Origin of the sequence: Bradyrhizobium sp. LVM 105, from assembly GCF_003957705.1 — a bacterium.
Taxonomy (GTDB): Bacteria; Pseudomonadota; Alphaproteobacteria; order Rhizobiales; family Xanthobacteraceae; genus Bradyrhizobium; species Bradyrhizobium frederickii.
Map to the genome: position 1 here is coordinate 57,672 of NZ_QZMV01000010.1, position 57,671 is coordinate 115,342.

General features: G+C 64.4%; 47 protein-coding genes and 1 tRNA gene (2 of these 48 cut by a window edge). 22 read left to right on the forward strand and 26 right to left on the reverse strand.

Translation table 11 applies throughout. From position 1 onward, the window contains the following. The 6 genes from D6B98_RS25270 to D6B98_RS25295 form a co-directional block, all read left to right on the forward strand. Positions 1-911: the 3' portion of an ABC transporter ATP-binding protein gene (locus D6B98_RS25270; RefSeq protein ID WP_126259609.1), read on the forward strand. Its footprint begins 64 nt before the window's first position; 911 of the gene's 975 nt are visible here — the last part of the coding sequence; its start codon lies off the left edge, out of view; it ends in the stop codon at positions 909-911. 225 nt (positions 912-1,136) lie between these two features. After that, the gene (locus D6B98_RS25275) at positions 1,137-1,406 is read left to right on the forward strand and encodes a GlsB/YeaQ/YmgE family stress response membrane protein (RefSeq protein ID WP_126259610.1); all 270 of its coding nucleotides are present in this window, start codon (positions 1,137-1,139) and stop codon (positions 1,404-1,406) included. Between the two features lie 258 nt (positions 1,407-1,664). Next, a complete protein-coding gene (locus tag D6B98_RS25280; protein ID WP_126259611.1) occupies positions 1,665-3,413 on the forward strand; it encodes a type I secretion system permease/ATPase in 1,749 nt (582 codons plus the stop codon). A gap of 10 nt (positions 3,414-3,423) precedes the next feature. Beyond that, positions 3,424-4,758 carry an HlyD family type I secretion periplasmic adaptor subunit gene (locus D6B98_RS25285; protein ID WP_126259612.1) on the forward strand — a complete coding sequence of 445 codons (1,335 nt, stop codon included), beginning with the start codon at positions 3,424-3,426 and terminating at the stop codon, positions 4,756-4,758. A 247-nt stretch (positions 4,759-5,005) separates the two neighbouring features. Further along, positions 5,006-6,475, forward strand: coding sequence for an AMP nucleosidase (locus D6B98_RS25290; protein WP_126259613.1), 1,470 nt, complete (start codon positions 5,006-5,008; stop codon positions 6,473-6,475). A 79-nt stretch (positions 6,476-6,554) separates the two neighbouring features. Next, a complete protein-coding gene (locus D6B98_RS25295) occupies positions 6,555-6,830 on the forward strand; it encodes a DUF1488 family protein (RefSeq protein ID WP_164718854.1) in 276 nt (91 codons plus the stop codon). A 198-nt stretch (positions 6,831-7,028) separates the two neighbouring features. On the opposite strand, the gene D6B98_RS25300 is transcribed toward D6B98_RS25295, so the two are convergent. Then, positions 7,029-7,511: a CinA family protein gene (locus D6B98_RS25300; RefSeq protein ID WP_126259614.1), complete on the reverse strand. Its 483-nt coding sequence runs from the start codon at positions 7,509-7,511 to the stop codon at positions 7,029-7,031. 144 nt (positions 7,512-7,655) lie between these two features. On the opposite strand from D6B98_RS25300, the gene D6B98_RS25305 reads away from it, so the two are divergent. From D6B98_RS25305 to D6B98_RS25315, 3 genes are read left to right on the forward strand one after another with little or no spacing between them, the layout of a single operon-like run. Further along, positions 7,656-8,714: an amidohydrolase family protein gene (locus D6B98_RS25305; protein WP_126259615.1), complete on the forward strand. Its 1,059-nt coding sequence runs from the start codon at positions 7,656-7,658 to the stop codon at positions 8,712-8,714. A 25-nt stretch (positions 8,715-8,739) separates the two neighbouring features. Next, positions 8,740-9,849: an amidohydrolase family protein gene (locus D6B98_RS25310; protein WP_126259616.1), complete on the forward strand. Its 1,110-nt coding sequence runs from the start codon at positions 8,740-8,742 to the stop codon at positions 9,847-9,849. After that, positions 9,849-10,262, forward strand: a complete 414-nt coding sequence (locus tag D6B98_RS25315; protein ID WP_126259617.1) for a Rieske (2Fe-2S) protein — start codon at positions 9,849-9,851, stop codon at positions 10,260-10,262. The genes D6B98_RS25310 and D6B98_RS25315 overlap by 1 nt, the downstream gene beginning before the upstream one ends. Before the next feature lie 140 nt (positions 10,263-10,402). Here the strand turns inward: D6B98_RS25315 and D6B98_RS25320 are convergent, their stop codons facing one another. Next, entirely contained in the window at positions 10,403-11,302 is a 900-nt protein-coding gene (locus D6B98_RS25320) for a transcriptional regulator GcvA (RefSeq protein WP_126259618.1), read from the reverse strand. 110 nt (positions 11,303-11,412) lie between these two features. On the opposite strand from D6B98_RS25320, the gene D6B98_RS25325 reads away from it, so the two are divergent. Both D6B98_RS25325 and D6B98_RS25330 read left to right on the forward strand, forming a co-directional pair. Beyond that, the gene (locus tag D6B98_RS25325; RefSeq protein ID WP_126259619.1) at positions 11,413-11,616 is read left to right on the forward strand and encodes a DUF1127 domain-containing protein; all 204 of its coding nucleotides are present in this window, start codon (positions 11,413-11,415) and stop codon (positions 11,614-11,616) included. A 68-nt stretch (positions 11,617-11,684) separates the two neighbouring features. Then, positions 11,685-12,308 (forward strand): GNAT family N-acetyltransferase, encoded by a 624-nt coding sequence (locus D6B98_RS25330; RefSeq protein WP_126259620.1) that lies wholly within the window; start codon positions 11,685-11,687, stop codon positions 12,306-12,308. Between the two features lie 191 nt (positions 12,309-12,499). On the opposite strand, the gene D6B98_RS25335 is transcribed toward D6B98_RS25330, so the two are convergent. After that, entirely contained in the window at positions 12,500-13,330 is an 831-nt protein-coding gene (locus D6B98_RS25335) for an enoyl-CoA hydratase (RefSeq protein WP_126259621.1), read from the reverse strand. A gap of 118 nt (positions 13,331-13,448) precedes the next feature. Continuing rightward, on the reverse strand, positions 13,449-14,150 hold the full coding sequence (locus tag D6B98_RS25340; RefSeq protein ID WP_126259622.1) for an SDR family NAD(P)-dependent oxidoreductase: 702 nt from the start codon (positions 14,148-14,150) through the stop codon (positions 13,449-13,451). 230 nt (positions 14,151-14,380) lie between these two features. On the opposite strand from D6B98_RS25340, the gene D6B98_RS25345 reads away from it, so the two are divergent. Further along, positions 14,381-16,165 (forward strand): acyl-CoA dehydrogenase family protein, encoded by a 1,785-nt coding sequence (locus tag D6B98_RS25345; RefSeq protein WP_126259623.1) that lies wholly within the window; start codon positions 14,381-14,383, stop codon positions 16,163-16,165. A 73-nt stretch (positions 16,166-16,238) separates the two neighbouring features. Continuing rightward, on the forward strand, positions 16,239-17,327 hold the full coding sequence (locus D6B98_RS25350; RefSeq protein WP_126259624.1) for a Zn-dependent alcohol dehydrogenase: 1,089 nt from the start codon (positions 16,239-16,241) through the stop codon (positions 17,325-17,327). A gap of 24 nt (positions 17,328-17,351) precedes the next feature. On the opposite strand, the gene D6B98_RS25355 is transcribed toward D6B98_RS25350, so the two are convergent. From D6B98_RS25355 to D6B98_RS25390, 8 genes are all read right to left on the reverse strand, one after another. Further along, the gene (locus D6B98_RS25355; protein WP_126259625.1) at positions 17,352-18,695 is read right to left on the reverse strand and encodes a putative hexosyltransferase; all 1,344 of its coding nucleotides are present in this window, start codon (positions 18,693-18,695) and stop codon (positions 17,352-17,354) included. A 419-nt stretch (positions 18,696-19,114) separates the two neighbouring features. Then, on the reverse strand, positions 19,115-20,587 hold the full coding sequence (locus tag D6B98_RS25360) for an amidase (protein ID WP_126259626.1): 1,473 nt from the start codon (positions 20,585-20,587) through the stop codon (positions 19,115-19,117). Between the two features lie 249 nt (positions 20,588-20,836). Then, positions 20,837-21,808: an iron exporter MbfA gene (gene mbfA, locus D6B98_RS25365; RefSeq protein ID WP_126259627.1), complete on the reverse strand. Its 972-nt coding sequence runs from the start codon at positions 21,806-21,808 to the stop codon at positions 20,837-20,839. A 68-nt stretch (positions 21,809-21,876) separates the two neighbouring features. Further along, entirely contained in the window at positions 21,877-23,025 is a 1,149-nt protein-coding gene (locus tag D6B98_RS25370; protein ID WP_126259628.1) for an alpha/beta hydrolase, read from the reverse strand. Between the two features lie 125 nt (positions 23,026-23,150). Beyond that, the gene (locus D6B98_RS25375; RefSeq protein WP_126259629.1) at positions 23,151-24,020 is read right to left on the reverse strand and encodes an MBL fold metallo-hydrolase; all 870 of its coding nucleotides are present in this window, start codon (positions 24,018-24,020) and stop codon (positions 23,151-23,153) included. Between the two features lie 14 nt (positions 24,021-24,034). Beyond that, positions 24,035-24,646: a glutathione S-transferase family protein gene (locus D6B98_RS25380; protein WP_126259630.1), complete on the reverse strand. Its 612-nt coding sequence runs from the start codon at positions 24,644-24,646 to the stop codon at positions 24,035-24,037. 136 nt (positions 24,647-24,782) lie between these two features. Then, a complete protein-coding gene (locus D6B98_RS25385) occupies positions 24,783-25,625 on the reverse strand; it encodes a fumarylacetoacetate hydrolase family protein (protein WP_126259631.1) in 843 nt (280 codons plus the stop codon). Between the two features lie 247 nt (positions 25,626-25,872). Continuing rightward, on the reverse strand, positions 25,873-26,721 hold the full coding sequence (locus D6B98_RS25390) for an MBL fold metallo-hydrolase (RefSeq protein WP_135171308.1): 849 nt from the start codon (positions 26,719-26,721) through the stop codon (positions 25,873-25,875). Positions 26,722-26,934: 213 nt separating this feature from the next. Here D6B98_RS25390 and D6B98_RS25395 point away from each other — a divergent pair, with 213 nt between their 5' ends. Beyond that, positions 26,935-27,411, forward strand: a complete 477-nt coding sequence (locus D6B98_RS25395; RefSeq protein WP_126259633.1) for a DUF3775 domain-containing protein — start codon at positions 26,935-26,937, stop codon at positions 27,409-27,411. 49 nt (positions 27,412-27,460) lie between these two features. Here the strand turns inward: D6B98_RS25395 and D6B98_RS25400 are convergent, their stop codons facing one another. The 4 genes from D6B98_RS25400 to D6B98_RS25415 form a co-directional block, all read right to left on the reverse strand. Further along, on the reverse strand, positions 27,461-28,243 hold the full coding sequence (locus D6B98_RS25400; RefSeq protein ID WP_126259634.1) for an SDR family oxidoreductase: 783 nt from the start codon (positions 28,241-28,243) through the stop codon (positions 27,461-27,463). Between the two features lie 125 nt (positions 28,244-28,368). Next, on the reverse strand, positions 28,369-28,881 hold the full coding sequence (locus tag D6B98_RS25405; protein WP_126259635.1) for a CvpA family protein: 513 nt from the start codon (positions 28,879-28,881) through the stop codon (positions 28,369-28,371). Positions 28,882-29,192: 311 nt separating this feature from the next. After that, entirely contained in the window at positions 29,193-30,785 is a 1,593-nt protein-coding gene (locus D6B98_RS25410; RefSeq protein ID WP_164718855.1) for a GMC family oxidoreductase, read from the reverse strand. Between the two features lie 129 nt (positions 30,786-30,914). After that, on the reverse strand, positions 30,915-32,291 hold the full coding sequence (locus tag D6B98_RS25415; protein WP_502699927.1) for a coniferyl aldehyde dehydrogenase: 1,377 nt from the start codon (positions 32,289-32,291) through the stop codon (positions 30,915-30,917). Positions 32,292-32,659: 368 nt separating this feature from the next. On the opposite strand from D6B98_RS25415, the gene D6B98_RS25420 reads away from it, so the two are divergent. After that, positions 32,660-32,736 (forward strand) — tRNA-Met (locus D6B98_RS25420). Between the two features lie 116 nt (positions 32,737-32,852). Continuing rightward, positions 32,853-32,957, forward strand: coding sequence for a hypothetical protein (locus D6B98_RS41995; RefSeq protein WP_502699928.1), 105 nt, complete (start codon positions 32,853-32,855; stop codon positions 32,955-32,957). On the opposite strand, the gene D6B98_RS25430 is transcribed toward D6B98_RS41995, so the two are convergent. The 3 genes from D6B98_RS25430 to D6B98_RS25440 form a co-directional block, all read right to left on the reverse strand. Beyond that, on the reverse strand, positions 32,917-34,488 hold the full coding sequence (locus D6B98_RS25430) for a DHA2 family efflux MFS transporter permease subunit (RefSeq protein ID WP_126259639.1): 1,572 nt from the start codon (positions 34,486-34,488) through the stop codon (positions 32,917-32,919). The two genes, D6B98_RS41995 and D6B98_RS25430, sit on opposite strands and share 41 nt — an antisense overlap. Then, complete coding sequence (locus tag D6B98_RS25435; RefSeq protein WP_126259640.1) at positions 34,485-35,651, reverse strand: HlyD family secretion protein; 1,167 nt, start codon at positions 35,649-35,651, stop codon at positions 34,485-34,487. Before D6B98_RS25435 ends, D6B98_RS25430 begins: the two co-directional genes overlap by 4 nt. Before the next feature lie 193 nt (positions 35,652-35,844). Then, complete coding sequence (locus D6B98_RS25440; protein ID WP_164718856.1) at positions 35,845-36,786, reverse strand: AraC family transcriptional regulator; 942 nt, start codon at positions 36,784-36,786, stop codon at positions 35,845-35,847. 336 nt (positions 36,787-37,122) lie between these two features. Between D6B98_RS25440 and D6B98_RS25445 the strand changes: the two genes are divergently transcribed. Together D6B98_RS25445 and D6B98_RS25450 are read left to right on the forward strand one after the other, a co-directional pair. Then, positions 37,123-39,987, forward strand: a complete 2,865-nt coding sequence (locus tag D6B98_RS25445) for an ATP-binding protein (RefSeq protein ID WP_164718857.1) — start codon at positions 37,123-37,125, stop codon at positions 39,985-39,987. Between the two features lie 143 nt (positions 39,988-40,130). Beyond that, on the forward strand, positions 40,131-40,883 hold the full coding sequence (locus D6B98_RS25450) for an SDR family NAD(P)-dependent oxidoreductase (RefSeq protein WP_126259641.1): 753 nt from the start codon (positions 40,131-40,133) through the stop codon (positions 40,881-40,883). A 429-nt stretch (positions 40,884-41,312) separates the two neighbouring features. Here the strand turns inward: D6B98_RS25450 and D6B98_RS25460 are convergent, their stop codons facing one another. Next, positions 41,313-41,804 carry a hypothetical protein gene (locus tag D6B98_RS25460; RefSeq protein ID WP_126259642.1) on the reverse strand — a complete coding sequence of 164 codons (492 nt, stop codon included), beginning with the start codon at positions 41,802-41,804 and terminating at the stop codon, positions 41,313-41,315. A 285-nt stretch (positions 41,805-42,089) separates the two neighbouring features. Here D6B98_RS25460 and D6B98_RS25465 point away from each other — a divergent pair, with 285 nt between their 5' ends. Further along, complete coding sequence (locus D6B98_RS25465) at positions 42,090-45,143, forward strand: ATP-binding protein (RefSeq protein WP_126259643.1); 3,054 nt, start codon at positions 42,090-42,092, stop codon at positions 45,141-45,143. 139 nt (positions 45,144-45,282) lie between these two features. Here D6B98_RS25465 and D6B98_RS25470 read toward each other — a convergent pair whose 3' ends face one another. The 4 genes from D6B98_RS25470 to D6B98_RS25485 all read right to left on the reverse strand — a co-directional run bounded on the left by D6B98_RS25470 (position 45,283) and on the right by D6B98_RS25485 (position 51,702). Continuing rightward, a complete protein-coding gene (locus D6B98_RS25470; protein ID WP_126259644.1) occupies positions 45,283-46,395 on the reverse strand; it encodes an ABC transporter permease in 1,113 nt (370 codons plus the stop codon). Between the two features lie 2 nt (positions 46,396-46,397). Next, entirely contained in the window at positions 46,398-49,172 is a 2,775-nt protein-coding gene (gene rbbA, locus D6B98_RS25475; RefSeq protein ID WP_164718858.1) for a ribosome-associated ATPase/putative transporter RbbA, read from the reverse strand. Then, positions 49,169-50,236, reverse strand: coding sequence for an HlyD family secretion protein (locus D6B98_RS25480; RefSeq protein WP_126259646.1), 1,068 nt, complete (start codon positions 50,234-50,236; stop codon positions 49,169-49,171). The genes rbbA and D6B98_RS25480 overlap by 4 nt, the downstream gene beginning before the upstream one ends. 260 nt (positions 50,237-50,496) lie before the next feature. Beyond that, on the reverse strand, positions 50,497-51,702 hold the full coding sequence (locus tag D6B98_RS25485) for an ABC transporter substrate-binding protein (protein ID WP_126259647.1): 1,206 nt from the start codon (positions 51,700-51,702) through the stop codon (positions 50,497-50,499). Between the two features lie 156 nt (positions 51,703-51,858). Here D6B98_RS25485 and D6B98_RS25490 point away from each other — a divergent pair, with 156 nt between their 5' ends. Together D6B98_RS25490 and D6B98_RS25495 are read left to right on the forward strand one after the other, a co-directional pair. Continuing rightward, on the forward strand, positions 51,859-52,638 hold the full coding sequence (locus D6B98_RS25490; protein WP_126259648.1) for a FadR/GntR family transcriptional regulator: 780 nt from the start codon (positions 51,859-51,861) through the stop codon (positions 52,636-52,638). Positions 52,639-52,691: 53 nt separating this feature from the next. After that, positions 52,692-54,305 (forward strand): acyl-CoA synthetase, encoded by a 1,614-nt coding sequence (locus D6B98_RS25495; protein WP_126259649.1) that lies wholly within the window; start codon positions 52,692-52,694, stop codon positions 54,303-54,305. 177 nt (positions 54,306-54,482) lie between these two features. Here the strand turns inward: D6B98_RS25495 and D6B98_RS25505 are convergent, their stop codons facing one another. After that, entirely contained in the window at positions 54,483-55,661 is a 1,179-nt protein-coding gene (locus tag D6B98_RS25505; RefSeq protein ID WP_245481457.1) for a helix-turn-helix transcriptional regulator, read from the reverse strand. Continuing rightward, entirely contained in the window at positions 55,625-56,827 is a 1,203-nt protein-coding gene (locus D6B98_RS25510; protein ID WP_126259651.1) for an MFS transporter, read from the reverse strand. The genes D6B98_RS25505 and D6B98_RS25510 overlap by 37 nt, the downstream gene beginning before the upstream one ends. 173 nt (positions 56,828-57,000) lie before the next feature. Here D6B98_RS25510 and D6B98_RS25515 point away from each other — a divergent pair, with 173 nt between their 5' ends. Then, positions 57,001-57,671, forward strand: partial view of an MBL fold metallo-hydrolase gene (locus D6B98_RS25515; protein WP_126259652.1) — the 5' portion only. Its footprint extends 133 nt past the window's final position; 671 of the gene's 804 nt are visible here — the first part of the coding sequence; its start codon is at positions 57,001-57,003; its stop codon lies off the right edge, out of view.

Consider the following 57,671-nt stretch of genomic DNA (forward strand, 5'->3'; position numbering starts at 1 on the left):
CCGTGAACGACCTCAGCCTGTCGCTGGGTGATGGCGAGGTGCTCGGCCTGCTCGGCGAGTCCGGCTCGGGCAAGAGCGTGACGCTGCGCGCGCTGATGCGGCTGTTGCCGAAGAAGCGCACGCAGATTTCGGGCAAGGTCAACGTCATGGGGCAGGACGTGCTCGCCATGAATGACGAGCAATTGTCGTCGTTCCGCGGTCAGACCGTCTCGATGATCTTCCAGGAGCCTGCGCTCGCGCTCGATCCGGTCTACACCATCGGCACGCAGATCGCGGAAAGCGTCGTGCGCCACGAAGGCAAAACCCATGCGGAGGGCAGGGCTCGTGCACTCGAGATGCTCGAGGTCGTGCGCATCCCCTCGGCGAAGCGGCGGCTGGATGCCTATCCGCACGAGATGTCGGGCGGCATGCGCCAGCGCGCGATGATCGCGCTGGCGCTGGCCTGCCGGCCCAAGATTTTGCTGGCGGACGAGCCGACCACGGCGCTCGATGCCACCGTGCAGATCCAGATCCTGCTCTTGCTGCGCGAGCTGCAGCGCGAGTTCGGCATGTCCGTGATCTTCGTCACCCACGACATCGGCGTCGCCATCGAGATCTGCGACCGTGTCGCGGTGATGTATGCCGGCCAGATCGTCGAGCAGGGGACCTTGCGCGACATCGTTCGCTCGCCGGTGCATCCCTATGCCAAGGGCTTGCTCGCCTCCACCATCCACGGCGCCAAGCGGGGCCAGCGGCTGGAGACCATCCCCGGCACGCCGCCCTCGCTGGCCGAAAAGCCCCACAATTGCTCCTTCGCCCCCCGCTGCAAGCTCGCCGAGCCGCGCTGCCTGGAGCAACTGCCTGCGAATGTGGAGGTCAGCCCGGGGCGGGCGGCACGATGCGTGCTGGCAGAGCCGGTGGTCGCGACGTAGCCGATGCGGTCCTCGCCCCGCTCTTGCGGAGGAAGGTAAAGAGCCGCCGCACTCTTAACTTCAAACTTTCATCACCGACTTGTCACAGTTGAGCCGGTGCCGAGAAGCGGGCGCCCCTACCTGTGCAGGGGGTTGTTTTCGAGTTTTTCATCGGCGCCCGGCATTCACACTGCATTCATCCCGGTTCCCGTTCCATGCGGCCGTTCATGGAGAGGGACCTCACCGATGCACATTTCCAACGAAGGCCTGCTCGTCATCCTGTTCGTCGGCCTGGTGGCCGGCTGGCTTGCCGGCAAGATCGTGCGGGGCGCCGGGTTCGGCCTGATCGGCGACATCGTGATCGGCATCTGCGGTGCGCTGGTGGCGAGCCTTCTGTTTCCAAAGCTCGGCATCCGCCTCGGCACGGGCCTGATCTCCGAGATCGTCTATTCCGCCATCGGCGCCGTCATCCTGCTGCTGGTGGTGCGGCTGGTGCGGGGCGGCGGCCGGCTCTAGCAGCCGCCCGGCTCGATCGATCGGAACTTGCCGCCTCTTCCAGACCTGGGGAGAGGCGGCGATGTCTGCACCAAAAAGCCGCAAAGACTGTGAAATACCGGACTTGCGTGCTCGGCCGCCAGGAGTAGATGTGGCCGATCGGGGCTCTGAATGAACCGGCCCGCGTTGGACGCCGCGCCAACATGATGTTAATTCGGGGCACGTATCCTGAATTGCCCGTGAAATCAGGGGCTTTGGCCCCGCCAGAAAGAGATCAGACTGATGGCAGCCCCTGGCGCCCGCCGTTCAGAGCTCGGTGACGCCTTGCGCGCCTGTCGCACGGCGTTCGTCGGCGTCGGCCTGATGAGCTGCATGATCAACCTGCTCTATCTGACCGGGTCGATCTTCATGCTGGAGGTCTACGACCGGGTGCTGCCGAGCCGCAGCATTCCGACCCTGGTCGGCCTGATCATCCTCGCCGGCTTCCTCTACATGGCGCAAGGCGTGCTCGACATGATCCGCAACCGGATCCTGGGGCGGATCGGCACCGCGCTGGACGAGGCGCTCAACAAGCGCGTGTTCGACACCATCGTGCGCCTGCCGCTGCTGGTCGGCAGCCGCAACGAAGGTCTCCAGCCGCTGCGTGATCTCGACAACGTCCGCTCCTTCCTCGGCGGCATGGGCCCGAGCGCGTTCTTCGATCTGCCCTGGCTGCCGCTCTACCTCGCCATCTGCTTCGCCTTCCACGTCATGATCGGCGTCACCGCGTTGATCGGCGCCGTCATCCTGGTCGGCCTGACGCTGGTCACCGAATTCATGTCCCGCCAGCCGGCGAAGGAGGCGATGGGCCTTGCCGCTCAGCGCAACGATCTCGCCCAGGCCAGCCGCCGCAACGCCGAAGTCATGGTGTCGATGGGCATGGCCGGCCGGATGAACCAGCGCTGGAGCGAGGCCAACGAAAAATATCTCTCCGGCAACCAGCGCGCCAGCGATGTCGCCGGCGGTCTCGGCGCGGTCGCAAAGGTGCTGCGCATGATGCTGCAATCGGCCGTGCTCGCGGTCGGCGCCTATCTCGTCATCCACCAGGAGGCGACCGCGGGCATCATCATCGCCGGCTCGATCCTCTCCGCCCGCGCGCTCGCGCCGGTCGATCTCGCCATCGCGCACTGGAAATCCTTCGCCGCGGCGCGCCAGAGCTGGCACCGCCTCACCCGCCTGCTGGAGCAGATGCCGGCGCAGGCGACGCCGACCCAATTGCAGGCGCCCACCAGCCGGCTCTCCGTCGAAGGCGTCGCCATGGTGCCGCCCGGCGACCAGCGCCTCATCGTGCAGGACATCACCTTCACGCTCAGTGCGGGCAACGGCCTCGGCGTGATCGGCCCGAGCGGCTCCGGCAAGTCGTCGCTGATCCGCGCGCTGGTCGGGGTCTGGCAGCCGGTGCGCGGCAAGGTGCGGCTCGACGGCGCGGCGCTCGATCAATGGTCGTCCGACATGCTCGGCCGGCACATCGGCTATCTGCCGCAGGACGTCGAATTGTTCGGCGGCACCATTGCCCAGAACATCAGCCGGTTCGATCCCGAGGCGACGTCCGACGCCATCATCGCGGCGGCGAAAGAAGCCGGCGTGCACGAGATGATCATCAAGATGCGCGAGGGCTACAACACGCAAGTCGGCGAGCAGGGCACCGCGCTCTCGGCAGGCCAGGCCCAGCGCGTGGCGCTGGCGCGCGCGCTCTACGGCAATCCGTTCCTGATCGTGCTGGACGAGCCCAACTCCAACCTCGACACCGAAGGCGACGAGGCGCTGACCCGCGCCGTCCGCGCCGCCCGCGAGCGCGGCGCCATCGTCGTCGTGGTGGCGCACCGCCCGATTGGCGTCGAGGCGGTCGACCAGATTCTGGTGCTGCGCGACGGCCGTATGCAGGCGTTCGGCCCGAAGGAACAGGTGCTGGCCCAGGTGCTGCAGCCGCGCGCGACGCCGCCGGCGCCGATCAAGATCGTCAGCGAAGGCGGAGTGGCCAAACCATGAGCACAATGCCATGAGCACGATGGCCATCGGCGGCCCGAAGCCCGGCGCGAAGAAGACCGTTCGGGACTCGATCAAGTTTCACCTCCTGCTCGGACTTGGCATCGTGCTGGTGCTGGTGGTCGGTCTCGGCGGCTGGGCGTCGACCGTGCTGATCTCGGGCGCGCTGATCGCGCCGGGCCAGATCGTGGTCGAATCCAACGTCAAGAAGGTGCAGCATCCGACCGGCGGCGTGGTCGGCGAGGTGCGCGCCCGCGACGGCGATCTGGTCAAGGCCGGCGACATCGTGGTGCGGCTCGACGACACCGTCACCAAGGCGAACCTCGCCATCGTCACCAAGAATCTCGATGCCGCGCAGGCGCGCGGGGCGCGGTTGCAGGCCGAGCAGCGCGGCGTCGACAGAATCGAATTTCCGCAAACCCTGCTCGAACGCGCCAACGATCCCGACGTCAGGCTGCTGCTCTCCGCCGAAACCAAACTGTTCGACGTCCGCGTCAACGGCCGCGCCGGACAGAAGGCGCAGCTGCGCGAGCGCATCACCCAGCTCAACGAGGAGATCGCCGGTCTCAGCGCCCAGGAGAAGGCCAAGGACCAGGAGATCGCGCTGGTGCAGAACGAACTCACCGGCGTGCGCGATCTCTACGACAAGCGTCTGGTGCAGCTCTCGCGCCTGACCCAGCTCGAACGCGACTCGGCGCGTCTCAACGGCGAGCGCGCGCAGTACATCGCCGCGCGCGCCCAGGCCAAGGGCAAGATCACCGAGACCGAGTTGCAGATCATCCAGGTCGACAAGGACGTGGTGAGCGAAGTCTCCAAGGATCTGCGCGAGACCAACGACAAGATCGGCGAGCTGATCGAGCGCAAGGTCGCTGCCGAAGACCAGCTTCGCCGCATCGACATCCGCGCGCCGCAGGACGGCATGGTGCTGCAATCCAACGTGCACACGATCGGCGGCGTCGTCACCGCCGGCGACGCTCTCATGCTGATCGTGCCGCAGGCCGACGACCTCCAGGTCGAGGCCAAGGTCAATCCGGTCGACATCGACAAGCTCCAGATCGGCCAGAAGACGCTGCTGCGCCTCTCCGCGTTCAACCAGCGCACCACGCCCGAGCTCAACGGCCTCGTCAGCCGCGTCTCGCCCGACGTCACCACCGACCAGCGCACCGGCCAGAGCTACTACACCATCCGCGTCTCGATGCCGGCCGAAGAGATCGCCCGCCTCGGGGACGTCAAGATGATTCCCGGCATGCCCGTGGAAGCCTTCGTCCAGACCGGCGACCGCACCATGCTGTCCTATCTGATGAAGCCGCTGCACGACCAGCTGATGCGCGCGTTCAGGGAGAAATGACGCGCGCGTAGGGTGGGCAAAAGGCGCAAAGCGCCGTGCCCACGATCTTTCACACGATGAGCATATTGGTGGGCACGCTTCGCTTTGCCCACCCTACGGCACTGCTGGCCTCGTCATTGCGAGCGCAGCGAAGCAATCCAGACTGTCTCCGCGGACAGATTTCTGGATTGCTTCGCTGCGCTCGCAATGACGACTTGGCTACCAGTTTGCTATACTGCGATTGCAACAGCAACCCGGCGGTCGAACAATGCAATCTCCTCCCTCTGTCGCCACCGAATCCTTCTCCGACGCGTCCCTCGCCGTCGCTCGCCTCGAAGAGATCTACGAGCGCAACACAAAGTTCCTGCGCGAGCGGTTCGAGGCCTATGTCGGCGGCGAGGCCGTCACCACGCGGGTGCGGGCCTACTATCCCTTCGTACGCATCACCACCGCGACGCATGCGCGGCTGGATTCGCGTCTCGCCTACGGCTTCGTCGCCGGGCCCGGCGTGCATGAAACCAGCGTGACGCGGCCGGATCTGTTCCGCAGCTATCTCGTCGAGCAGATCGGATTGCTGATCCAGAATCACGGCGTGCCCGTCGAGATCGGCGAATCGGCCGAGCCGATCCCGATCCATTTCGCCTATCGCCGCGACATCAATATCGAGGCCGCCATCACCACCAGCGAGAATTCGTCCGTCGCGCGATCGCTGCGCGATGCGTTCGACGTGCCTGATCTCGCCGCCATCGACGATTCCATCGCCGACGGCACGTTTGAGCTCCGGCCCGGTGCGCCCGAGCCGCTGTCGCTGTTCCGCGCCGCCCGCGTCGATTACTCGCTGCGCCGGCTCTATCACTACACCGGCACCGATCCCGAATATTTCCAGAACTTCGTGATCTTCACCAATTACCAGTTCTACGTCGACGCTTTCGCGCAGCTCTGTCAGCAGCGGCTTCAATCGGGTGAGGCCGGCCTCGATGCCTTTGTCGCGCCGGGCAATCTCATCACGCAGAGCGGCGGCGCGATCAGCGGCACCGCGCCGGCGCGAATGCCGCAGATGCCGGCCTTCCATCTGGTCGTATCGGGCTATCGCGGCATCACCCTGATCAATATCGGCACCGGCCCGTCCAATGCGCGCAACGTTACCGACCACGTTGCCGTGCTGCGCCCGCATGCCTGGCTGATGCTCGGCCATTGCGCAGGCCTGCGCAACACGCAGCGGCTCGGCGATTACGTGCTTGCGCACGGCTATGTGCGCGAGGATCACGTGCTCGACCGCGAGCTGCCGCCGTGGGTGCCGATTCCGGCGCTGGCCGAGATGCAGGTCGCGCTCGAAGAGGCGGTCGAGGACGTCACCGGCCTCGAAGGTTTCGAGCTCAAGCGCCTGATGCGCACGGGAACGGTGGCGAGCGTCGACAACCGCAATTGGGAGATCTCCGGGCCCGGGGTGATCCGCCGCCTGTCGCAATCGCGCGCCGTTGCGCTCGACATGGAATCGGCCGCGATCGCCGCCAACGGCTACCGCTTCCGCGTGCCCTACGGCACCTTGCTGTGCGTCTCCGACAAGCCGCTGCACGGCGAGATCAAGCTCGCCGGCATGGCCAGCGAATTCTACCGCCGCCGCGTCGGCCAACATCTCGAGATCGGCCTGAAGGCGCTGGAGCGGCTCAAGCAGCAGGAATCGGAGCGGCTGCATTCGCGGAAGCTTCGCAGTTTTGCCGAGGTGGCGTTCCAGTAGGGCGAAGCTGCTCTTTGCTGCTGACAATCGGAGCGATTTTCAGCATTGTCCGTCGCGGGGGCTCGACCGGGACGACTTGATGCCACTGACGCGGGACAGGATCATCGGCCACGACCGTGAACGGCTGGCCTTTCGCTTCACCATGCTGAACGACGGCGAGGTCGTGCATTGCCAGATCAGCGATGCCGCGATGGACGAGCTCGCGGGCATGCAGGGCACCGAGAGCAGCGCGCGGCAGGCGCAGTTCCTGTCGCTGCGCGAGTCCATCGAGCGGATCGCGTCGGATGTCTATGACGAAGCGCCGCGGGTGCAGGGATATGTGGTGCGGATCTTCATGCGGCATTTGGGACGGTGACGTTGAACTCGAGCAACGGTTCCTCACCGTCATCCTGAGGTGCGAGACACGAGGCGCAACGCGCCTCGTGCGGAGCCTCGAAGGATGAGCGGCCGAGGTGCAGCCGGGCCGTCGTCCTTCGAGGCTCCCCTTGCGATGCAAGGGAAGCACCTCAGGATGACGGTTCTGAAATCGTGATTGCTGCGAGCGGCACCAGCGTCACCCCTCCAGCTTCCCCAGCAACAGCTTCAGCGCGGTCGCCGCGAACATCTGCATGTTGCCGAGCCGGTCGTTGCTGCCCGTCTCCAGCGTCATCACCTCCGACACAGGCCCCGCAATCGCCATGCAGCTGTGGCCGGCGGCGTCGCCGTAGCGGTTGCCGGTGGGGCCGGCTGCGCCGGTCTCGGACAGGCCCCAGTCGCTGTTGAAGCGCGTTCGCATCTGCCCGGCCAGCAGCTGCGCGTAGGGCTCCGACGAGGAGCGAAAGCCCTTCATTCCTTCGTCCGAAATATCCATCAGCACGCGCCTGGCATCCCGGGTGTAGACCACCGCGCCGCCGAGGAAATAGGCGGACGCGCCGGGTACCGCGAGCAGGCTGGCGGCGATCAGGCCGCCGGTGGAGGATTCGGCGACGGCAATGGTCTGTTTGCGCGCGATCAGTTTGGCGGCGATCTGTTCCGCAATGCCGACGAGCTCTTTCATTCCCTGAACCTCTCGTTTCCCGCAACCGAGCTGCGCCTTCCTAGCATATGCCGGAAGCCTTGGCCGAGTTGCGGGCGACGGGCAGGCCTGCTTGAATGGCGGGGACAAAAAAGACATGCGAGGAAACGTGAGAAGGGAGACGTGATGGCGTCCCTGATCGCCGGCGGCATCGATTGCGACGTGCATCCGGCCGTGCCGCATCTGACCAGCCTGCTGCCGTACCTGAACGAATATTGGCGCGATCAGGTGACGACGCGCGGCATGGTCGACCTCATCTCGCAATCCTATCCGCAGAACTCGCCGATCACGGCGCGTCCCGACTGGCGTCCCGAGACAGGCAAACCCGGCGAGAGCCTGGAGGACATGCAGCGTCATGTGCTCGATCCCTTCAAGCTCAAGCATGCCATCTGCAATCCGCTCTACGGCGTGCAGATGGTGTTCTCCGAGGACATGCAGGCGGCCTTATGCCGTGCGCTGAACGACTGGCTCGTGAAGCAATGGCTCGACCGCGATCCGCGGCTGCGCGGCTCGATCGTGATCCCCACGCAGAGCGTCGAGAAGGCCGTGGCCGAGATCGAGCGCTGTGCGCAGGACAAGCGCTTCGTGCAGGTGCTGATGCTGGTCATGGGCGACACGCCGCTCGGCAAGCGCGCGCTGTGGCCGATCTACGAAGCCGCGGAACGGCTGGAACTGCCCGTCGGCGTGCATGCGGGTTCCGCCTATCACAATCCGCCGACCGCCGTGGGATGGGGGTCCTACCACATCGAGGATTATGTCGGTCAGGCCCAGGCGTTCCAGACCCAGCTCACCAGCCTGATCGTCGAGGGCGTGTTCGCCAAATATCCGCGCCTGAAAATGGTGCTGCTGGAATCGGGCATCTCCTGGATCTCGCCCTATCTCTGGCGATTGCACAAGTTCTGGCGCGGGGTGCGGATGGAGACGCCGTGGGTCGATCGCGCGCCGCTCGACATTGTGCGAAGCAACATCCGCTTCTCGTTACAGCCATTTGATGCACCGCCGGACGAGGCGACATTAAATCGCCTGTTTGAGCATATGCAGTCCGACGAATTGGTCCTATTCTCCACGGACTATCCGCACTGGCAATTCGACGGCCAGGACGCGCTGCCCGAAGGGCTGTCCCCCGATCTCGTGCGCAAGATCATGATCGACAATCCGCATGCAACCTATCCCCGCCTGACGTGAGCCCGCTGCCAAAGGAGGCAAGGCGATGAATATCCAGTTCCGCGAGAAACAAGAAGCCGCTTCCCCGCTGACCGTCAAAACCGCGATTGCGGACTGCGACATCCATCCGGCACGCGCCACCCGCACCGAGCTCTATCCCTACCTCGCCAAACGCTGGCAGCATCATCTCGAGGTCTACGGCGTGCACGCCTATCAGGGCATGATGGAAGGCCCGCCTTACCCAAAGGCGCAGCCCAACGCCTCGCGTCGTGACGCCTATCCGCCGGAAGGCGGGCCGCAGGGCTCCTCGCTCTCTTTCATGCAGAAGCAGCTGCTCGATCCCAACAACGTGCAGCTGGGCGTGCTCAATCCGCTCAACACCGGGCAGGGCATCCGCAATCACGAGCTGTCGGCCGCGCTGTGCTCGGCGATCAACGACTGGCAGATCGACAAATGGACCAGCAAGGACAAGCGGCTGAAGGCCTCGATCGTCGTCGGCAATGAGGACGGCCTCTCGGCCGCCGCCGAGATCCGCGAGCGCGCCGGCGACAAGAACTTCGTGCAGGTGCTGCTGCTCAGCCGCAATGTCGAGCCGCTCGGCCAGCGCCGCTATTGGCCGATCTATCAGGCCGCGGAGGAAGCGGGGCTCCCTGTCGGCGTTCACGCCTTCGGCTTCGGCGGCAACCCGATCACGCCATCGGGCTGGCCATCCTATTACATCGAGGAGATGGTCGGGCATTCGCAGTGCCAGCAATCGGCGTTGGCGAGCCTCGTGCTGGAAGGCGTGTTCGAGCGCTTCCCGAAGCTGAAGATGGTGATGATCGAGGCCGGTTTCGGCTGGGCACCGTCGCTGGCCTGGCGGCTCGACAAGGCCTGGCAACGCCTGCGCAGCGAGGTGCCGCATGTGAAGCGGCCGCCGTCGGAATATATCCGCGAGCAGGTGTGGTGGACGACGCAGCCGATGGAAGATCCCGAAAGCCGCGAGGATCTGCTCGACGTCATCAACTGGATCGGCTGGGACCGGCTCTTGTTCGCGACCGACTATCCGCATTGGGACTATGACGAGCCCTCGCGCGTCCTGCCGGCCGGCGTCAGCGAAGCCAATCGCGAGGCGTTCTATCTCGGCAATGCGAAGAAGCTCTATGGACTAGCTTGATGGCGCGTCATGTGATTGCCGCGGTCGACGAGCTTCCGCCGGGCACGCGAAAATTCCTCGAGATCGACGGGCGGCCGATCGCGGTCTTCAACATCAAGGGCGAATATTTCGGCCTGATGAACCGCTGCCCGCATCAGGGCGCGGCGCTGTGCGAGGGCCCGCTGATCGGGCTCGCGCAGTCAAAGGACCCTGGTGAGATCGAATACACCAGGCTCGGCGAGATCATCCGCTGCCCGTGGCACGGCTGGGAGTTCGACATCCGCACCGGCCAATCCTATTGCGACCCGCGCCGCTTCCGCGTGAAGGCCTATCCGGCCCATGTCGAGCCGGGTGCCAGCGTGGTGAAGGGGCCGTATGTCGCCGAGACGATTCCGGTGAGCGTCGAGAGCGACTACGTGGTGGTGGAGCTGTAAGCCCCACTGTCATTCCGGGGCGCGCGTAGCGCGAGCCCGGAATCCATCGCGCAACAAAAGTGCTGGGAGAAATGGATTCCGGGCTCGCCTCTTCGAGGCGCCCCGGAATGACATCCCAGGGGGAAGAAGCCGCCGATTTTTCAGGCTTTATTTTGGGTGGCAGCAAGCATCCATTGGCGGAACGCGGTGAGCTTCGGCGACTCGCGGCGGCCCTCCGGGGCGACCAGGTAGAAACCGGCATCGGCCGGCAGCGCGATCTTGAAGGGCACCACGAGCCGGCCCTTGGCGATGTCGTCTTGCACATAGGAGGTCCGCCCCATCGCCACGCCAATGCCGTCGATCGCGGCCTGGATGGTCATGAAGATCATGTCGAAGGTGATGCCCGGCTGCCTTGCGATGTCCGCCGGCAGTCCCGCCGCGGTCAGCCATAGCCGCCAGTCATCGCTGTTGGCGTTCGAGGTGTGCAGCAGCGGATGGTTGCGCAGATCCTCCGGCCGGCGCAGCGGCTTGTCGCCGCGCAGCAGCGAAGGGCTGCACACCGGAAATAGCTCATCCGCCATCAGCCAGTCGGCGCGCAGGCCCGGCCACTGGCCGCGGCCGTAGCGGATCGCCGCATCGACATTGTCGCGCTGGAAGTCGACGAGGCTGGTCGAGGTGGTGATGCGGACGTCGATGCCGGGATGCTGCTCCTGGAAATCGCTCAGCCGCGGCAGCAGCCATTTCGCGGCGAGCGAAGCCAGCGTCGACACCGTCAGCACCTTGTCGTCGTCCTTGCGCAGCAACCGGTCGGTCGCAAGCCGCAGGTCGTTGAAGGCCGCGCGGACGCCAGGGAGATAGTCGCGCGCTTCCGGCGTCAGGGCCAGCGCGCGGTTCTGCCGGATGAACAGGCGGATGCCGAGCTCCTCCTCAAGCCGTCGGATCTGATGGCTGATCGCGGTCTGCGTCACGTTCAGCTCGGCGGCCGCCAACGTGAAGCTGAGATGGCGCGCGGCGGCCTCGAATGCCCGCAATCCGTTCAGGGACGGCAATCTGGCAGTCATTTGGCAGCAGGATACATGACGTTATTTCATGCGAATGGGTACAAATTGTCGTTTGTCGCAGTGCACTAGGAAGCAGATATTAGCACTCAAGTTAGCTCTAGGAGCTCAAAATGTCTACGTTGACCCACACCTCGATGACAAATCATCATGCGCCTGGCTTGATCGAGCAGATCGGCGAGACGCTTCACGTCTGGTATGAGCGCTACCGGACCAGGCGTGAGCTCACCCACTGGACCGCACGCGATCTCCAGGATGTCGGACTGTCCTGGTCCGATATCGCCTATGAGGCCGAGAAACCCTTCTGGCGGGCCTGATTGGCCGCCAGGCCGGCGCCGCCTGAGCACAGGGGCGCCGGCGGTCCCTTTCCCGGATGGCCTGTGTCATGAGCACCCTTCGCCTGGAAGAGCTGAAGCAATATTCGGACACGTTGCGCACCCGGCATGGCGAGGCGCTCAACGTCCGCTTCGTCGAGCCGCGCGACACCGAGGAGCTCCAGCACTACTTCCGCTCGCTTTCGACCCGCTCGCGATACAACCGCTTCTTCGGCGCCATCAGCGAATTGCCGGAAGGGTTGCTGCACGACTTTCTCCAGATCGGCGATCGCGAGCGCTTCACGATCGTCGCAACCATGATGGTCGACGGCTTCGAGACCATCGTCGCCGAGGCGCGCTACGCGCTGCATCCCGAGGCCGCGACGCTCGAGTTCGGCCTGTCGGTCCACGACCGCTGGCAGGGCCACGGCATCGCCACCGCACTCATGAAGAACCTCGAATGCCGCGCCGCCGCCCTTGGCGCCGAGCACATCTTCGGCGAGACGCTGCGCTCCAACGAGACCATGGTCTCGCTCGCGCGCAAATCCGGCTTCACGTTCGTCAATCATCCCGACGATTGGAAGCTGGTGCGCTTCGACAAGGAGATCCAGGTCGCATCGAAAGACATCCCCTGCGCGAGCTGGCGCCTCGCCGCCCTTTCCCGTCAGGCCGAACGCCCCTCAGCCTCGGCCTGACATCACTGAGAAGCCCGGCCTGGTGAAGCCAGCCGGGCTTTTTTTTGCCCTCGCGATCTCTCTCCAGCGTCATTCCGGGGCGCGCGCAGCGCGAACCCGGAATCCATTTCACCGCGCGTTTCGCGGCCCGATGGATTCCGGGTTCGATGCTGCCGCATCGCCCCGGAATGACGCCGTGGACGTCGAGGCGCCTACTTCCCCGTGAACACCGCTTTCCTCTTCTCGATGAACGCCTGCACCGCCTCCTTGTGATCGGCGGTCGTGGTCAGGCGGACCAGCCGCTCGGCTTCATGGTCGCGCGCGGTCTCGAAGTCGAACAGCACGGCCTCGTCGAGATTGTCCTTCATGTAGCGCAGCGCGAGGCGCGGTCCTTCGGCGAGCGACTTTGCCAGCGCGAAGGCCTCGGTCTGCAATTTGTCGTCGGGCACGACGCGGTTGACGAGCCCGATCGCTTCGGCCCGCGCGGCATCGACGCGGTCGCCGGTGAACATCAATTCTCGCGCCCGCGCGGTGCCGACCAGCCGCGTCAGCAGCCAGGCGATGCCGTAATCGCCTGACAGCGCGATGCGGGCATAGCCGGTGGCGACGAAGGCGGATTGCGCGGCGATGCGGATGTCGCAGGCCATGGCGATGGCAAGACCAGCGCCGACCGCGGGGCCGGGCAGGGCGGCGATGGTCGGCTTGCGCACCGACACCAGCGCGCCGGTCAGCAGCCGCTGCCGCTCCTGCAGATCGGCGATCCGCTCCTCGATCGACATGTCCAGCTTCTTGGGGTCGCGATGCGCACCCATGCCCTTGACGTTGCCGCCGGCGCAGAACGCCTCGCCCGCGCCGGTGAGCAGCAGCGCGCCGACGTCGCGATCCTCGCCACAGGTCCGGATCATCGTGCGCAGCGCCGGCGTCAGCGCGTCCGACAGCGAATTGCGCGCCTCCGGCCGGTTCAGCGTGATGACAGCGACGCGGTCGCGAATGACGCAGAGCAGCTCGTTGGTGCCGGTGTCGATGGTGGTTTCGGTGGTCATTGATCCTCCCTTTCTTTCGTCATTGCGAGCGAAGCGAAGCAATCCAGTCTGCTTCCGTGGAGACATCTCTGGATTGCTTCGCTTCGCTCGCAATGACGGTTGTTGTGATGTTATCGCCTCAGAATGTCTCCACCCAGGGCCGCAGCTCGAGCTCCCAGCTCCAGGCGCTGCGCGGCTGCTGCAATACGTTCCAATAGCTCTGCGCGATCGCATCGGGATCGAGCATCGAATCCGGTCTGTCCGCCGCTTCCGTCCGCGCCGCGCTGCGGATCCCGCCGTCGATCACGAAATGGGCGACGTGAATGCCCTGCGGCGACAGCTCGCGCGCCAGGCTCTGTGCCAGTCCACGCAGCGCGAACTTGCCCATCGCGAACGAGGCCGATTGCGCATAGCCCTTGACGCTGGCCGAGGCGCCCGTGAACAGGATCGCGCCGTGCTTGCTCGGCAGCATGCGCTTTGCGGCCTGCTGCGCCACCAGGAAACCGCCATAGGCGCTGACCGCGATCGCGTTGGCGACGTCGGCCGGAACGAGGTCGACGAACGGCCCGCGCGTGCGGCCGCTGGCGTTGTAGACCACGAGGTCGGGCGTACCGATCTCGCGCTCGACGAGGCCGAACAGCCGCTCGACCTCCTCCGGATCCGCCGCGTTGCAGGCATAGGCCCTTGCGCCGGTCTCGCTGCAGAGCGCGCCAAGTTTCTCGATCTTGCGGGCGGCCAGCGCCACGCGAATATTCTGGGCGGAGAGCAGCCGCGCCAGCGACGCGCTGAGGCCTTCGCCGGCGCCGACGATGAGGGCGATCTTGTATTTCGGATGTTCCATGGCGTGGTCTCTCAGGATGGGGAGCCGTTGATCTATGCATGCCTACGCGAACAACCAGCCGGCGCAGTCACAATTCCGCAGAGCGAATTGCTCCATCATTGCGATCATGCCTCCCTGACAATTTGCGGCTTTATCGCTCTCCGCCGCTGGAGCATGATCGACATCATCCCAAGCGGCAAGCGCCAAGTCAGCGTAAAATGTCCGCACGGCGGAAACGACAGAGGACGACCATGCACAAGCCGGCCCCAGCACAGCCGAACAACGCCGCGGCCGAGCCATCCGGCCTGCTGGCGCCCGATACCACAGGCATGAATTTCTACCGCGCCGATCCCGCGCTGACGGATCTCTTGCGCATCCATCTGCCGGAGCCGCTGTTTCGCCATATCGAGCCGCATCTCGACCGCCTCGGCGAGCTCGCCGGCGGCCGGCTCGACGAATGCGCGCGGCTCGCCGACCGGCATACGCCGGTGCTGCACCAGCGCGACAAGTTCGGCCGCGACGTGCAGTCGATCGAGTATCACCCGGCCTATCGCGAGCTGGAGAATGCCGCATTCGGCGAGTTCGGCATTCATGCCCTCTCGATCCGCAAGGGCATCATGGGCTGGCCGGACAAATACCCCGTGGTGGCCAAGCACGCCTTCACCTTCCTGTTCAACCAGACTGAATTCGGCATGGGCTGTCCGATCAACGTCACCGACGGCTGCGCCAAGCTCCTGGCAAATTTCGGCAGCGAGGCGCTCAAGTCGAAATATCTCGACGGCCTGACCACGACCGACATGAGCAAGCTGACGCAAGGCGGCCAGTTCATGACCGAGAAGGAGGGCGGCTCCGACGTCGGCACGCTGACCACCCGCGCGGTGCAGGAGGGCGACCATTGGCGGCTCTATGGCGAAAAATGGTTCTGCTCGAATGCGGATGCCAAGGTGGTGATGCTGCTGGCGCGCCCCGAAGGCGCCGGCCCAGGCACGCGCGGCGTCGGCCTGTTCCTGATGCCGCGCTTCCTCGACGACGGCGCGCAGAACCATTACCGGATCGTGCGCCTGAAGGACAAGCTCGGCACGCGTTCGATGGCCTCGGGCGAGATCAAGCTCGAAGGCGCGATTGCGTACGCGGTCGGCAAGCTCGACCGCGGCTTCGTGCAGATGGCCGAGATGGTCAACTCGTCGCGGCTCTCCAACGGCGTCAAATCCACCGCGCTGATGCGCCGCGCCTATCACGATGCCATGACGGTCGCGAAGAACCGCGTGGTGTTCGGCAGCCGCATCATCGACCTGCCGCTCGGCCGCCGGCAGATGCTGAAGATCATGCTGCCGGTCGAGCAGGCGCTGTCGATGAGCTTCCTCACCGCGGACGCGCTCGACCGCGCCGAAGCCGGCAGCCAGGATGCGGCGGCGCTGCTGCGCATCCTCACCCCGACCTTGAAATTCCGCGCCACCCGCGACGCCCGAAAGGTCTGCGGCGATGCGCTCGAGATGCGCGGCGGCATCGGCTATATCGAGGAGTTCGCCACCGCGCGGCTGTTGCGCGATGCGCATCTCGGCTCGGTCTGGGAAGGTACCGGCAACATCGTTGCGATTGACGCGCTCCGGCGCGCGGTCGGCCGCCATGGCGCGGAATCCGCACTATCAGCCGATCTGCATGCGCGGCTCGATGATAGCGCGTCCGTGCCGCAGGCCTGGCGCGACAAGCTGCGCGGCCTCACCGATCGCGCCGTGGATTTTGCGCGCGAGGTTGCGGGCAAGTCGGAAAACGAAGCCGACGCGCGGCGCGCCACCAGTCTGCTCTATCATGTTGCCAGCGCGGTGGCGCTCGCCTGGGAAGCGCACCGCATTCATGCCATGCGCGGCGACGCGCGCCGGCTGCTGCTGTCGCGGCTCGTCGTCGACCACAGGGTGTCGCCGAGCGATTCGTTCCGGCTGACGGAAAATGCCGCGCAAGCGAAGATCGCCGTGTTGCTGCTCGGCGATCGCGATGCCGGCATGAGCGAGGTTGGCGAACTGGTTCTGGCGGCGTAGGCTGCCTTCACCTCTCCCAAGGGGAGAGATGAAGTCTGCGCGCAACGATAATCATAACAACGGGGAAACACCGATGAAGGCCGCCGTCCTCCATGAAGTCAACCAGCCGCTCGTCATCGAGGATGTCAGCCTGCCGAAGCCGGGTCCGCGCGAGGTCCTGATCCGCACGGCGGTCGCCGGCCTCTGCCATTCCGACCTGCACTTCATGGAGGGGCTCTATCCGCATCCGCTGCCCGCAGTGCTCGGGCATGAATCCGCCGGTGTCGTCGAGCAGGTCGGCTCCGACGTCACCTACGTCAAGCCGGGCGACCACGTCGTCACCTGCCTGTCCGTGTTCTGCGGCACCTGCGACAATTGCACCACCGGCCGCACCGTGCTCTGCACCGACACCACGGTGAAGATGCTGCCGGGCGTCTCCAACCGGATGCAATGGTCGAAGCCCGAGAAGCTGCACCAGTTCCTCAACCTGTCCTCGTTTGCCGAGCAGATGCTGGTGCACGAGAACGCCATCGTCAAAATCCGCAAAGAAATGCCGCTCGATCTCGCCGCGCTGATCGGCTGCGGCGTCATCACCGGCTACGGCGCGGTGGTGAACACGGCGAAGGTGACGGCCGGCGAGACCGTCGCCGTGATCGGCTGCGGCGGCGTCGGCATGGCCGCGATCAACGGCGCGCAGATCGCCGGCGCCGGCCGCATCATCGCCATCGACACCAACCCGGCCAAGCTCCAGCTCGCGACCAAGCTGGGCGCCACCGACATCATCAACCCGGCGGATGGCGACGTCGTGAAGCAGGTGCGCGACCTCACCAATGGCGGCGTGCATCACTCCTTCGAGGTGCTCGGCCGCAAGGAGACCGCCGAGCAGGCGTTCGGCATGCTCGCCTCGGGCGGCACCGCGACCATCGTCGGCATGATTCCGTTCGGCCAGAAGATCGAGCTGCACGGCTTCGACTTCCTGCGCGAGCGCAGGATCCAGGGCTCGTCGATGGGCTCGAACCATTTTCGCGTCGACATGCCCCGCCTGGTGGATTTCTACCTGCGCGGCCGGCTGCACCTGGAGGACTGGATCTCGGCGAAATTGAAGCTCAACGAGATCAACGAAGGCTTTGCCAACATGAAGGCCGGCAAGACGCTGCGCAGCGTGATCGTGTTCGACAGCTAGAACGGCCGATGCCGGCGCGCCCGATCAGGCGCGCGACTCCTTTATGAGCAACAGCGTCATGAGCGCGGCGAGGCCCGCGGCGAGCATATAGGCAGGGGATATGTTCAGGCCGGCACCTGCGAAGAGCAAATAGGAGAACAATCCTGCCGTCGACGCAATGAAGCCAAGCCAGGCCAATCTTGGAAGGCGAAATCCGCGTTCGCCCTGGCGGAGATCGAGCACGAGGTAGAACACCAAAAAGGTGTTGCAGAGCGCCGCCGGCAACAGGCCCATGACGATCTCGCTCTCGAATGCAAGATAGGATAACACGCCGTCGACCTGGGCAATCACCGCGAACGGCAAATAGCGCAGGTTGAGGCAGGCCAGGGCGATGCTCGCAAGTTCGAACCCGTAGAAGTAGCGCTCGTGCATCTTCGGAAGCAAGTATGGCATGAGAATGAGCGACGCGCATGCGACGAGCAGAATGAACTCCGGCCCGGTCCGCCTGGACTGTGCGATGAAGATCGATAGGGCAAGCCCGCTCGCTGCCGCGAGCACGAGGCCAATGGCAACCCCGACTGTGTACGGCGTTCCTCCTGCGAACACCCAGACGTTCGCTGCATTCATGGTCAGGTGATGAAACGTGGCGGCTTGGCCGAGATAGATGCCGAGCACGGAGACCAGAGATCGGCCTGCAACGAGAACCGGAATGGCGAGGATCGCATAGACTCCCGGAATGGCGGCAAGCCACGCCAGGTGAATCTTGCGGCGCAAGATCATGCCGAGCACGAACGGTCCCAGGAACACGCCCTGCGCTTTCACCGAACAGCCTACGGCGAAAGGCAGAACGCCATTTCGGTTGCGCATGAACATCGCCACGGACAGCAGCGCGAAGAAGGTCCAGATCGAATCGGCCTGCCCCCACATTGCTCCATTGAAAAGCACCGTCGGTGCGAGCCAGACCGAGCAGAAGGCCATGGACGCGCGCAATGGCACCCCTGTCGCTCGCCAGACCATCTGCGCGGCAACGATCGCGCAACCGAGCTCGAATATCGCCGAGATCATCTTCACGAGCGAAAGTGGCTGGCCGAGCCAATCAAAGGGGGCGGCGATCAGCAGGAGGTAGCTGTAGAACGGGGTGTAGTTGGTGAAGGGCTCGGCCAGCGCACCGATGCCATGATCCCGGGCAAAGACATACCAGGGGATCAGGAACTGGAAGGCGTCGCTGTTGGTGTGCCCCCGGGCGAGGTAACGGAGTGCAAGGCCCGCAAATCCACACGTCAGCATGAGGACGATCGGAATGCGCCATCTCTCGGGCAGCGATTGGCCTGCATTGACGCGATGATAGGGCTCGCGGAGCGCGCCTATCTCGATTGTGTCATCTGTCACGCAATCACTCTTGGCTTCGAGCGGTACCCTTCGCCAGGTTCACAAGCACTTCGAACTTCGCAGCGCATTGTCGTGACGCCCGCGAGGTCCAAGCCTCCTGACGATCCTTTCGTGACTTGCAGTCTTGACGGGAGAACAATTGCTAGTTGTATAAATCTCAGATGTGCAGTTTGCACATTGCTTGGGAAAAGATTGTTTGGTTAGCGATTTCTTTACAGGCGGCCGTCGATCTCTTCCGCTGTCATTCCGGGGCGCGCGGAGCGCGAACCCGGAATCTCGACATTGTTTTACGCCGTCATCGCGAGCGACTTGTCCGCCGCAGCTCGAAGAGCGAAGGCGGAGGCGAAGCAATCCGATCTACCAGCGCGGACGGATTTCCGGATTGCCTCGTCGCAAGAGCTTCTCGCCATGACGGGCGACTAATCGTCGAACATCTTCGGCGGCACGAACCCGCCGAACTCGCGCTCGATCAGCTCGGCAAGCTTGAGCGGCGTGCGATCCTCCAGCCACGGGCCGACGATCTGCACGCCGACAGGCAGGCCGTCCTTCGACAGGCCCAGCGGAACGGCCGTCGAAGGCAGGCCCGGCAACGTCGCGATACCCGGCCAGGCGAGCTGATCGGAATAGGGGTAATCCCTGCCGTCGATGCTGATACGCCGTAGGCTCTGGTCCGGCAAATGGTCATGCGGAAAGGCCGGCGTCGGCATGATCGGGCAGATCACCGCGTCGAAGCTCTTGAACAGCGCGCGCCATTGCGCACGCAGGCCAGCGCGGCTGCCTGCGTCGAGCACCCAGGCGCGGTGGCTTGCGGTGATGCCGCGCAGTCGCTCCGCACCGAGGCTGCGATCCTCGGGCGAAAGCTGGCTCGCCCCGGCTTGCGCATCCGCAAGCTCATCCGGCAGGAAGAACGCGCCGAGAAAGCTCAGGAGCATGCGCATGTAGAGCCGCGACGTCTCCGCGAAGTCCGGGAGCTGGCCGCTCTCGCGCGCGATCCTCGTGCCGGCCTTCGACAGATCGGTTGCGAGCCTGTCGATTGCGCCGCGGACGTCACCGTCGGTCGGCAACAGCGGGTCGCTGTCGATCACCAGGACACGAAAGTCCCGCAACGAATGATGCCGTGCAGCGGGCAGGTCGAGCCTGTAGGCGACACCGGCGTCCAGCGGATCCGGCCCGGCCATGACGTCGAGCAGCAGGGTGAGATCTGCTGCCGTGCGCGCCATCGGCCCGATGACGGCGAGGTCGCCCTCGCGCGGAATCGCCGGAAACGGCGGCGGGGTCTCGCCGCGGGCCGGGCAGAGATTGAGAGTCGGCTTATGCGCGAAGATGCCGCAATGAAAGGCCGGCACACGCAGCGAGCCGCCGATATCGGAGCCGGTGGCGAGCGCGCAATAGCCTGCGGCGAGGGCTGCCGACGATCCTCCGGACGATCCACCCGGCGTGCGGCCGAGATCATAGGGGTTGTTCGTGGTGCCGTAGATGTCGTTGTAGCTCTGCCAGTCGCCGAGGCCTACCGGCACGTTGGTCTTGCCGAGGATCACGCCGCCGGCCTGCTTGATGCGTGCCACCGGCAAGGCGTCTTCGGCAGGCTTGAAATCCCTCTGCGGCGGGAATCCCCAGGTGGTCGGCAGGCCGGCGATGTTGAAGGATTCCTTCACCGTCACGGGCAGGCCGAGCAGCGGCTTGCGCTCGCCGCGTGCCAGGGCTACGTCCGCCTCGCGCGCGGCAGCAAGGGCGCGATCGAAATCCCGGACGCAGATCGCGTTGATCTTGCCGTCGTGACGCTCGATACGGGCGATCGCGCCCTGGGTGAGCTCGACCGCCGAGACCTTCTTCGCGCGCAATGCGGCCGACAGCTCGACCGCGCTCTTGAAACTCCATTCCGATTTGGCCACCGCGCGTCTCCTGTTCCTGTTGTCGGACGATGATGTGCAGTTTGGCCGAATGCCGCAACGGCTGCTTGATCGCGATTGATGTTCGAAATCGCGGGAAGGCGGCGTCCGCCGGTGTCATCGCCCGCCTTGTGCGCACTTGCGCACTGGGGCGGGCGATCCAGTACGCCGCGGCTTCTCGGTCCGATCACAAGCTTCTCTGGAATACTGGAGTCCCCGCCTTCGCGGGGAATGACACTGAGGTCGGAGCGTCTACGCCGCCCCGATCAATATCCCGACCGCGAGCACGATCGCGCCGCCGAGGACGATCTGGAACACGGCCTGGAGGAACGGGGTGTCCATGTAGCGCGAGCGGATGAAGGCGATCGCCCACAATTCGAAGAACACCACGACGCAGGCGATCGCCGTTGCGATCCAGAACGCGTTGGCCCAGCTGTCGGGCACGAGATAGGGCGCGGTGTGGCCGAGCCCGCCGAGCGTCGTCATCGCGCCGCAGGTGACGCCGCGCAGCCAGGGCGAGCCGCGCCCCGTCAGCGAGCCGTCGTCGGACAGCGCTTCCGCAAAGCCCATGCTGATGCCGGCGCCGATCGAGGCGGCAAGGCCGACGAGAAACGTCTGCCAGTTCTGGTGGGTGGCGAAGGCTGCGGCGAACAGCGGCGCCAGCGTCGAGACCGAGCCGTCCATCAGGCCGGCGAGGCCCGGCTGCACATATTGCAGCACGAACATCCGCCGCCGCGTGCGATCTTCCTCGGCGCGCACGTCGGGACTGAGGATCTCGTCGGTCAGTCTGGCGGCGGTGTGCTCGTGAGCCTTCTCGGCTTCGGCGAGGTCGCCGAGCAGCCGGCGCACGTTGACGTCCTCGGCCTGCTCGGCGGCCTTCGCATAGAAGCGCTCCGCCTCGAGCTCCATGGTCTCGACTTCCTTTCGGATCGTGTCGAGCGGCAGGTTCTTGGTCAGCCAGATCGGGCGACGGCGCAGAAAGCCCTTGACGTCCTCGCGGCGGATCGGCGGCAGATGCTGGCCGAAACGCTGCTCGTACAATTCCAGCAGCATGTGGCGATGGCCGCGCTCTTCCTCGGCCATCTGCTCGAATAGCTTGGCCGAGTCCGGATAGCGTTCCTTCAGGTCCTCGGCGAAGGCCATGTAGATGCGGCTGTCTTCCTCTTCCGAGGAAATCGCGACCGCCAGCACCTCGCGCTCGGTCAGATCGGCAAAAGTCTTCACGGCTGCCCTGTTTTCAGTAGTTTAGAATTATTCTAAACTATATAGGAGCCCATTGTTCCCGGGTCAAATCAGGCCGTGCCGGCTTTTGCGAGGAAGTCGAGCAACAGGCGGCCGACCTCGGCCGGCTGCTCCTGCTGCACCCAATGGCCGGCACCGTCGACGAGATGGCAGCCGAGCATCTGCGTGCAGGCGCGCGCCCGCATCGCCTCGAACACGCCGGGACGCTGGTAAGTGCCCCAATCCTGCTTGCCCGAGATGAAGCAGGAGGGCACGTCGATGCTGCGGCCGGAGAACAATTGCAGCTCGTTGTTCAGCATGCCTGACGTGCCGTAGCGATACCATTGCAGCCCGCCCTGGAATCCGGTGCGGCCATATTCGGCGGCGTAATAGGCGAGTTCGCTGTCCGGCAGCCATTGGTTGGCGGCGATCGCCGCGGGCGAAGGCATCTCCTTGGCAACCGTCTCCGCCATGGTCTCGTTCAGATCCATCACGTAATAGGTCGGCAGCTTTGCCAGCTCGTTCGCCGACCACGATGTCAGCGGAGCGGGCTTGTTGCCGGCCCAGTCCGCGCTCTTGTGATGGTAATAGGCGCGCAGGAAATCGTGCAGGCCCTGTGGCGCGCGGTGCATGTCGGCGTTGGCCTCGCGCGTCGAGTAGTACCACTGATAATGCTTGCGTGGACGCGGCAGCGCGGCGAGCTCGCGATGAACGGGGTCATCGATCGGCGGCCTTGCCGATGTGTCGATCGTGTCGAACGGCAGCGGCGGCGCTCCGCCGAACGGCGCGCTCATCAGCGTCACCGAACGAAACACGTCGGGCCTGATCAGCGCGCACCAGGCTGCGACCGGACTGCCGAAATCATGTCCGACCACGTCGACCTGCCTGTAGCCGAACGCCGACACCAGGGCGAGCGCGTCGCGCACCAGGTTGAGCAGCGAGAACGGCGCGAGATCGCCGTCGTAGTCAGTGCTCCATCCCGTGGTGCGGCCATAGCCGCGCTGGTCCGGCGCGATCACGTGATAGCCGGCCGCGGCAAGCGCCGGCATCACCTTGCGCCAGGAGAAGGCGAGTTCAGGAAAGCCGTGCAACAAGAGAATACAGCGCCGCCCCCTGGTCTCGAAGCCCGCGTCCAGCACATGCATGCGCAGGCCGTTGACGTCGTCGATGGTGCGCGAGCGGATGCCGGTGGGGAGCGGGATTTCGGGGAGATCGGCCATGATGTTTCCTCGTCATGGCCGGGCTTGTCCCGGCCATCCACGTTCTTCGTTAATGTCGGATTGTAAGAGCGTGGATGCCCGGGACAAGCCCGGGCATGACGGAGCTGGAAGTCTACGGAACGTCCTTAAACCGCCGTGCACACGAACGCGTTGCCCTTGCGCCGGATCTTTCCCACCGATGGTGACGGAAAGTGCGCGGTGCAGCACAGCGTGTCGGTGTCGCAATAACGTTCGAGAAAGCCCCGGCGCGTCGTTGCCGCCTTGGCCGGATCGACGTCGAACTTGATCGACAGCTCCGGATATAGCGTTTGCAGCGGCGAGTGCATGAGGTCGCCGGAGAACACCGCGTCGTCCCTGCCGCGGCCCATGGTGATGGCGATATGACCCGGCGTGTGGCCGGGGGTCGGCAGGATGCGGACGTGGTCGCCGATCTCGTGGTCGTTGCCGACGAGCTCGTGCCTGTTGGCCTCGACCACCGGCAGCACGCTGTCGGCGAAGGGCGGGACTTCCGCCTTCGCGTTCTGCTCCGACCAGTGCTCGAATTCCTGCCTGGCGAAGACGTAGCGTGCCTTCGGGAAGGTCGGCACCCAGCGGCCGTTCTCCAGCCGCGTATTCCAGCCGACGTGATCGACATGCAGATGCGTGCACATCACGACGTCGATGTCGTCGACCGAGAACCCCGCGGCATCGAGTCCGCGCAGGTAGGTATCGTCCGTCTTCATGTTCCATTTCGGACGATTGGGCCGCGGCTTGTCGTTACCGATGCAGCTGTCGATCAGGATGGTATGATGCGGCGTCTTCACCACGTAGGACTGGAAGCACAGCAGCAGAACATCCTGCTCGTCCAGCGCCTTCGCTTCGCGCATCCACGCCCGGTTCTCGGCCAGCAGTTGCGGCGTCAGCCCCGGCAGCATCTCCAGCGCCGGGACGAACGAGGTCTCCTGCTCGATGATGCGATGGATGGTGAGATCGCCGACCGAGAATTTCAGGCTCATGAGAACTCCAGCTGTTATGCGGCCGGCGGCACCGAGATCTTCACGGAAGGGCGCTCCAGCATCTTCTGGTGGAAGGCGTCGAGCTTCGGATAGGCCTTGCGCCAGCCGCAATCGGCGAAGCGGAAATCGGCATAGCCGAGCACGCAAACGAGACCGATCTGCGAGATGTCGAACGGACCGTTCAGGACGTCGGGCATGTTCTCGAAGCGCGCCATGCCGGTCCAGGCCCTGTTCCAATGGTCGTCCGACCACGCCTGCCATTGCAGGCCCTGCGGCCGCACCATCTTCTCGTAGCGGCACAGCAGCATGGAATCGAGCATGCCGTTGATCAGCGAGTGGTTGGTCTTGGCCTTCCAGCGCCGCGGGCCGTAATCCGGGATCAGGCTGCCGCCGGCCATCTCGTTGAGATATTCGACGATGACGTAGGAGTCCAAAATGACGTCGCCGTCATTGGTGATCAGCACCGGCAGCTTCTTCAGCGGCGTGATCTTCGAATAATCCTCGTTGGCCGTGCCCGGCGCGACGCTCGCCGGCGTCAGCTCGATCTTGTCGATCAGCCCGAGCTCGATCGCGGCGATGCGCACCTTGCGGGCGAAGGGCGAGGCGGGGGAGAAGGTGAGCTTCATGGGAAATGTCCTAAGCAGTATTCGGCGGTTGTTTTCGTCATTGCGAGCGAAGCGAAGCAATCCAGTCTGTCTCTGCGGAAATAGACTGGATTGCTTCGTCGCTTCGCTCCTCGCAATGACGACGGGAGGGCACGGCTTACGCCGCCACAATCTCCTGGCGCTGCTCGCCGAGGCCTTCGATGCCGAGCGTGACGACGTCGCCGACATTGAGGAAGGTCGGCGGCTTCATGCCGAGGCCGACGCCGGGCGGGGTCCCTGTCGTGATGACGTCACCGGGCAGCAGCGTCATGAACTGCGAGACGTAGGAAATGCACTTTGCCATGGAGAAGATCATGGTCTTGGTCGAACCGGTCTGGCGGCGCTGACCGTTGACGTCGAGCCACATCGACAGGTTCTGCACGTCCTTGATCTCGTCCTTGGTCGCGAGCCAGGGGCCGAGCGGGCCGAACGTGTCGTGCGACTTGCCCTTGGTCCACTGTCCCAGGCGCTCGATCTGGAAGGCGCGCTCGGAGACGTCGTTGCAGACGCAATAGCCGGCGACATGGTTCAGCGCGTCGGCTTCCGAGACGTACTTGGCGCGGGTGCCGATGATGGCGGCGATCTCGACCTCCCAGTCGAGCTTGGTCGAGCCGCGCGGCTTCTCCACCGGATCGTTCGGGCCGGACAGCGAGGTGTTGGCCTTCATGAAGATGATCGGCTCGCTCGGGATGTCGGCGCCGGTCTCCTTTGCATGGTCGGAATAATTGAGGCCGATCGCGACGAATTTCGAGATGCCTGTGACGGGGGCGCCGAACCGCGGCTTGCCGGAGACGGCGGGCAGCGAGGCGGGATCGAGGCCTGCCAGCTTCTTCAGGCTCTCCGGCGAATAGGCCTCGCCCGTGAGGTCCTTCACATGCGCCGACAGGTCGCGCAACTGGCCGGATTTGTCGATCAGGCCGGGCTTTTCCGCACCCTTCTCGCCGTAACGAACAAGCTTCATTCTCGTTTCTCCCTGGAGATTGGACCGATCGGTTAACAGCTTCATGGAACAGGGCGGCGGGAAATTCAACCGCTCAAAGCGCACCGCATTGCAGGCTTCTGGATTCGGTGGGAGCGGCAAGGTCTCGTGCCCCGGACGCTGCGCAGCGCGAAGCGGTGCGCTGCTGAGCCGGGGCCCATCCCGCGGCATCTGGGTCCCGGCTCGGCGGAGCAGCGTTGCACGCTGCACCGCGTCCGGGGCACGAGACCTAGCCCAGCGCCACGAACCGGAACGCGTCTCCGTCCCGCCTGATATGCCCAGCCGAGAAATGGCCGCCGATCACCAATGTCGGCGTGTCGGCAAAGCGGCCGAACAATTCGCGTCGTGTCCTGGCCGATTTCGCCGGGTCGGAATCGGCGGTCGAGGACCAGTCGAGGTGCGCCATCTGGCAAGGGTGATGGGCGACGTCGCCGGTGAGCAGGCCCTGTTCGCCGTCCGACCGGATCAGAATGCTCATATGGCCGGGACTGTGGCCCGGCGTCGGAATCATGCTGATCTCCTCGCAGAGCCGGTGGTCGCTCGCGATCAGCTCGGCCCGGCCGGCATCGACGATCGGCTGCACGGAATCATTGAACACCGCCGCCTTGTCCGGCTCGGTGGAGTGGTCACGCCAATGCTCGTATTCGATCCTGCCGAAGACGTAGCGCGCTTTGGGAAATGTCGGCACCCATTTGCCGCCAGCCAGCTTCGTATTCCAGCCGACATGATCGACATGAAGATGCGTGCACAGCACGGTGTCGATGCTCTCGGGCGCAAAGCCGGCCGCGCTCATCGTCTCCAGGAAGGGCGTCGTGCGGTTGTTCCAGGTCGGAACATTGCGGCCCTGCTTGTCGTTGCCGAGCCCGGTGTCGACCACGATGCGGCGCGAAGGCGTCTCCACCACCAGCGAATGGATCGACATCTTCAGCCGGCCTTCGTCGGTGGCGAAATGCGGGATCAGCCAAGGCAGCTTCTGGATCTCCGCGTGACCGGCCAGCGGCAGGATGAAGCGGGTCGAGCCGACCGTCTCCAATTCCACCACCTTGGTGATCTTGACCCGACCGACCTTCCATTGCATCCGGCAGCTCCCCATTTCTTTTTTTGCTTCACTTCCCGTCATTCCGGGGCGATGCGCAAGCATCGAACCCGGAATCTCGAGATTCCGGGCTTGCGACTTCGTCGCGCCCCGGAATGACGGGGAAAGACGTTGGAAACATGCGCACTTCCGCATCTTGGCGCAATGGATCATCTGACGCGATACGGCGTTATCGCGGGAACCGGAGGAGGAGCCATGCCAGAGCTTGCGATTTCCGCTGACAAAGTCGCCTTCATCATCGAGAAGGCGCGCGAATTTGACGTCAAGGAGGGCGATTCCGATCCGGATTCCGGGTCGAACCCGAGCGATGACGATGCGCTCGATGTCCTTGAGGACGACGGCTCCGATCCTGTCGTCCAAGAACTCGGCAGCTTCATGATCGCCCTGAACGAGGACGAGCAGCTCGATCTCGTCGCGCTGACCTGGCTCGGTCGCGGCGACGGCACGATCGACGATTGGGACGATCTGCGCGCACGCGCGGCGGAGGCCCGCACCGAATATCGCAGCCCGCGCCGCGAAACGGTGCATTATCTGCTTGGCGAGCCCATGCTCGGCGATCTGCTCGCCGACGGGCTCGACGCATTCGGCATCGACTGGAGCGACGAGCGTACGACAGCCGATTCCTCCGCTCCAAGCCAGCAGGACGAAGACGAGCCGACGAAACAACGGTGATCTTGCAAAACGCACTCTCCCCGCAGGGCGGGGAGAGTGCGAAGCAACGTTACAGCGTCCCCGGGAACGCGCCGCCGTCCAGCAGAATGTTCTGGCCGGTGATGAAGCCGGCCTTGGCGCCGCACAGGAAGGCGCAGGCATAGCCGAACTCGTCGGGCTGGCCGAAGCGGCCGGCGGGGTTGAGCTTGGCGCGCTCGGCCAGGATCTGCTGCGGCGTGACGCCTCGCTTGTCGGCTTCGCCCTTCGCGGTGCTGGTCAAGCGATCGGTCTCGAACGGGCCCGGTAGCAAGCCGTTGATGGTGACGTTGTTGATCACGGTCTTGCGCGACAGGCCGGCGATGAAGCCGGTGAGGCCGGCGCGCGCACCGTTGGAGAGGCCGAGGATGTCGATCGGCGCCTTCACCGCGGCCGAGGTGATGTTGACGATACGGCCGAACTTGCGCGCCATCATGCCGTCCACGGTCGCCTTGATCAGCTCGATCGGGGTCAGCATGTTGGCGTCGATCGCCTTGATCCAGTCGTCGCGGGTCCAGTTGCGGAAATCGCCAGGCGGCGGGCCGCCGGCATTGTTGATCAGAATGTCGGGCTCCGGGCATGCCTTCAGCACGGCCTCGCGGCCCGCCGGCGTCGTGATGTCGCCGACGATCTCGGTCACCGTCACGTCGGGATAGGCCTTCCGGATCTCGTCGGCCGTCTTCTTCAGCGCCTCGGCGCCGCGTGCGGTCAGCGTGACGTGAACGCCGGCGTCCGCCAGCGCGATGGCGCAGGCACGGCCGAGACCCTTGCTGGATGCGCAGACGATGGCGCGGCGACCTTTGATCCCAAGATCCACTGTTTCACTCCCGTAATGTCAGGCAGGTTTTGGACGGCTGGCACTTTAGCCAAGTGCGGCGACGCTGATAAGGGATGGGCTCGCACCAAAATGCATGCGCCGGGCGCTAGCGATGCAAATGCGCTCTAGATCCGCCGTTCCTGCTTGAGGCGGTCGATCGCGGAGGCCGCTTCCGGCGGCAGCGACTTGAAGCCCATCTGCCCCGCCATCGAGAACAGCGGCCGCAGATGCGAGCCGACGAGAAACGGCGGCTGGCGGTTGGCCGGCACGATCTGGTCGAACACCAGGACCAGCGTGGTGGCGACGAGGCCGACCCTGATGGCGCCGAGCGCGGCGCCGCCGAGCCGGTCGCCGATGCCGGCCTCGCCGATGGTGTCGTTCAACGCGATGCGGCCGATATGCCCGAACAGCATGCCGACCACGACGAAGATGCCGAAGAACCAGATCCAGTTCTGCAGCAGCGGTGAATTCGGGTTACCTGCAATTTGCGGCGCGATCAGCGGCAGCAGCGCGACCGCAATCGGCGCGGCGAGGAGATAGGCGAGGATGGTCATGGCGCTGCGCAGCAGGCCGGTCCTGAAACCAAAGCCGACCGCGACGGCCAGCGCGGCGTAGACGGCCAGATCGAAACTGTTCATGAGCACAACCTTGCCTTGATGGGGCAAGTCAACGCAAGTCCGGTCATTCCGGTTTCAGATCGCTAAAATCGTCTGTATTGGTGGCTAAGACTTCAGGGCTAGACGCAGCTATCGTCGAGCAGGCGCCGGGGGTACATGACGGGGAGCGCTTCGCCTCTCCCCGCGTGCGGGGAGAGGCCGGAATTTGCGCGAGCAAATTCAGGGTGAGGGGGACTCTCCGCGAGTCCAGCTCCCCGCGTCCCCGCGGAGACTCCCCCTCCTCCCCCTCACCCCAACCCTCTCCCCGCAAGCGGGGAGAGGGAGAAGAGATCCTACCGCAGCTCCCCCCGGATCATATCCGCCGCCTTCTCCCCGATCATGATGGTCGGCGCGTTGGTGTTGCCGCCGATCAGGGTCGGCATGATCGAGGCGTCGACCACGCGCAAGGCGTCGACGCCGTGCACCTTCAGCGCCGGATCGACCACGGCCATCGCATCCGTTCCCATCTTGCAGGTGCCGACCGGGTGATAGACGGTGTCGACGCGCTCGCGCAGGATGGCGCGGATATCGTCGTCGGTCTTCACGTTCGCCGTGAACATGTCGTGCTTCTGCAGCGCGCGCAGCGCCGGCGTTTCCATCAGCCGCCGCGTGGTCTTGAAGCCCGCGACCAGGGTTTCGAGATCGTCGTCCTCGCCGAGAAAGTTCGGATCGATCATCGGCGCGGCGAGCGGGTCGGCGCTTTTCAGCCAGACGCTGCCGCGGCTCTTCGGCCTGAGCAGGCAGACATGGCATGAGAAGCCCGCCTGCTTGTGCTTCTTGCGGCCGTGGTCGTCCAGCATCGCGATGACGAAGTGCAATTGGATGTCCGGTACGTCGAGGTCGGGCCGGGTCTTCAGGAAGCCGCCGCACTCGGCGAAATTGGTGGTCATCAGGCCGCGCCGTTCGCGGCGGTATTGCTGGATGGCGCGGAGCAGGGACGGCAGCCGGCCGAGCGAGGCGTGAACGAAGTGCGGATAGTCGGAGGCGTAGACGAACACGAAATCCGGATGGTCCTGCAGGTTGTGCCCGACGCCCGGCAGATGATGCACGACGCCGATGCCGTGCGCACGGAGCGCATCGCCGTCGCCGATACCGGACAGCATCAGCAATTGCGGGGACTGGAAGGCGCCGGAGGCGAGGATCACCTCGCGGCGGGCGCGCAGCTGCCTGATCTGCTTGCCCTGGACATATTCGATGCCGACCGCGCGGCTGCCTTCGAACAGGATTTTCGTGGCGTGCGCGCCGGTCTCGACGCGCAGATTGGCGCGCTTGTCCATGTGGGCCTGCACATAGGCGCGCGCCGCGCTCCAGCGCTCGCCATTGTGCTGCGTCGCCTGGTAGCTGCCGAGGCCTTCATGGTCCTCGCCATTGAAGTCCTCGCAGATGCGAAACTGCGCCTCGCGCGCGGCCTGATGGAAGACGTCATGGACCGGATTGTCCGTGCGCAGCCTGTTGACATGCAGCGGGCCGCCCTTGCCGTGATATTCGCCGTCGAAATCGGTGTTGTTCTCCGAGCGCTTGAAATAGGGCAGCACGTCGGCATACGACCAGCCGACGTTGCCGAGCGAGGCCCAATGGTCGTAGTCCCGTTTGTGGCCGCGGATGTAGACCATGGCGTTGATCGCCGAGGAGCCGCCGAGCCCCTTGCCGCGCGGCTGATAGCCGATACGGCCGTTCAATCCCTTCTGCGGCACGGTATCGAAGGCCCAGTTGGCTGCGCTGTATGGCAGGGCGAGCCCGAACGGCGTGGTGATCCGCCAAGTGTCGTTGCGTCCGCCGGCATCGAGCAGCGCGACCGATGTCCCCGAATCCTCCGACAGCCGTCCCGCCACGGTGCAGCCGCCCGAGCCTGCGCCCACGACGACGAAATCGAATGTGTCGGTCAATTTAGTTCCCCCCATTGTCGTCATTCCGGGGCGATGCGGAGCATCGAACCCGGAATCCATTTGGCCGCATTGTGATTGTGAGATGGATTCCGGGCTCGGCTCTTCGAGGCGCCCCGGAATGACTGTGAGCTACGACATGAACCGCATTAATTTCTCCAGCCGCGCGACCTTGCCGCCATAGGGCGGATAGAGGTCGGCGAGGCGGTTGAACTTGGAGCGATAGAACACCGGCTTCAGCTTGCTGAAGGTGCGAAAGCCCCATTCGCCGTGATAGGCGCCGGTGCCGGACGCGCCGACGCCGCCCATCGGCTGGTTGATCTGCGTGAAGTGAAACAGGCAGTCGTTGATGGTGACGCCGCCGGAGACGGTGCGCGCCAGCACCTCGTCGCGCGCGGCACCGTCCTTGCCGAACCAGTACAGCGCCAGCGGCCGGTCGCGATGGTTGATGAAGGCGATGGCATCAGTGCGGTTGCGCGTGCCGAGAAGAGGGAGCACCGGCCCAAAAATCTCCTCCTGCATCACCGCCATCGCTGCGGTCGCGCCGACGATCAGCGTCGGCGGGAATTTGCGGTGCGCCTTCCAGTTCGGATCGTCCGCCTTTGCCGGCTGCAGGATTGTCGCGCCGCGCTGCGCCGCATCGGCGACCAGGGCTTCGAGCCGTGCATAATGCCGGTCCGAGATGATCGAGGTGTAGTCCTTGTTGGAAGGATCGGTGCCGAACATCCGCCGCATCTGGGCCCGCACCTTCTCGGCAAAGGCCTGCAGGGATGGCTCCGGCACCAGCACGTAATCCGGCGCGATGCAGGTCTGCCCGGCATTGAGCAGCTTGCCGTAGGCGATGCGCTCGGCCGCTTCATCGAGGTCGGCCGAGGCGTCGATGATCGCCGGCGACTTGCCGCCGAGCTCGAGCGTGACCGGCGTCAGGTTGCGTCCCGCGGCCTCCGCGATCAGCCGCCCGACCCGGGTCGAGCCGGTGAAGACGAGGTGATCGAACGGCAGGCGCGCAAAGCCTTGCGCGATCTCGTCCTCGATGCCGGTGACGAGCAATTCGGTCGCATCGAACCTTGCGGCGATTGTCTGCTTCAGCAGGGCTGCGAAATGCGGCGTCAGCTCGCTCGGCTTGATGAGGACGCGGTTGCCGGCAGCGAGCGCGCCGATCGCGGGCGCGAGCGTGAGCTGGAGCGGATAATTCCACGGCGCGATGATGCCGACGACGCCGAGCGGCTGCGGCATCAGCCGGTTGCGGGCGGGGAGGAATTGCAGCGCGGTCGCCACCCGCTGCGGCGCCATCCAGCTCTTCAGGTGCTTTGTGGCATGCCGGATCTCGGAGAACAGCAGCATGGTCTCGGCGATGGTGGTCTCGACCGCCGAGCGGTGGCCGAAATCGGCCGAGATCGCCTGCCGGAAGCGCTCCTCGTTGTCGGCGACGACGCTGCGCAGCCGCGCCAGCCGGTCGAGCCGCTCGGCAAGGCCGGGTGCCGGCTCGTCCCGCGACCGCGCGACCATGGCGTGGAAGGCCTCCTCCAGCGCTCCGACCGGGTCGCCCGTCAGGGATTTGTCCACGGCGTTCCTCCCTCGAGGGCGCGTTTCAGCTTAATCTTGTTGCCGCAAGCTGACCCTTTGTGGAACTTCTGGCAAGAGAGCAGGGAATGCAGCGGAAATCGGTCGATTCCCCTGTCATAAAGTCGAAAAAAACGTCCCCGCAGCCCTTTCCAAAGCCAGCCCGCCTTGATACATACGCCCCGCACCCGATGGGCACTGCCCCGGGGTTGCCTTCCAAGGAAGCCTTTGGGACGGACTGGAAAAGCCACGCGAACAGCGCCGGCCTCAACCGACCGTCCCCGAGATTTAACCGAAGGCATGCAAGTGTTTAACGCGGGGTGGAGCAGCCCGGTAGCTCGTCAGGCTCATAACCTGAAGGTCATAGGTTCAAATCCTATCCCCGCAACCAAATGGGCCTCTGATTTGACGAGGTTTTAGAAAGCCGCCCTTCGGGGCGGCTTTCTTGCTTTTGGGGGGCTCCGAGTGCCCGACGTACGGAAGATCATCGCTTTTCGCAATCTGCTGATGCACGGCTATGCGGTGATAGACGACGGACGGGTGTGCCATAGCTTCAAATCCTGTCCCCCGCTTATCCGGCAGAAGCGCGCTTGTTCATCGGCGATCTTGTGAGCGCCACGGCAAGCACTGCAGTTAGCAGCACTACCGCTATCGAATAGAACGCGTCCGAATAGGCCATGATCGTTGCCTGTTGCTTGATGAGTTCGCCGAGCAAGATCTCGGCTTGCTGATAGGAGCGCGCCGGATCTGGCACGCCATGGGGCAAGAAGTACTGTTGCATCCGGGTCAGGAAAGACTGGTCGATCGGATTGAACGAAGTCACCGCTTGTCCGATGATGTTGGAGTGGAACTGCTCGCGTTTCGTGATGACTGTGGCCAGCGCGGCCGTTCCGATCGCGCCGCCCAGACTGCGAAGCATATTGAACAGGCCAGACGCCGCCGCCGATTCATCCTGCTTTATGTGCGCCATCGCGATGCTTGATAAGGGTGCGACGAGGAGCGACTGGCCGACCGCGCGCACCAGGTTGGTCAACATCAACTGCGGCCCGGAGTCGTTGAAGCTCAGATGGATGTTCATGACGCAGCTCGCTGCGAACACGATCAGTCCGGCGCAGACGACCACGCGCACATCGAAATACTTGAGGAGCAGCGGGACAAAAGGAATGATGACGAGCTGCGGGAAGCCTGACCAGGCGAGCACAAGCCCGATCTGTTCGGCATTATAGCCTTGAACGGAATCGAGATAGGCCGGCAACACATAGATCGATCCGAACAAGCCGAATCCGACGAGTGTGTTGGCGAGTGTGCCCAGCCCAAAATTGCGATTCGCAAGCAGGCGAAGCTGCACGGCGGGCTTGTCGCTTCTCAGCTCGATGACCGCGAACGCCGTCAACATCACGGCCGCGACGATGGCGAGATGCGTGATGTAGGGAGAGCCGAACCAGTCGTCCTTGTTGCCCTCGTCGAGCACGGTCTGAAAGCAGGCAAGCCCTATTGCCAACGAGCCTATGCCGTACCAGTCGCCGTCCTTGAGAAGGTGCAACTGCATCGGCGTGCGGTCGAGGCTCGGAAATAGCAAGGCGAGCATCACGGCGCCGGGGACAAGATTGATGAAGAAGATGTACTGCCAGCCAAAGTGCTCGGTGAGATAGCCCCCGATGGTCGGCCCAATGGCAGGACCGAAGGTGGCGGTGACCGCGAATATCGCCAGCCCGATCGGGCGTTGTCCGGAAGGGAGTTTGGTAAGCAGGATGGTAAATGCCATCGGAATCATGACGCCGCCCGTGAAGCCCTGCAGCGCGCGGGTGACGATCATGGTGCCGAGGCTGTCGGCAAAGGCACAGCTGACCGAGAAAGTCAGGAACAGCGTCACGTTGGTCAGCAGGAATCGGCGGAAGCCGAACACGCGACTGAGATAGTCGGTCAGCGGAATCATGATGATCTCGCCGATCAGGTAAGACGTCGATATCCACGCGCCGTTGTCGATTCCCGTGCCGATTCCTCCTTCGATCTCCGCAAGCGATGAATTGACGATCTGGATGTCCAGCACGGCGATCAGCGCCCCGAGCATGCAGCCATAGACGGCGACCCAGGTCCGCAGTGACGCGCGCTCGGTGTTTCGATCATCGATCGCGCCGCTCATCGCTGCGATCCCTGAGGCGTGGCGCCGCGCCTTGTGTCGATTGTCGCCGTCACCGACATGCCCGGACGCAGCATGCCGGCGAGCGGGTCGCTCGGGTCAACGGCGATCTTGACCGGAATCCGTTGAACAATCTTCGTGAAATTGCCGGTGGCATTGTCGGGCGGCAGCAGAGCGAACTCCTGCCCGCTGGCAGGCGCCAGGCTGTCGACGCGGCCGCGAACTCGTTTCCCAGGAAACGCGTCGACCTCCAGGACGACGGGCTGCCCGGCGCGCACCTCGGCCAGTTGGGTTTCCTTGTAATTCGCCACAACGTAGATCTTCGCGAGCGGGACGATGGCGAGAAGCTGGGTGCCTGGCTGAACGTACTGGCCAAGCCGCAGCGTGCGATCGCCGATGACGCCATCAATCGGCGAGGTGATCGTGGTGTATCCGAGATTGATCCGTGCCTGCCGCAATGCCGCTTCGTTTCGCTCGAGCGTCGCCTTGGCCTGCGCCAGTTGAGCATTCAGGGTTTCGATCTGCTTTTTGGCGGCATCAAGCGCGGCCTGGTCCTTGGCGACGACCGCCGTCGCGGTATCGATCTGCGAGGCCGCCTGCTGTGCGTCCTGGACCGAGCCATAGCCGTCGTCTGCAAGCTTGCCGTAGCGTTGACTGTTCTCCTTCGCGAACAGCTCCTGTGCTTTGTCCGCATCGATCGTCGCCTCGACTTGGCGGATCACGGCCCGCTGCTGGGCGATCTCGGCCTCGATGGTCGCGATCCCGGCGGTGGCCTGCTCGACGCCAGCGGCCGCCTGTTCGACAACTGCCTCGTAGTCGCGTTGGTCGATGACGGCCAGAACCTGTCCGATCTTCACATGCTGGTTGTCGTCAACGAACAATGATGCGATGTTCCCGGCAACCTGTGGTGCGATCGAAACGACATCGGCTTGCACATAGGCATCGTCTGTGGCCGCTTCGAAGCGCCAATGCGCCCAATACCCCCAACCAGCATAGGTCCCGCCGCAAACCACCGCGATCGCCAGCATCACTGGCACCAAGTGTCTCGGCAACACACGCGCCCGCTCCGTTGCCGCCCTGCCCAGATGTTCGGATGCCCCAGTTGCAGCGTCTGCGGGAGGCGGGGCGCGCCCTTCCGTTTCAATGCTCGTCGCGGTGGAGGTCATTGCTCCCGAGCCCTTTCAGGATGATTCAGGCATCATTGTTCAGAGCGCCGGTGTTGCGTCCTTCTTGAGTGCGCGACCTATTGCGAGATCGCATGACGAATTCGCCGCATATCGGCCAGGTCGAATTGCGCGAGGCGCGGTCACAGCGGCGTTCGGCATTTTGGGTCACTCTCCGCTGTCGTACGGAAGTGCGCTACACGGGTCCGGAAGCGGCCCTGCTACTCGACCGCGCTCGCCAATCAGCCGGGGTCTCACCGGTGATCCCTTTGAACACGGTCGAGAAATGTGCCTGAGTGCAAAATCCGACCGCGAGCGCGACTTGGACCAGAGGCGCCTCTGTATTCAGCAGCGTCTTCGCGTGTTCGACCCGTTGAGCCAGCAGATATTCGTGGGGGCGGTATCCCGTCGCGGCCCGGAACTGTGCGGCAAAATGCATACGGGAAAGTCCGGCAACTCGAGCCAGCTCCGGAAGCCTTATCGACCGACGAAAATTCTGTTTGACGTGGTCTTGGACGCGCCGAAGCCGCCAATTTGCCAGCGCTCCGACCTTGGTGCGTGGAAATTCGAGGCGCGCGAGCCGCATCGCCAGCGTTTGTCCGATGCAGCGGGCGAACGTCTCGTCGATCGGTTCGCCGCGTCCGAGCAGCGGTCGAGTGAGCTGTCCTGCGAACATGTCGCGAAGCAGAATAAGGTCATTCAGATGCTGAGTTGGGCGATGCTGCGCAATTGGTAGCCGATCTGTGAAATATGAGTCCGGAACGTGGAAATGCAGGAAGTCGCAGGGTGCATCGAAGCGTGCGACGAGCCGCTTTGAGGGAGCGCTGACATACAGCGTGCTTTCCGGCATGACGCCCTCGAAGATTGTTCGCTGTTCTCCTGTCAACTTGATGCGCGTCGTCCTCGATGCCACGCCAATGAAGTAGCGATCACTCGGGGTGACCGCCTCCTCGGTACGAGACGCGGTTCGGAGATCGAGCCAGCGCGAAATGGTGATTTCCTGGGCCAGGGACGCACCGTTTTGTTCCGGCCTGCGCCACGCCCGCTCCTCCAGAGGATATGCTCGCGGATGCCTCTTGTCGCTCAACGCGGGATGATGACCGTGTTCGGGGGGGACCGCATGCATGTCGTCGCGCATCCTGGCTCTCCTCTGTTGGCTTGTGCTTGCGATACCGAGTGGATTTAGCCTGCACTCCTTCGGAAGGCGCGTTAGCTCCTCTTAAGAAACGTTGGATTTTGCTAAATCGAACGCTGCGATCGCCCGCCGCAGCCGTGACGTTAGGTCGCTCACGCAGAACCGCTCTTTCCAATATCCGAGTTCAATCAGCCACTTGCGACGAGTGGAACGCGCGTGATGCCGCGAAAGCATGGAACGCGAAGACGCTACCCGGCAGGCCCGTTCGCACGTACATTTGCGAAGCCGGTAACTGCGTCCGGCCGCTCAGGTTGGAGACGCACCTTCAGGTGAAGCGGGATGATGTCGAGCAATACTCAGGCGTCGATGAGTTCCGATGCGATAATTTGCTTTGGCGACTTCCAGCTCGATCGCAGGCGTCGCTTGCTTCTCAAGGACGGAAATCCCGTACGAATTGGGTCGCGCGGCCTCGACATTCTGATCGCGCTGACCGATCGCGCGGGCGAAGTTGTCAGCAAGCGTGATCTCCTCGAGTCGGTGTGGAATGGTGTTGTGACCGACGAGGCGGGACTGAGGGTGCATATGTCGACGCTTCGCCGAGCTTTGGGCGATGGCCGGGATGATGCGCGCTACATCGTCAACGTCGCAGGCCGCGGATACAGTTTCGTTGCCGCAATCAAGCGGTCTCACACGAGCCTGGCGTACTCGTCGGATTCCAACTCGGTTGATCGGCTGAGTCGTCAATTCCTGTCGCATCGGGGGCTTTTCGTCGGCCGCGACGAGGTCGTTCTTGGTATAAGCAGGCTTCTCGCGAGTCGACGGTTTGTCAGTATTGTGGGCGCCGGCGGCATCGGCAAGACGGCGGTCGCGGTTGCCTTGATCGCGCGGCTGCGAGCCGAATTTGGCGACGAGAACGTCGCCTTCGTCGATTTTGGCGCGGTGCTCGAGCCTGGCTTGGTTCCTGGCAGCGTGATTTCGGCGGTTGGCTGCACCTTGGGGGGATCCGATCCCGTCGCCGAACTGTCGAGCTTCCTTGCAGATAAGCGCATGCTGGTTGTCTTCGACAGTTGCGAGCACCTCCTCGATCCGATCTCGCTGCTGGCGGACCGGCTATTCCGTGAGGCCCCCTTCGTCCATTTGCTGACCACCTCGAGGGAGCCGTTGCATGTCGAGGGTGAGACGGTGCATCTGCTCGGTCCGCTCGCCTATCCAGCGGAGGAAGCCCCGACGGCGGTGGATGCCTTGGCAACGCCGGCCGTGCGTCTGTTCATGGATAGGGCGGCGTTCAGCGGATTCACCGAAGATCTGACTGACGCCGATGCGCCGATCGTTTCGGATATATGCCGGCGGACTGACGGAATTGCGCTGGCGATAGAGCTGGCCGCCAGCCGCGTCGGGAGTTATGGGATCCGCGGCGTTGCAGGCCTCTTGGCGCAAAATGCGGAGATGGCATTACCCATCAGACGCAATGTTTCTCCTCGACATCGAACGCTTCAAGCGATGCTTGACTGGAGTTACGATCTGCTCGCAGAAGACGAAAGGCGAACGCTTTCGCGCCTGTCCGCCTTCGTCGGTCTGTTCACAATGGAGGCGGCCTGCTCCGTCGCGGGCGAAGAAGAGAGCGACCGGCCAGCTATCGCTTCGACTCTGGAGAGACTGGTCGATAAGTCTCTGGTCTGGGTAAGACCGACCGATGAAGCGGTATTTTACCGCCTCCCCGATACCACGCGCGCCTATGCTGCGGCGAAGCTCAGCCAATCCGAAGACGGCGAGCCGATTGCCAGTCGCCATGCTCGCTACTTTGCTTCCTTGTTCAAATCACTTGCTCTCGAGCACGGCGCGTATGCCGAGATCGGGCGCCATGCACCACACCTCGGGAATGTACGAAAGGCACTCGAGTGGAGTTTTTCCAGCGAGGAGAATCGCAAGATCGGGGTTGAATTGGCGGCCGATGCTGCGCCTTTGTTTCTTGGTCTTTGGCTGCTTGCGGACTGCAGCCACTGGTCGCGCCTTGCCTTGACCGCGATCCAGCACATGAGCGAGATGTCGCACCGGGAGGCGCGCTTGCTGGAGGCGTTCGCTGTCGCCTCCATGCATATGTGGGGCAATACGCAGGAGGTGAAACATGCGATCCAGCGTGGGCTGGACCTGTACGAAGCGGGCGAGCAAGGATTGGCACAACTTCGCCTTCTGGCCGGCCTCAACCTCTTCCTGACGAGGATTGGCGACTTCGATGGCGGGCTGGCGGCCGCCGAGAGATGCAAAGCCGTGGCGGACCGGAGCGGATCGATCAGCGATCGGGTCATCTCCGAATGGATGCTTGCCGCCGCCTTGCATCTTGCCGGTCATCAAGCCGATGCCATCGCCCATTGCGAACTGGGGTTTGAGCTCGAGGCCACCAATAGCCGCCTCGACCTCAATTTGTTCGGCTACGATCACCGCCTCCGCGCGGAGCTCGCGTTGGCACGATCGCTTTGGCTCAGAGGGGCGGCAACGCGCGCGTGCGGGTTGGCTGTGGCGGCTCTCCATGAGGCCGAACGGTTGTCACCGCCGAGCAACTATTGCATGGCTGTAGTCCATGCTGTCCCTATCCTGCTCTGGAATGGCGCCACCGAAGTTTGCGCCGAACATATAGATCGCGCAATCGTGCAGGCTGAAAGGCACTCTCTCAAGGCGCTCGCAGCCGCTGCCCTGGCGTTGAAGGGGGAGTGGCTCACGATGACGGCAAAACCTGCAGCCGGCGTGGAAACGTTGCGCCGAGCCTTGAAGCTGCTGTACCGCGAACAATTTCGCATGCTTACGTGCGCCGCCGCGCAGGCTCTGGCAGATGGATTGGCACAGAGCGGAAGGTTGGTCGAGGCACGAATGACGATCCAGACGGCGATCTCTTCAGCACAAAAAATGGGTCAGAAGTTTTCAATGCCCGGCCTACTGCGCACGCAAGCGCAAATAGTCATGAGAGGTGCGGATGCCCGGCCCGACAAGGCAGAGTCATTGCTGCGAGAGTCGATCAACTACGCAAGGAGCCAAGGCGCGTTGGCATGGGAGTTGAGGGCTGCGCTCGCATTGGCGCAGCTGTTGATCGTGCATGGGCGGGTAGCAGAGACGCGCGCACTCCTCGAGCCGGTCTTGGCGGCTCACGAGGAAGATTCCGGCTCGTCGGATCTCCTGGATGCGGCGGATCTTCTGGCGCGCTTGGCGTGATCGGGAAGAATCCGGCATGAGCGGTCAGGGGAGCCGCGGCGGCTTTTCACTTCCTTGCAGTTCATAACACCTTGGGCGGCCAAGTCTGGTCCATATTCCTCCTCCCCGCAAGACCGCTTGAAAAAGCAACGGCAGGAGCAGCGATGGAACAGGACCGGAGAATCGCCATTGTGACCGGCGGCAGCCGCGGCATCGGGCGGAGTACGGTTCTCGGTCTGGCAAGGCGAGGTGTTGACAGCATCTTCACATTCAAAGCCGCTTTTGCTGAGGCCGATGCGGTTGCGACGGCCGTTGAGGAGATCGGCCGGAGAGCCATTCCTTTGCAGCTTGATCTCGCGGAAGCGAGCAGCTTCGACGGTTTCGTACTGCGATTCCGCGAAGCACTTGGAGTTCTTGGCGCCACCCGTTTCGATTATCTGGTCAACAATGCCGGGATCTCGCATCATGGCAGGTTGGAAAGCACGACCGAGGCAGAACTCGATGCGATCTACCGGGTTAATTTCAAAGCAGTGTTCTTTCTCACTCAAAAATTGCTGCCTCTCATCAAGGACGGCGGCCGTATCGTCAACATGTCGAGCGGGCTCGCCCGAATCATCGTGCCCGGCAGCGGCCCGTACGGTGCATTCAAGGCCGCGATCGAGGTGTTGACGCGATACCAGGCAAAAGAACTCGGCGCGCGAGGCATAGCGGTCAACGCAGTCGCCCCCGGGGCGATCCGAGCTGATTTCAGTGACGCCCTGGTGTGGGAAGATCCCAAAATCACCGCTCAGGTCGCCAGCTTGAGGGCGCTCGGCCGACCGGAGGGGCCGGAAGATATCGGGGCAATGATCGCCTCTCTGCTGTCCGATGAAAATCGCTGGATCAACGCGCAACTTATCGAGGTCTCGGCGGGATGAGAATCCAGACGCGAACTCGTCGCCTCCGTGGGCGTGGAGGTTCGGGAACCGTCTCTTGCATCGGAAAAGATCCTGGCGAGATGCGTCCACACCGGCAGCTTCCTGGTGCGCGCGGCCTTGGCCAGGGCAAGGAGGGCCCCGATCTCGTCCTCGTTAACCGAGGAGTAAGCGTCGGATAGGCAAAGCCCTGTTCGACCAGCCAGTGGTCGATGTCGACCGTTTCGCCCGCGACCGTCACCTCGATGCGACGACCGCCGTCTGGGCCGACTCGCGCGCGCACCGAAGCGCAGCGGATCATCTTCGTGCGACAGGCCGGTGGCGGAATGTGAGACGGGCGAGACCACGTCACGGTGCCCGCGAACAAAACGCCCGCGCGTCTGGAGCGCGCGGGCGACGATGATTTTCGCCAACAGAGTAGAATCTTTCCAATCAGGATCTGTACGGACAGACCATCGTCAAATTGAGCAGCGTCGGCGTGTTCGAGCCCTTCTTGTACTCCCACTCCAACCGGATCTCATGCCGGTGGGCATAGGCGTCGTTCGGCCCGTGGACGATGATGTTGGTCTTCATCGGGATCGGCGGCTCGGAGTTGAAGCACTTCCGCACGCAGGCATCGAGCAGGTCGCACCGGGTCAGCGGGATGACGCCGGGCTCATCTTTGGACAGCGGGACCGTATTGGGCTGGGTGCTGAGGTCGAGACGCGCCCGTCCCTTCTCCTTATGCCAGTACTTGGCGCTGCCCTGCGGCCACCTCGATGGCGGGTTCAGGATCAGGTGGTACTGGCCGTATTCCAAGGTCGGCAGGTCGATGTCTTCGGAAGCCTTGAGCTTGGCGACGCTCTTCTTCATGTTTGCCAGAGGGTAGTAATTGCTGTTCATCAAGTCTCGAAATGCCTTGCCGCTATATGTCCTGCCGCCCATCGCCTTGTCCTTCGATATGATCCAACCAATCAGGGTGACCTGCAGCCCAGAAAAGCTCGTTGGCTAAACGAAAGCCCTCGGCGCCCCCAGAACGCGCGGCCCCACGTTCGCGCGCGTAAACGCTACCATCTGAAATTGTGTTTCGTCCAGAGAGAGGCCTGCTGGTGATGCAGCCATGCTTGCGTGCAAGTTCGATTGCCATGAATCTTCCGATAGGTAATCTTGCGTCAGGCTCCTCGCGAGCGCCGATCGAAGGACGGTGCTGCGACTTTTGAAGGCACGGAAATGCATTGTGCCGCGTGTCAGTCGGCGATCGACCCAGGCGACAGCTGGTGCTCCAAGTGCGGGGTGGCCGTGCGGCGCTCCGAACCGGAGAGCGAACGGCGGTTCGTGACGATTCTCCGTGCCGATGTCGTGGATTCGACCGGGCTCGTTGCCGATCTCGATCCGGAGGAGGCGGTCTCGCGCCTTGAGCCGGCGTTGGCTGCGATGAGAGGCGCGGTACGTCAGTTCGGAGGCATCGTCAGCAAGGAGTTGGGCGACGGGCTCTCTGCGGTGTTCGGTGCTCCGATCGCTGACGACAATCATGCGCCGCTGGCCTGCCACGCGGCGATCGAGTTGGTCCGGCGTGTTGCCGGTCTCGGTGACCCCGGCCTTCAGGTCCGGGTGGGTCTCCACTCCGGCCATGTCGTTGCCTATATGGTCGCCAGCGAGTTTTCCAAGGTCTACGAGATTGGCGGGGCGGCCCAGCACCTGGCCGCCCGGCTGGAGGCGGCGGCCGAGGCGAATCAGATCTACGTGTCGAAGGCCTGCCAGGAGCTTGCCGAAGGGCACGTCCGATTCGAGTTTCTGGGTGACAAGCCGCTGCGCGGCTTCAATCAGTCCGTGCCGGTCTATCGGATCGTTGGGGCCAGCGATCTGTCGAGCTGGCGGGTGCGGCGTGCGCGCAGCGTCTCGCGATTCGTCGATCGGACGACCGAGCGCGCGTTGCTGGCTCGTGCGGTCGAGAGCGCCGGAACGGGCCGGCAGACGGTTCTGCTGCTGGGCGATGCCGGTATCGGCAAATCGCGGCTCGCGCACGAATTTGTCCAGGAGCTCAGGCCCCACGGTTGGCGCCTGATCGACGCCGAGTGCAGCCCGAACCTCCAGGGGGCGCCGTTCAGCACGCTCAAGCGGCTCCTGCTCTCGGCGCTGGAGTCGGTCGCCAAGCAGCCCGGCAGCCCCCCAGATCCCCGGAACGATCTGGTAGAGATTCAGCGTTGCGCCCTTGACGCGGTGCTCGATCTGCCGATTGCGGATCCGCAATGGAATCAGCTCGAGCCTCACGCCCGGGGACGTGCGATTTCCGAGGTCAGCTGCGCCATCGTCGAGGGTATCGCCCGTCGCCAGCCAACGGTTCTCCTAATCGAGGACCTGCACTGGATCGACCGGGCCAGCGATACGATCATGGCGACGATCGCTTCGCTTCAGGTGCCGGGCCTTCTCGTCCTCCTCACATCCAGGCCAAACGGCATGCCGGTCTGGATTGCGCGCTGCCGCGCCGAGATCGTTGCGATGCAGCCTCTCGACGATCATTCAGGACTGGCCATGCTGGCCGACATGCTCGGTCCCTCTACGGCGAATGACGATCTGAAGAATCGGATCATTTCGCACACGGCCAATGTCCCTCTGTTCATCGAGGAAGTCTGCCGCGGGCTTCGGGATAGCGGAACACTCCATGGCCAATGGGGCGATCTCGCGCTGATGCGTCCGATCGAGGAGCTCGGCATTCCCTCGAGTATTCAGGGCGTCATTGCCGCGCGGCTCGATCGGGTGTCGCGGCAGGAGCGGTCGGTCCTACAGGTTGCGGCTGCGCTCGGCCCGCGATCGAGCGTGGCGATGCTGCGCACGCTCCTCGAGCTGCGCGAGGATACGCTGCAGGATTGTCTCGCGTCGCTCGATCGCGCCGAACTGCTGGTGAGGACCGACAGCGAGTTGGGCGATGTACTCGAGTTTCGGCACGAGATGGTCCGTCAGGTGACCTATGATTCCATGGTCGAAAAGGTGCGCGAAGGCATTCACGCGCGCATTCTTGCGAGGCTCGAGAGCGACGGGGCGGGCGCGGATGAGCCCGACGCGCTGTGCTATCACGCGGTGCGCGCCCGCGATTGGCTCAAGGCCTTCAGCCACGGCAGGAGCGCGGGTCGAAAATGCTTGAGCCGCTCGGCATTTTCGGACGCGGCCAGCTACTTCGAGATCGCGATGGGCTCGCTCGACAAGACGCCGATGACGCCTTTGCGGGAGACGGATGCCATCGATTTGCGGATGGAAGCTCGTGCGGCATTCATCGCGTCCGGCCAGGTGACCGAGTGGCTGGATCTCGGAAAGGAGGCCGAACGGCGGGCGGGAGCGATCGATGACATCGGACGCAAGGTCGCCGCCATGACGGTCAGGGCCGGCGCACAGAACTTCTTCGGAGCGCCGGTCGAAGCCGTCGCGGTTTCCGAGGAAGTGGTGCGGCTCGCCGAAGAGTGGGGCAATGCGGGGTGGCTTAACCTCGCGCGATACGGTCTCGGACAGGCCTATTTCCTCGCCGGCCGCTATCGCGAAGCAGGGCAAATGTTGGCCGTCGCTCACGCCCAATTGGAGGGACCGCAAGCGAGCGCCCCGATCGGCACGACCCCGCGATCCCTCCTCCTCCTCTGCTGCATGATGAACAGCTTCACCCACACGGTCATGGGTGAGCTCGAGGCCGCCGAGCAGCTCCAGCAACAGGCCGCCGGGATCGCCGAGGAGACCGGCCGTCCCTACGACCGCGTCGCCGCCGCCTATAGCGGCGGCTGGCTGAAGCTTGGTCAGAACGATCCCGCGGCGGCCGCTGCCATCCTCGAAGACGGCTTTGTGCTGGCGCAGAAGCACGGCATCCGGCTGTTCGTGCCGGTGATGGCCTGCCACCTCGGCATGGCCTATCTGGAGCAGGGGCTGTTCGACCGGGCGCGCGGCATGCTGACCGAGGCGCGCGAGGAGGCGAAGGCGGTCGGCTATACCTCGGCGGTGCTGCGCAGCTCGATCTACCTGGCGCTCGCGACTTGGCGTCTTGGCGATGTTCAGGCGGCGCAGAACATGCTGCGCGAGGCGCGCAACACCGCCCGCCAGCAGGGGTTTTCAGGTCTCGAGGCCGAGGCCCTGTTCGGCGAGGCCGTGGTGACGCCTGTCGCCAGCGAGAACAGCAAGGCGGCCGTCCTCGCGTCCTTGCGCGGGGCCATCGCGATCGCGTCCGAAAGCGGCGCGCTGCCGCTGCAGCGCAAGGCCGAGGCGATGCTGGCCGGGATGCTCGCCCGGGGCAGTGAGCTGAGCTGACTCCGCCCCCCGCCCGGACCAGCCCGCGCAACGCGTCTTATCTGCTCGACGGGCAAAATAAATTCTGTAGGCGAAGCAAGGGTTTGGCTACTGTGCATGGGGTTGTTTTCGCGCTTTCTGCAGCGGAGCCCCTCGCGCCTCACGCCAGAAACGCGCGAAACCTCCGCAGCGCGATCACGAAGAAGACGCCGCCGATCACGGCGAGCGCTGCGAGCTGCGGCCACACCGCCTCGAAGCCGGCTCCGCGAAACAGGATCGCCTGCGCCAGCATCACGAAATGGGTGTTGGGCGCCGCCAGCATGATGTCCTGGACGAATTGCGGCATGCTCTCACGCGGCGTCATGCTGCCCGACAGGGTCTGCAGCGGCAGCAGGATCATGATCAGCAGCATGCCGAACTGCGGCATCGATCCGGCGACGGTCGCAAGAAAGATGCCCATGCTGGTGGTGGCAAACAGCTGCAGCGCGGCGCCGACGAGAAACAGCGCCAGCGAGCCGTCGATCGTGACTTGCAGCCATCCCTTCACGACGAAGGCGATCGACAGCGCCGAGGCGACCAGCACCACCGCGCCCATCGACCAGACCTTGCTCACCATGATCTCCAGCGGCGTGACCGGCATCACCAGGAGGTGCTCGATCGTGCCGTGCTCGCGCTCGCGGATCAGCGCCGCGCCGGTCAGGATGATCGAGAGCATGGTGATCGAGGTGATCACATGGTCGATGGCGCCGAACCAGGATTTCTTCAGCTCCGGATTGAACCGTGCCCGCAGCGTCAGCTCGATCGGCACGGTCTGGGCATCGCGCGTGCGCGCCAGGAATTCGGCGATTTCCGCGCTGACGATCTGCTCGATATAGCCGCCGCCGTTAAACGCCTGCGAGATCCGCGTCGCATCGACGTTGAGCTGGATGCTGGGCGATTTGCGCGCCAAGAGGTCGCGCTGGAAGTCGGGCGGAATGTCGAGGGCGAAGGTGTCGAGGCCGGCGTCCATCCTGCGGTCCATCTCGTATTGCGAGATCAGGCGCGGCTCGGAGAAATAGGGCGGCGTGAACGCCATCCCGATCCTGGTCGAGACCGGCGAATGGTCCTCGTCGACGATGGCGATCGCGGCGTGGTTCAGCGTTTCCGGCAGCGCCTTGGCGCCGGCATAGACCGCCAGCGTGAAAGAATAGACGATCAGCACGAGCAGCATGGGGTCGCGGACGAGGCCGCGCAATTCCTTGATGCCGAGCTGGAGCACGTTGTCGATGCGCATGATCAGCGGGCCTGTTTCTTCAGCAGCATCGTGCCGGCGATCACCAGGACCGGGACCATGATGGCGAGCGCCAGGAGATCGTTGTGGAGGGTGTCGAACGCCAGGCCCTTGGAGAAGGTGCCGCGCGAGATCGTGACGAAATAGGTGGTTGGATAAAGCCGTCCGATCAGCGCGCCCGCTCCCTGGAGGGATGAAACCGGGTCGATCAGCCCGGAATATTGGATGGCCGGAATCAGCGTGATCAGCACCGTGCCGAACAGGGCCGCGATCTGGCTGTTCATGAAGGCCGAGATCACCATCCCCATCCCGGTCGTCGCCGTGACGTAGAGCAGCGCGGCCAGCGCGTAGGTCGGAAAGCTCCCGGTGAACGGCACCCGGAAGACTACGAGGGCAAAGCCGACGAGGAGCAGGAAATTGCCGAAGGCCAGCACGACATAGGGCAGCTGCGTGCCGAGCAGAAATTCCAGCCGCGTCACCGGCGTGACGTAGAAATTGACGATCGAGCCGAGCTCCTTCTCGCGCACCACCGCCAGCGCGGCGAGCACCGCCGGAATCATCACCAGCAGCAGCGGGATGATGCCCGGCGCCATGGCGACGACGCTGATGACGTCCGGATTGTAGCGGTAGCGCACCTGGAGCTGGTAGGTGCCGGCGACCGCCGCCTCGCCGTAGAGCTCGCGGCCCTTCTGCGCCAGCCAGCTGGCGTGGATCGCCTGGGCGTAGGAGCGCAGCGTCTCGGCCCGCGTCGGATTGGCCCCGTCGACCCAGGCGCCGATCTCGACATGGCGGCCGCGGCTGACGTCGCGGCCGAAGCCCGGCGGCAGCTCGATGGCGAGGCCGATCTCGCCGGCGCGCATGCGGCGGTCGAGATCGGCATAGTCGATGATCGGCGGCTTCTCGGTGAAATAGCGCGAGCCGGCGATCTGGAGGCTGTAGTCGCGGCTGATCGTGCTGTCGTCGCGATCGAGCACGGCGAAGGTCAGATTCTCGACGTCCATGCTGATGCCGTAGCCGAGCACGAACAATAGCAGCACGCTGCCGAGGATCGCGAGCGTGGCGCGGATCGGATCGCGCCGCAGCTCGAGCGCTTCGCGCCGGGAATAGGCGAGCATGCGCGTTGCATTGAATGCGGCCTTGCGCCGGACGGGCGGCGCGGCGATTGCCGGTGCGGGCGCCGGCAAGGCGGCCGACGGCCGGTCGGCCGGCTCCGTCGTGTCCGCGATCGCCTCTTCCAGGCAGGCGATGAAGGCCTGCTCCAGGGTCGCGGTGCCGCGCGCGGCGACGATCGCCGCAGGCGTGTCCGACGTCAGCACCTTGCCGGCATGCATCAGCGAGATCCGGTCGCAGCGCTCGGCCTCGTTCATGAAATGGGTCGAGACGAAGATGGTGACGTTGTCCTTGCGGGACAGCTCGGCGAGGATCTGCCAGAAGCGGTCGCGGGCGACCGGATCGACGCCCGAGGTCGGCTCGTCGAGGATGAGGATGTCGGGCGCATGGATCATCGCGACCGCCAGCGACAGCCGCTGCCGCAGCCCGAGCGGCAACGCATCGGGCAGAGAATCGGCGACCTCGGCGAGATCGAACCGGGCGATCATCTCGTCGATGCGCGCGGTGATGGTCTCCGCCGGCAGCTTGAACAGCCGCGCATGCAGATCGAGATTCTGCGCGACCGTGAGCTCGGAATAGAGCGAGAAGCCCTGCGACATGTAGCCGATGCGCCGCCGCACCGACATGTCGCCGGCATCGATGGTGTTGCCGAACAGCCGCGCGGTGCCTTCGCTGACCGGCAGGAGGCCGGTGAGCATCTTCATGGTCGTGGTCTTGCCGCATCCGTTCGAGCCGAGAAAGCCGAAGATCTCGCCCTTCCTGATGCGGAAGCTGACGTCGTCGACGGCCACGAAGCCGTTGAACCGCCGGGTCAGGTGGTCGGCCTCGATCGCGATCTCGTCATGGTCCTCGCCGCGCGGCGGGATGACGACACCGGCATGATCGCCGCGATCGGCTTCGGGCAAGAGACGGATGAAGGCCTCATCGAGCGTATCGGCGCCGGTCTGCCGCTTGAGCGCGGCGGGCGTTGCGGTCGCCAGCACGCGGCCGGCATTCATCGCGACCAGAAAATCGAACTGAGCGGCCTCTTCCATGTAGGCGGTCGAGACGATCACGCTCATGCCGGGCCGGCTTTGGCGGATCGAGGCGATCAATTCCCAGAATTGGCGGCGCGACAACGGATCGACGCCGGTGGTCGGCTCGTCCAGGATCAGGAGCTCGGGATCGTGGATCAGGGCGCAGCACAGGCCGACCTTCTGCTTCATGCCGCCGGAGAGTTTTGCGGCCGGCCGGTCGGCGAAGGGCGTCAGCCCGGTGTCGCGCAGCAGGCCGGCGATCCGTCTGTTTCGCTCCGCCTTGTCGTGTCCAAACAGGCGGCCGAAGAAGTCGATGTTCTCGAACACCGATAGCGTCGGATACAGGTTCTTGCCGAGCCCCTGCGGCATGTAGGCGATGTCGGGGCATACGTTGCGGCGGTGGCGCCCGCTCGCCATGTCGCCGCCGAGCACGTGGACATGCCCCTGCTGGATCGCGCGGGCGCCGGCGATCAGCGAGAGCAGGCTGGATTTGCCGACACCGTCGGGGCCAATCAGTCCGACCATGCAGCCGGATGGAAGGTCGAGGGTGATGGCTTCCAGTGCGCGGGTCTTGCCGTAGCTCAAGCCCACGTCGTCGAGATGCACCACGCTGCCGCGCCCGGCAGGCAGCTCGGCTGCGGCCCTCGTGCTCATCTCGTCAGCTTGATGTTGAGATTGCCTGGCCATTGCGCGGCCGGATCGAGCTGCACATAGGCCATTCCCGGCAGGCCGGTCTTCACCTGCTCGATGTGCTGGCGCAGCAGCTCGGGCGCGATATGCGCCTTGATGCGGAACATCAGCTTCTGGCGTTCCTCCTCGGTCTCGACGGTCTTCGGCGTGAATTGCGCGACGTCGGCGACGAAAGTCGCCTTGGCGGGGATCACGTATTGCGGAATGGCGTCGAGCACGAGACGGACGTCGGCGCCGATCGCGACCCGGCCGGCAGCGGCCGTCGGCAGGAAGAACGTCATGTAGACGTCGCCGAGATCGACCATGTTGAGGACGCGGCCGCCGGCGGCGAGCACCTCGCCGGGCTGCGACACGCGATATTGCACGCGGCCGTCGCGCGGCGCCTTCAGCACGCTGTCATTGAGGTCGGCATTGATGCTTTCGATCGCGGCCTTTGCCGCGTCGACGGCGGCGCCGGCATCGATCACCATGGCGCGGGCGGAGCTGATCGCAGCCTCGGATGCCGCGACCTGAGCGTGGGACGCGGCGAGCGCCGCCTTCGCCGTGGCGTTGGCGGAGCGGTCGTCGTCCAGGACCTGCTGCGCCACCGCACTCGTCTTGATCAATTGTTCGGAGCGGTCGAGCTTGCGGCTCGTGGTGTCGAGCTGGGCGACGCGCTGGTCGACCACGGCCTCCGCGGCCTTGCGTTCGGCCTCGCGCTGGTTCACCAGGCTCTTCGCGGTCTCGACATTGATCGCGGCGCGCTGCAGCTGCGCCTCGGCCTGGCGGCGCTGCGCCTGCAATTGCTCGGTATCCATGCGCGCCAGCACCTGGCCCGCGCGGACGAAGTCGCCTTCGCCAACCAGGATCTCGCGGATCCGGCCCGGCGTCTTGGTCGCGATGTCGATTTCGACCGCTTCGATGCGGCCGTTGCCGCGGGCGAAGCCTGCCGGCAGGGTGTTGGTATCGCGGTGCTGCCAATAATAGTAGGCGCCACCTGCAACGAGGACGGCGATCGCGGCGATGACGCGACCCGGAGTGAAGTTCATCTGTTCAAAACGCCGTGCGGCGGCGCCCATTGTTGAGAGACATGCGCCCGGCCGCTGATCGCGCGAAGGGCGGCCTCAACATTGCAGCGAATTTTGCACCGCAACTTGATGCAGATCAGATGGCGGCGCGAGGCGTCCTTGCCTCTATCGTCCTTGCCTCTATTTTGGGCTGCGCGGCGTCGTTGCCGCTCGTCCGCCCAGATGGATCAAGCGGTCGAGCGGGGCTTGCTGAACGGATTGCGATCGGCTCGCTCGCCGCCTCACTTCACCAGCGGGCAGCCGCCATCCTTCAGCGGGCGGAACGCCTGGTCGGCAGGAACCTCGGCGAGCAGCTTGTAATAATCCCACGGCCCCTTCGATTCCTCCGGCTTCTTCACCTGGAACAGGTACATGCTGTGCACCATGCGGCCGTCCTCGCGCAGCACGCCGTTGTCGGTGAAGGCATCCTTCACCGGCAGCTCGCGCATCTTCGCCATCACCGTCTTGGTGTCCCTGGTGCCGGTGGCCTGGACGGCTTTGAGATAATGCAGCGTCGCGCTGTAGGTCGCCGCCTGGTTCATCGTCGGCATGCGCTTGACCCGTTCCAGGAAGCGTTTGCCGAAGGCGCGGGTCTTGTCGTTGAGATCCCAGTAATAGGCTTCGGTGACGATCAGGCCTTGCGCCAGCTTCAGGCCCAGGCTGTGCACGTCGGAGATGAACATCACGATCGCGGCCAGGTTCTGGCCGCCGGCGACGATGCCGAATTCGCCGGCCTGCTTGATCGCATTGATGGTGTCGCCGCCGCCATTGGCGAGGCCGATGATCTTGGCCTTGGACGCCTGGGCCTGGAGCAGGAACGAGGAGAAATCCGCCGTATTGAGTGGATGCTTGACGCTGCCCAGCACCTTGCCGCCGGCGGCCTTCACGACATCGCCGGTGTCGCGCTCGACCGAATGGCCGAACAGGTAGTCGGCGGTGAGGAAGAACCAGGTGTCGCCGCCGTTCTTGACGATGGCGCTGCCGACGGTGTGCGCGTTGGCGTAGGTGTCGTAGGTCCAATGCGCGGTATAGGGCGAACAGGATTTTCCCGTGATGTCGGAGCTCGCCGCGTCCGTCACGATCATGATCTTCTCGTATTGCTTCGACAGCTCCATCACCGCGAGCGCGGTCGCCGAGGTCGGCAGGTCGATGATCATGTCGACGCCCTCGGTCTCCCACCACTTGCGGGCGATGGTGGAGGCGACGTCGGGCTTGTTGAGCACGTCGGCCGAGACCATGTCGATCGGCTTGCCGAACATCTGGCCGCCGAAATCCTCGATCGCCATCTTGGTCGCCTCGACATTCCCCATGCCGCCGATGTCGGAATAGACCGACGAGAAGTCGGAGAGCACGCCGATCTTGAGCGGTGCCTGCTGGGCCGAGGTGGGGGCGATCAAGGCAGCCGACAGCAATCCGGCCGCAGACACGAGTGCCGCGATGGGTCTCATTGGATACGTTTCCTCTTATATGGGGCTATTCTGTCCCTTTGTCCGACAAAGTTAGAGCCAGGATCCGGCAGTTGTCAATTTCTTGCGCCAGAGGGCTTGAATGCTGGAGTTTGACGCATTCTCCGGTAAGGGATAAAGCTTGTCGGACAATCGCCAATGGAGTTTGATTTGCCCGTCGCTCCGCTGTTTCGTCCGATCGATGTCGCGCCCGCCTATCAGAAGGTTGCTGACGCCATCGAGCGCGAGATCGTCAATGGCCGCATCAAGCCGGGCGATCCCATCGGCACCGAGCACGACCTGGTCCGCCAATTCGGCGTCAATCGCTCGACCATTCGCGAGGGCATCCGCGTGCTGGAGGAAGGCGGGCTGATCAGGCGCGATTCCTCGCGCCGCCTGCACGCCTGCCTGCCGCGCTACAGCAAGCTCGCGAGCCGTCTCAGCCGCGCGCTGGTCCTCCACGAGGTCACCTTCCGTGAGCTCTACGAGGCCTCGATGACGCTGGAAGTCGCCAGCATCGAGGGCGCGGTGGAACGGGCGACGGAGGAGAACATTGCCGAGCTCGCCGGCAATCTCGCGCGTAGCGAGGCCGTAGTCGGCGACGCCGCGATGCTTGCCGAATGCGATGCCGAATTCCATGTTCTGGTCGCCAAGGCCTCGCAGAACCGCGTGCTCCAGCTCGCGCGGGAGCCGGCAGCGCAGTTGTTCTATCCGACCACTGAGATGATCGTGACAGGTGTCGCCGAAGGCGGCCCGCGACTCGTCGCAGCGCACCGCCATCTCATCGATGCGATCCGCCGCCGCGACCGCGAAGCCGGCGTGCTATGGACGCGCCGGCACCTGCAGGACTGGCGGCGCGGCTTCGAGAAAATCGCGTCGCTCGATCGCTCGGTCGAACACATGTACATGGAGCACGCGCTGGCGGCCCGCCGCAGATAGCGCCTTTGGATTTCGTGCAGCACAACAAACAAAGATATCACACGGAGGAACACATGACCGCAGACACCGCAGCCACCATCGCGAAAGCACGCGAGCATTCCATCGGCGATCTGCTGCGCCGCTCGGCGGGACGCGAGCCGGACAAGCTCGCGGTGAGCTGCGGCGACGTGAGCTGGAGTTTTGCCGAGATGGATGCGATCTGCAACCGGCTCGGCCGCGGCTTGCTCGGCCTCGGCGCCGGGAAGGGCGATCGCATCGCGGTGCTGTCGCGCAATTCGCACGCCTTCGCCGCGCTGCGCTTTGCGGCGGCGCGGATCGGCGCCGTGCTGGTGCCGATCAATTTCATGCTCAACCCGGACGAGATCAATTTCATCCTGAAGAGCTCCGGGGCGAAGCTGCTCGCGACCGGACCGGACTTCGTCGAGCAGGCACGCGCGGCCAGCGCGAAGGATTGCGCGGTCGAGAAGATGATCTGGCTGCCGGGCGAGGATGCGGCCACGGCACCTGCGGGCCTCACCACCTTCGACGATCTCCTCCACGCCGACGGCTCGTTCCTGGACGCGTCGGTCGACAGCCGCGATCTCGCCCAGATCGTCTACACCTCAGGCACGGAATCCCTGCCCAAGGGCGCGATGCTGACCCATGAAGCCGTGATGTGGCAGTATGTCAGCTGCATCATCGACGGTGGCATGAGCGTGGAGGACAGGTTCCTGCACGCGCTGCCGCTCTATCACTGCGCCCAGCTTGACGTGTTCCTGGGACCGCAAATCTATCTCGGCGCCTCCGGCGTGATCACGGGCAAGCCGACGGCCGACAACATTCTGGCGCTGATCCAGGCGCACAAGATCACGTCCTTCTTCGCGCCGCCGACGATCTGGATCGCGATGCTGCGCTCGCCGAACTTCGACAGGACCGATCTGTCGACCCTGCAGAAGGGCTATTACGGCGCCTCGATCATGCCGGTGGAAGTCCTGCTCGAGCTTCAGCGTCGCCTGCCTGCCGTAAAATTCTGGAACTTCTACGGGCAGACCGAGATCGCGCCGCTCGCGACCGTGCTGCGGCCGGAAGATCAGCTCCGGAAAGCGGGTTCGGCCGGCAAGCCCGTGCTCAATGTCGAGACGCGCGTGGTCAACAATGCGATGGAGGACGTCAAGGTCGGCGAGGTCGGCGAGATCGTGCACCGCTCGCCGCATCTGCTGTCCGGCTATTACAACGATCCCGTGAAGACCGCGGCGGCGTTTGCCGGAGGCTGGTTTCACTCCGGCGATCTCGCCACTGTCGACGACGAGGGCCACATCACCGTGGTCGATCGCGTCAAGGACATGATCAAGACCGGTGGCGAGAACGTCGCAAGCCGCGAGGTCGAGGAGATGGTCTATCGCATTCCCGCCGTGTCGGAGGTCGCCGTGGTCGGCCTGCCAGATCCGCGCTGGATCGAGGCGGTGACGGCCATCGTCGTGGTCAAGAGCGGCGAAAAGCTCGACGAAGAAACCGTCATCAAGCATTGCGCCGCCCAGATGGCGCATTTCAAGGTGCCCAAGCGCGTCATCTTCGTCGATGCCTTGCCGAAGAATCCGAGCGGCAAGCTGCTCAAGCGCGAGCTGCGCCAGCGCTTCGTCGGCGGCGAGACGCTCGACAAGGCGGTGCAGAAGAGCTTTGGCACCTGAGCGGCAGCGCTTCCCCGGACGCGCTGCGCCTGATGCAGCAGGGCGGCCATTTCGGCAAGATCGTGCTCGAGTTCGCCTAAAGCGCGATGCGATTAGGATGGATCGTCATCGCGCTTTAGGTTGTTGTTCAAGCATGATCTTTTCGGAACACCGCTGCGCACTTTTCCGGATCATGCTTTAGCCGGCCTCGCCGGAAAGCTTCCGGACGTCGTCCGGGGTCTGTCCGAAGCGGCGGCGAAACGCGCGATGGAAATAGGAGACGTCGTGGAAACCCGCGAGCTGCGCGATCTCGATGATCTTGCGGGTGCGCATGGCGGGATTTCGAAGTAGCCGCTCGGCGCGCAGCAAGCGTTGTTCCAGCACGAAGCCGCTATAGGTAATGCCGGCCTGCTCGAACAGCAGCTGGATCGTACGTGGGCTGATTCGATGAGCGGCCGAAAGACCGGTGAGTGACAGCCCGGGGCTGTCCAGCTGCGCCAGGATATCGGACTTGAGGGTTTCGAAACGCGCCGCTGCAAGGCCGCGCAGGCGTGCCTCCTCGGCGGCATCGCCGCGTGCTCCGATCATCAGCACGGCGAGGTCGAACAGGTGCTGCGAGACCGCGTCGAGCTCGGCCGGGGCGAGCTTGTCCGAATGCGTATGCGCCAGGTCATAATATCGCAGGAACATCGATGTGATCGGCCTGGTGCCAGGGATCGGCTGCGCGATCAGGTCCTCGGCATTCGGGCACGCGCGTAGCAGCGCCTTGCGGGGCAACAGTGCGGTCTGAAAGTTGCCATAGGCCATTTGACTGACTCTGGCCCCCCTGATCGACGGATCTCCGATCGTGAGGTCGCCGGCCGCGACGTTCAGCGGGCGCCTGCCCATGGTTCCGCTCAGGGCCGAATTCGGTGACATGACGACAACCAATTCGTCGTTGGTGCCCATGGACACGAAGCTCATCGGCGTACCGTAGGAGGCGGACAGCCTCAGGCGCGGAAGGATGGCCGGCGTGATTGTCCGGTGCACTGGGCCGTCCCCGATCGGAACGAAATCGGTCCCCATCACCTTCCGGCAGAACTGCTCGCGCCACCCCTCATAGGCCGGCCCCGTCGGATCGCCGCTGAATGAGAGTTGTGGCTGTGTCATCGATCGGAAGCGCAGGTTTGTCGGTGATCTGGAGGAAGGTTGTACCGTCAGGCCGGTGCACCGCAACGGCAAAAGCGCGGGATTGCGTGATAAACCACTCGCGATGACGCGCGCAGACCGCGACCCGGTGCCGCAGTTCGGCAGGCCGGGATCGCACGAGCGCTTCTGCGGCGTTCGCGCGATGGCGAAGCTCAGTACTTCTTCACCGCCGCCCCGAGCGCGAACCACAGCACCATCGAGGCGAGGCCAAAGCCGCCAAGCAGCAGGAAGGTCGGCCCGTAGCCGATCCATTGCGCGATCCAGCCGCCGAGCGCGGGACTGAGGCTGGCGCCGACGCCCTGCACCGTGATCACGGCGCCCTGGCCGAGATTGATGCGACCGGTGCCGTTGAGTGCGCGCGCGACCATGCCGGGAACGGCGACCGTCTGCAGGCCGGTGCCGATGCCGTCGAGCACCTGCATCGGCACCACGCCCCACCATCCTGTGACGAAGAACGCCAGCACGCCGCGGATCGGCAGGAACATGAAGGAGACCAGGATCACCGGCCAGTAATTGCGCTTGCTCGCGGCCTTCATCGCGATCAGCGATGTCACGATCATCACGCCCTGTGCGATCACCACGGTGGTCGCGACGAAGCTCGGGCCGTTGGCCTGCCCTTCGGCCACCGCGGCTAGTCCGTAGAGCGGAACGATGGCGGCGTTGCCGAGATGGAAGAGCGCGAGGGCGAGAGCCAGCACGAGCAGCGCCCGGTGCTTGAGCAGCATCGTCATCGCATCCGGTGGAGCCTTGGAGTCGTCCTCCTTGCTGCCGCGCGCGGCGCGGTCGTCGATTGCCCTTGCGGGGATCATCAGCACGCAGGCGATGGCGATCGCGCCGAACACGGCCGCCAGCGCGAAGACGGCGACATAGCCGAACTTGTAGCCGAGATAGCCTGACAATGCCGCGCCGACCATGTTGCCGGCGTGGTTGAACGCCTGGTTGCGGCCGTTGAGCGCGTTGAAGCCCTTTTGCTTGGCGATGCCGAGCGTGATGCCCGTCACTGCCGGCACGATCGCGGCGCTCGCCAGCGATTGCGCGACCTGGGAGAACGTCACCGCCCAGAAATTCTGCGAGATCAGAATGATGGCGGAGGCGAGAACGACGCAGATGCCGGGAATGACGACCCACAGGCGCTTGTTGCGGCTGGAATCGATGAAGCCGCCGATCGGCGTCGTGACCAGCATGCCGGCGACGTTTCCGATCGTCATCGCGGTGCCGATCAGCCCGGTCGCCCAGCCGCGCTCCTGGAGGAAGACGCCGACGAACGGCCCGATGCCCGACTGCATGTCGGCCATGAAGAAGTTGAGCGCGAACAGAGGCCAGATACGGGACGGGGAGGGAGGCCGCGATGTCATCGATACCCAAGCATGCTGTTCGTCTGTCGTGATCCTCTTGGCCAATCGATCTGGCGTTGGTCTGAACGTAACGGGCGCTCGCCGCGTTGGTTCCCGTCACTCCTGATGCTCATGGACCTTGCTGAAAGCTTGTTCGCAATGTCATCCTGCGATCTTCCCACGGAGCTCGAACCATGCCTCTCTGGACCTGCGAAACCTGCGGCGCGCAATTCCCGAACGGCGGAAATCCGCCCGCCTCCTGCGTGATCTGTGAGGACGAGCGGCAGTTCGTGAACTGGAAAGGACAGAGCTTTCTCACGCGCGAGGAACTGGCGCGGGAGCACCGAGTGGTGGGCCGCGACGATCTTGGCCTCACCGGCATCGGCCTGGAGCCGAGCTTCGCCATCGGGCAGCGCGCGCTGCTGGTGCCTCAAGGCGACGGCTGCGTGATGTGGGATTGCATTCCGCTCGCAGCCGATGAAGCCATCCAATACGTCGCAGCCCTCGGCGGACTGAAGGCGATCGCGATTTCGCATCCGCACTATTACGGCGCGGTCGCCGACTGGAGCGACGCCTTTGGCGGCGTGCCGGTCTATCTGCATGCGGACGATCGCGCATTCGTCACGCGACCGCATTCTTCGATCGTGCACTGGACCGGCGAAAGCCATCGGATCTCCGACGATTTGCTGCTGCTGCGAACCGGCGGTCATTTCGCCGGCGCCACCATGCTGCACTCGGCGCGCAGTGCGGACGGCAGGGGCGCGCTGCTCACCGGCGACATCGCCCAGGTGACGATGGACCGTCGCTTCATCAGCTTCATGTACTCCTACCCCAACTACATGCCGCTCAATGCAGCCGCGGTGCG

Coding starts and splice junctions, on each gene's coding strand:
- D6B98_RS25275 (WP_126259610.1), top strand. CDS start 1,137: ATGCACATTTCCAACGAAGGCCTGCTCGTCATCCTGTTCGTCGGCCTG.
- D6B98_RS25285 (WP_126259612.1), top strand. CDS start 3,424: ATGAGCACGATGGCCATCGGCGGCCCGAAGCCCGGCGCGAAGAAGACC.
- D6B98_RS25290 (WP_126259613.1), top strand. CDS start 5,006: ATGCAATCTCCTCCCTCTGTCGCCACCGAATCCTTCTCCGACGCGTCC.
- D6B98_RS25295 (WP_164718854.1), top strand. CDS start 6,555: ATGCCACTGACGCGGGACAGGATCATCGGCCACGACCGTGAACGGCTG.
- D6B98_RS25300 (WP_126259614.1), bottom strand. CDS start 7,511: ATGAAAGAGCTCGTCGGCATTGCGGAACAGATCGCCGCCAAACTGATC.
- D6B98_RS25305 (WP_126259615.1), top strand. CDS start 7,656: ATGGCGTCCCTGATCGCCGGCGGCATCGATTGCGACGTGCATCCGGCC.
- D6B98_RS25310 (WP_126259616.1), top strand. CDS start 8,740: ATGAATATCCAGTTCCGCGAGAAACAAGAAGCCGCTTCCCCGCTGACC.
- D6B98_RS25315 (WP_126259617.1), top strand. CDS start 9,849: ATGGCGCGTCATGTGATTGCCGCGGTCGACGAGCTTCCGCCGGGCACG.
- D6B98_RS25320 (WP_126259618.1), bottom strand. CDS start 11,302: ATGACTGCCAGATTGCCGTCCCTGAACGGATTGCGGGCATTCGAGGCC.
- D6B98_RS25325 (WP_126259619.1), top strand. CDS start 11,413: ATGTCTACGTTGACCCACACCTCGATGACAAATCATCATGCGCCTGGC.
- D6B98_RS25330 (WP_126259620.1), top strand. CDS start 11,685: ATGAGCACCCTTCGCCTGGAAGAGCTGAAGCAATATTCGGACACGTTG.
- D6B98_RS25335 (WP_126259621.1), bottom strand. CDS start 13,330: ATGACCACCGAAACCACCATCGACACCGGCACCAACGAGCTGCTCTGC.
- D6B98_RS25340 (WP_126259622.1), bottom strand. CDS start 14,150: ATGGAACATCCGAAATACAAGATCGCCCTCATCGTCGGCGCCGGCGAA.
- D6B98_RS25345 (WP_126259623.1), top strand. CDS start 14,381: ATGCACAAGCCGGCCCCAGCACAGCCGAACAACGCCGCGGCCGAGCCA.
- D6B98_RS25350 (WP_126259624.1), top strand. CDS start 16,239: ATGAAGGCCGCCGTCCTCCATGAAGTCAACCAGCCGCTCGTCATCGAG.
- D6B98_RS25370 (WP_126259628.1), bottom strand. CDS start 23,025: ATGGCCGATCTCCCCGAAATCCCGCTCCCCACCGGCATCCGCTCGCGC.
- D6B98_RS25375 (WP_126259629.1), bottom strand. CDS start 24,020: ATGAGCCTGAAATTCTCGGTCGGCGATCTCACCATCCATCGCATCATC.
- D6B98_RS25380 (WP_126259630.1), bottom strand. CDS start 24,646: ATGAAGCTCACCTTCTCCCCCGCCTCGCCCTTCGCCCGCAAGGTGCGC.
- D6B98_RS25385 (WP_126259631.1), bottom strand. CDS start 25,625: ATGAAGCTTGTTCGTTACGGCGAGAAGGGTGCGGAAAAGCCCGGCCTG.
- D6B98_RS25390 (WP_135171308.1), bottom strand. CDS start 26,721: ATGCAATGGAAGGTCGGTCGGGTCAAGATCACCAAGGTGGTGGAATTG.
- D6B98_RS25395 (WP_126259633.1), top strand. CDS start 26,935: ATGCCAGAGCTTGCGATTTCCGCTGACAAAGTCGCCTTCATCATCGAG.
- D6B98_RS25405 (WP_126259635.1), bottom strand. CDS start 28,881: ATGAACAGTTTCGATCTGGCCGTCTACGCCGCGCTGGCCGTCGCGGTC.
- D6B98_RS25415 (WP_502699927.1), bottom strand. CDS start 32,291: ATGGTCGCGCGGTCGCGGGACGAGCCGGCACCCGGCCTTGCCGAGCGG.
- D6B98_RS41995 (WP_502699928.1), top strand. CDS start 32,853: ATGCACGGCTATGCGGTGATAGACGACGGACGGGTGTGCCATAGCTTC.
- D6B98_RS25430 (WP_126259639.1), bottom strand. CDS start 34,488: ATGAGCGGCGCGATCGATGATCGAAACACCGAGCGCGCGTCACTGCGG.
- D6B98_RS25435 (WP_126259640.1), bottom strand. CDS start 35,651: ATGACCTCCACCGCGACGAGCATTGAAACGGAAGGGCGCGCCCCGCCT.
- D6B98_RS25440 (WP_164718856.1), bottom strand. CDS start 36,786: ATGCGCGACGACATGCATGCGGTCCCCCCCGAACACGGTCATCATCCC.
- D6B98_RS25445 (WP_164718857.1), top strand. CDS start 37,123: ATGATGTCGAGCAATACTCAGGCGTCGATGAGTTCCGATGCGATAATT.
- D6B98_RS25450 (WP_126259641.1), top strand. CDS start 40,131: ATGGAACAGGACCGGAGAATCGCCATTGTGACCGGCGGCAGCCGCGGC.
- D6B98_RS25460 (WP_126259642.1), bottom strand. CDS start 41,804: ATGGGCGGCAGGACATATAGCGGCAAGGCATTTCGAGACTTGATGAAC.
- D6B98_RS25465 (WP_126259643.1), top strand. CDS start 42,090: ATGCATTGTGCCGCGTGTCAGTCGGCGATCGACCCAGGCGACAGCTGG.
- D6B98_RS25470 (WP_126259644.1), bottom strand. CDS start 46,395: ATGCGCATCGACAACGTGCTCCAGCTCGGCATCAAGGAATTGCGCGGC.
- rbbA (WP_164718858.1), bottom strand. CDS start 49,172: ATGAGCACGAGGGCCGCAGCCGAGCTGCCTGCCGGGCGCGGCAGCGTG.
- D6B98_RS25480 (WP_126259646.1), bottom strand. CDS start 50,236: ATGAACTTCACTCCGGGTCGCGTCATCGCCGCGATCGCCGTCCTCGTT.
- D6B98_RS25485 (WP_126259647.1), bottom strand. CDS start 51,702: ATGAGACCCATCGCGGCACTCGTGTCTGCGGCCGGATTGCTGTCGGCT.
- D6B98_RS25490 (WP_126259648.1), top strand. CDS start 51,859: ATGGAGTTTGATTTGCCCGTCGCTCCGCTGTTTCGTCCGATCGATGTC.
- D6B98_RS25495 (WP_126259649.1), top strand. CDS start 52,692: ATGACCGCAGACACCGCAGCCACCATCGCGAAAGCACGCGAGCATTCC.
- D6B98_RS25510 (WP_126259651.1), bottom strand. CDS start 56,827: ATGACATCGCGGCCTCCCTCCCCGTCCCGTATCTGGCCTCTGTTCGCG.